Source organism: Ensifer sp. ENS03, assembly GCF_014852035.1.
In the GTDB taxonomy this organism is placed as follows: Bacteria; Pseudomonadota; Alphaproteobacteria; order Rhizobiales; family Rhizobiaceae; genus Ensifer; species Ensifer adhaerens.
In genome coordinates, this window is record NZ_JACVAV010000002.1 from 1,119,205 (window position 1) to 1,174,505 (window position 55,301).

The following is a 55,301-nucleotide window of genomic DNA, read 5'->3' on the forward strand; positions in this document are numbered from 1 at the left end:
CACAAGGCCGGAACGCTCGGCCGCTTCCGCCATCTCTGCCGCCTTGGCATAATTCTCGGCGAGCGGCTTTTCGCACAGCACATGCTTGCCGGCGGCAATGAGCGCCAGCGTCGTCGGGTGATGCGCCTTGTCGGGCGTCACGTTCGTCGCCGCATCGAACTTGCCCCAGGCGATCGCCTCGTCGAGCGAGGTGAAGGTCGCGGCAATGCCGTGCTTGTCGGCAAAAGCCTTGGCCCGGGCGGGATCGACATCGACAGCGCCGACCATCTCGACGCCTTCGATCTTGGCAAAGGCCTGGGCATGGCTGTTTGCCATGCCGCCGGTTCCTACAATGAGAAGACGCATGATGCTCACCTGTATCCTGCTTCGCCGGCCTGGTGCAGCCTGGGGCCGCGCTCGACGATCGGCTCCAGCGCCTTTTCGACCGGCACGTTTGGTGCGTCGTGGATCGCCGTGTAGCGGTTGTCGGCGTTGTAGGCCCACTTCACCGAATTGCGCAGCACCTTCTGGACATTGGCGTCGTGATAGGTCGGGTAGGTTTCGTGGCCGGGACGGAAATAGAAGATGTTGCCGGCACCGCGGCGCCAGGTCAGCCCCGAGCGGAACACTTCGCCGCCGGCAAACCACGAGATGAAGACGGTTTCGAGCGGCTCCGGCACCGAGAACTGCTCACCGTACATTTCCTCGTTCTCGAGCACGAAGTTCTCCTCGATGCCTTCGGCGATCGGGTGACGCGGATTGATCGCCCAGACGCGCTCACGCTCGCCTGCTTCGCGCCATTTCAGCGCGCAGGGCGTGCCCATCAGCCGCTTGAAGATCTTGGAGAAATGGCCGGAGTGCAGCACGATCAGGCCCATGCCCTCCCAGACGCGCTTGGCAACACGCTCGACGATCTCGTCGCTGACGGCGCCGTGGTCCTTGTGGCCCCACCAGAGAAGCACATCGGTGTTGGCAAGGCGCTCGACGCTCAGGCCATGTTCCGGCTCCTGCAGCGTCGCCGTCGTCGCCTCGATCGCAGCTTCCGTATTCAGCGCCGCCGCGATCGTATTGTGCATCCCGTTTGGATAGATGCTGCGGACGATTTCGTTGGTCTGCTCGTGAATATTCTCGCCCCAAACAACTGTTCTGATAGGCACGGTCATTCTCCTTGCGTGTTCGCCCGTTACGGGCCTGTCGTCTTACGATAGATGGGGCCGCCAGGAATTGGCGACCCCGAAGCTCTGGGTGTCTTCAGCTTGATCGGGGTCTGGTCAGGCAGCCCCTTTCATGGGTGCGCGGCCGAGAGCCTGCCCCGATGCATCGAAGCGGTGGATATTGCCGCCGAGCGGCGCGATGTGAATTGTCTCACCCGGCCGGTGATGCGAGGTGCCACCTTCCCGGACGATGACCGGTTCGCCAGCGCCGATATCGAGATAAATGTAGCTGTCGGACCCCAGCATTTCGGAATGCACCACCGTTCCCGACCATTGACCCCCACTCGCCTTGATCTCCAGATGCTCCGCTCGGATGCCGATCGTATGGGCATCGTAGGGCGCAGCCAGTGCGCCGGACAGAAAGTTCATCTTCGGTGAACCGATAAAGCCGGCGACGAAGACGGAGTTCGGGCTTTCATAGAGTTCGAGCGGCGTGCCGATCTGTTCGACCCGGCCATCCCGTAGCACGCAAATGCGATCGGCCAGTGTCATCGCCTCGACCTGGTCGTGGGTGACATAGATCAACGTCGTCTTGTGCATGCTGCGATGCAGCTTGGCGATCTCGATGCGGGTCGCAACGCGCAGCGCCGCATCGAGATTGGAGAGCGGCTCGTCGAAGAGAAAGACCTTGGGATCACGCACGATCGCCCGGCCGATCGCCACGCGCTGGCGCTGGCCGCCGGAGAGCTGCCGCGGCAGCCGCTGCAGATAGGGCGTCAGCTGCAGCATCTCGGCTGCCGCCTCGACGCGCTTCTTGCACTGCTCCTTGTCCTTGCCGGCAAGCTGCATGCCGAAGGACATGTTCTCGAATACCGTCATATGCGGGTAAAGCGCATAGGACTGGAACACCATCGCGATGCCGCGCTTCGACGGCGTCAACTGGTTGACCACCTGGCCGTCGAAGGACAGCGTGCCCGATGAGATGTCTTCGAGCCCGGCGATCAGCCGCAGCAACGTGGACTTGCCGCAGCCGGAGGGCCCGACGAAGACCATGAACTCGCCGGCCCGGATATCCATGCTGACGCCCTTGATCACCTCGAAGGCGCCGAAGGACTTGCGGATGTTGCGCAATTGAAGCTCTGCCATATTTACTCCCCTTATCCTTTGACGCCGCCGGCGGTGAGCCCGGAGATGATCCGCCGCTGAAAGATCAGCACGAGAACAACCAGTGGCACGGTGACGATGATCGATGCGGCCATGATGTTGCCCCACGGAATTTCGTACTGGCTGTTTCCCGAAAGCAGCGCGATCGCGACCGGCACCGTGCGCTGGCTGTCCGATGAGGTGAAGGTCAGCGCGAACAGGAACTCGTTCCAGGCGGCGATGAAGGCGAGCAGCCCCGTCGTCACCAGCGCCGGCCACATCAGCGGCATGAACACTCGGGTGATGATCACCCAGGGTGTGGCGCCATCGACGATCGCCGCTTCCTCGATCTCCACCGGCAGATCGCGCATGAAGGTGGTCAGCACCCAGACCGTGAACGGCAAGGTGAAGATCATGTAGGAAAAGATCAGCGCCAGGGGCGTGTTGAAGATGCCGACCGAGCGGATGAGTTCAAAAAGGCCGGCAAGCACCGCGATCTGCGGAAACATCGACACCGACAGGATCGTCAGAAGCAGGAGCCCGCGACCGCGGAACCGCACTCGCGCCAACGCATAGGCCGCGGTGACGGCCAGGAGCAACGACACGGCAACGACGATCGTTGCGACCAGCAGCGAATTGGCGAGGTTGCGCAGGAAGCCGCTGCTGGTGACGATGCCCGCGTAGTTGTCGAAGGAGATCTCGGTCGGCCAGTAGTCGACCCGAAACAGCGCCGTCCCGGATTTAAAGCTCGTCAGCACCGCATAGTAGAACGGGAAGACGGCCATGATGATGATGGCGGCAACGAGAGCGTAGAACGCCGTGCGCTTGGCAAGGGTGGCAACCATCAGCGCTCTCCTTCGAGATTGACGCGGCCGAACCACATGTAGGCGACGGTGATCGCCGCGATGATCAGGAACAGCATCGTCGAGGCCGCGGCGCCATAGGCGAACTTGTCGAAGTCGAACAGGTTTTCGCGCGCGAGCACCGACATCGTCTTGGTCTTCGCGTTGTTGGGCGTCAGCACATAGATGAGATCGAAGATGCGCAGCGCATCGAGCATGCGGAAGATCACCGCCACCATCAGCGCCGGCCGGATCAAGGGCAACGTCAACCGCCAGAAGACCTTGAGCGGATGCACGCCATCGATCTTGGCCGCCTCATAGATATCCGACGGTACCATCTGCAGGCCAGCCAGCATCAGGAGCGCCATGAACGGTGTCGTCTTCCAGACGTCGACGATCAAAACGGCGACCATCGCGGTCTCCGGATTGGCGGTCCAGGCGACCTTCTGGCTGATGAGGCCGAGGCCGAGCAGAAGATCGTTCAGGATGCCGAACTGGTCGTTGAGCATCCAGGCCCACATCTTGGCGGACACGATCGTCGGGATCGCCCAGGGAATCAGGATTGCGGCGCGCACCAGCCCGCGGCCCGGGAAATTCGCATTCAGGACCAGCGCGACGATCAGGCCGAGCACCGTCTCGATGGTGACGGAAACGGCCGAGAACTTCAGCGTGTTCCAGACGGCGTTCCACCAGGCCGGATCGGCAAGCAGGCCGTTATAGACGGTGCGCCCGCTCTTCAGCGTGATCCAGGAAAGGTAGTTCTTGAAGCCGACGAACTCGGCGCCTTCGAGGTTGGTCAGCGACGCATTGGTGAAGCTGAAATAGACTGTGCGAATGAGCGGCCAGCCGGCGACGAGTGCCAGCACCAGAAGCGTCGGTGCGAGAAAGATCCAGGCGGAGCGGATGCGCTCGGCGTTGAGATCGGAACGGATCCGGGCCTGCTGCCCAAGGGCGGAAGGCGGGTCTGCGACGGAAATGTCGGTCATGTCTGTACTCACCCTTGCCATTCGGCGCACGGCCGAGCGGTTGATCGGAGAGAAAAGGCGGTGGCTCGGTGGAGCGAAGGGAGGCTTGACAAGCACTCCCCTCGCCCCCGGGAGGATCACCAGTTGTCGCCCTTCATCTCGGTGAGTTCGACTTCGAGCAGTTCAAGGTTTTCCGCTGCCGTGCCGTTGCCGGAAAGCGAGTTGTGCACCGCGTTCCAGAACTTGGCGGAAACCTCGTTGTATTTGACCTTGGTGACGGCCGACGGGCGCGGCACCGCGCTTTCGAAGATCGGTTTCCAGGCCGGCATGAACGGCTGGGCCTTGGCGACCTCCGCATCGTCGTAGAGTGCGGCAACCGTCGGCAGGTTCGAAAGCTCGATCGCCCGGCGCTTCTGCACCTCGGCGGACGACAGGAACTTGGCGAGCGCAATCGCCGCCTCCTGGTCGTCGGAATATTTGGAGACGGCGACGTTCCAGCCGCCGAGCGTCGAAGACGGCTGGTCACCATCGGTGGCCGTCGGCAGCGGCGCGACGGCAAACTTGCCCTTCACCGCGCTGTCATCGCCATTGCCGAGCGCATAGGCATAGGGCCAGTTGCGCATGAAGACGGAATTGCCGGTCTGCCAGACCCCGCGCGATTCCTCCTCCTGATAGGCAAGCACGCCCTGCGGCGAGATCGTACCGACCCATCCCTTGATCCGGTCGATTGCGGCGGCCGCCTTCTCGTTGTTGATCGAGATCGTGCCGTCGGGCTCGACGATCTGGCCCCCGCCCGACGACTTGACCCATTCGAGTGCGTTGCAGGTCAGGCCCTCGTAGGCATTGCCCTGGAAGACATAGCCCCAGAGATCGGCTTGGCCGGCGGCCCGCTCCTTCTCCTGGATTTCCTTGGCGGTCGCAGCCAGCTCGTCCCAGGTCTTCGGCGGCGTCTTGCCGTATTTTTCGAGCAGGTCCTTGCGATAGAACAGCGCCGGTGCATCGGTGAAAACCGGCAAGGCCACGAGGCGACCGTTCACCGTCTGCGAAGCGATGATCGACGGGAAGTGCTGGCCAACAACGTCCTTTGCCGCCTCCGTCAGATCGACGAACTGGTCGGCCAGTTGCGGCGCCCAGACGACATCGGTCTGGTAGACGTCGACATCCTTGTTTCCGGCGGCAAGCCACAGCCGGTACTGGCTGAACTGCTCGCTGCTCGATGGCGGCATGGTGACCAGGCTCACCTTGTGCCCGCTCTGCTTCTCGAAAATGTCCAGCTGTTCGCGAATGAAATGGACGTTCTTCCCGGTCGTGTTGGCGGCGAGCGAAAGCTCGGCGGCGCCAGCCGTCCCGGCTGCAACGATTGCGGCACAAAAACTCAGCACATTGAGCGTGGTTGTCATTGGGTCGACTCCTCCTGTTCCCCCTCCACCGCACGAAAGCTCCTCGGCAAATTCGAAAGCGGTTTGGATAAGAAAAAGTTGGCAGAAGACGGAAAAACTGTCAATCCACACATTTAGAAAAGTCCATTTGGCGTGGATTATTACAAATACTCGTTGTTTTTCAAACAAATAGCAATGAGAGAGAAAAATCGACCGCCCCTCACAGAACCCCATAAAATCAAAGGGGAACCGTATTAATTTAAAACGGTTTGGTAAAATCCATACCCGGCCTGTAGAACCTGGCGTCCCCGACAAACCGATTGTTACGGGCAGCGAAGGTGTATATTTCTGGGACCGGGCTAGGCTTGAGGAAACGCATTTCGAATGAAGCTGAGGGAGTTCGCACAACAACTGGGGCTTTCGCCGACGACGGTCAGCCGGGCGCTGAGCGGTTATCCCGAAGTCAGCGAAAAGACGCGCAAGCGCGTGGCCGAAGAGGCAACCCGCCTTGGCTATCGTCCGAACATCAATGCGGTGCGGCTCGCCACCGGTCGGGCCGGCGCGATCGGCGTGGTCATGGGCCGCTCCGGCGAGTTCCATTTTTCCGAGTTCATGGGTGGCCTGGCCGAACGGCTCGGCACCGAGGATATCGACATTCTCGTCAGCCCAATGGACGACAAGAACCCCACGGGCGAAATCCAGCTCTATAGCCGGCTCGCCGTCAGCGGCCGCGTCGACGCCGTGATCGTGCACTCGCCCGAACCGAACGACGAGCGCATCGCCCTCCTCCACAAGCTCGGCATGCCCTTCCTCGTGCACGGGCGCTCTGATATCGACGTGCCGCACGCCTGGCTCGACATCGACAACGAAGGCGCGATCCGCCGCGCGACCTCGCATCTCATCGATCTCGGCCATCGCCGCATCGCCATGATCAACGGCCGGCAAGGCCGCACTTTCTCGCTTCACCGCGACAAGGGGTACCGCGACGCGCTGCAGGCGCGCGGCATCGCCTTCGATCCGCGCCTCGTCGCCCATGGCAACTTTACCGACGAACTCGGCTTCCGCTTCGCGCGCTCGTTCCTGGAGCAGACGCCCCGCCCGACCGCCTTCGTTGCCGGCTCGATGATGACAGCGCTCGGCATCTACCGGGCAGCACGGTCCATGGGCCTGGAGATCGGCCGCGAGGTCTCGGTCATCGCCCATGACGACGTTTTCCCTTACCTCACGGCCGACAACATGGTGCCGTCGCTTTCGGCGACACGCTCTTCGATGCGTGCGGCGGGCGCGCGCTCGGCCGACCTCGTGCTGCAGCTTCTCTCAGGCCGGCCGACCGAAGAGGTTCACGAACTCTGGCCGGTGGAACTGATCCTCAGGGAATCGACCGCGCCACCGCAGGGCGCTTGAGGACAGGCGCTGCCGACCGCTTCAGTGGAAGGTCGACTTGGAAAAGAGATTGAGGACCACCACGCCTGCTATGATCAGCCCCAGTCCGAGGATCGCCGCCAGATCGAGCTTCTGCCCGAAGGCGAAGTAACCGACGAGCGAAATGAGCACGATGCCGAGCCCGCTCCACACCGCATAGGCGATGCCGACGGGAATGAAGCGCAGCGTGTAGGACAGGAAGAAGAAGGCGATCGCATAGCAGACCACCATCATCACCGTCGGCCCCAGCCGGGTGAAATGCTGCGCGGCCTGCATCGCCGAGGTGCCGAGCACTTCGAAGACGATGGCTGCAACCAGGACGGTATAGAGCATGGCGGGGTTCATCGGGGTCTCCATTCCGGACCAGAGCAGTTCCAGGAAAAGTGCAAAGCGGTTTTCCGTCCGGAACTGCGTGATTTCAAAGACTTAGATCACTTCAGTGTTTCGATAAAACGATGAAGTGATCTATTGCGCCGAAAGCGCCTTGAGATTTTCAACGAGACCGACCCGCGCCTCGGCATCGAGGTCGTGGCTTTGCATCAGATCCGCAAGCCAGACGCCGTCGCAGGCGAAACGCGCAAGCACGCAGCCGGTCGAACCGTCCGTCTCCGCGAACTCTGCGGATCGCCGGCCGACCCAGTCGCGCCAACGGCTCTTCAGATGCGGCTCGGCAATCAGCGCGATGGTCAGCATGCGCCAGCCCGGCACGTCTGTTGCCGGATCGAGCGCGAAGCAGACATCGATATACGCGCGGGTGAAGCGGCCCTTCGCCACCGGATCGCGCGCCATCGCCGCCTCGATCTCGCGATCGAACCGTGTCACCAGGTCGTCGAACAGCCCGTCGAGCAGCGCGAGCTTGTTCGGGAAATGGTGCAGCAGCCCGCCCTTGCTGACCCCGGCTGCCTGCGACACGGCATCGAGCGTGATGCCAGCCACGCCCTGCTCGTGCGAAAGGCGTGCGGCAACCTCCAGCAATTGCTGGCGCACCTGTTCCGGCTGTTTCTTGCGACGATGAGCTTCGGTCATGCATCCATAAAGATACCGTCTGGACGGTTTGTCAAGAGAAGTGTTGTTTGACCGCGATGAAACGCCGCAAATTCGCGTTCTGAAAATCGTTGTCCGCCCGGTCGCTGCGCGCTAGGACCGAACGAACGAAGGACGCAGAGCATGGCGGAACCGGAAACCACGACCCTCTACGAAGCCATCGGCGGCGACCCGACGGTCCGCGCCCTGACGCGCCGTTTCTATGAGCTGATGGACACGTTGCCGGAAGCGGCGCGCTGCCGTGCCGTGCATCCGCCCGATCTTTCCGGAAGCGAAGAGAAGTTTTACGAGTACCTGACCGGCTGGCTCGGCGGGCCGCCCATCTATGTCGAAAAGCGCGGCCATCCGATGCTGCGCCGTCGCCATTTCGTCGCCGAGATCGGGCCTGAGGAACGGGACGAGTGGCTGCTTTGCTTTACCCGCGCGCTTGAGGAAACGATCGACCATCCGAAGCTCCGGCAGATCATCCTCGACCCGATCACCCGCCTCGCCCTTCACATGCAGAACAAGGAATGACCATGTCGCACAGCGGATTTCGCGCCACGACGCTATTTGTTGCCGGTTTGATGGGCCTGACCGGCGTCGTCAGCGCGGCCGCCGCTTCGCATGGCGACGACCCGAGGCTGCTTGCCGGCATTTCGGCGATGTGCCTCGCCCACGCCCCGGCGTTGGTGGCGCTCTACGCCGCCTGGCCGCACTTTCGAACGGCGGCCGTTGCCGCGCTCCTGATCGCGGCTGGCACGGCGCTGTTTTCGGCCGATCTCGCCATGCGCCATGTTGCAGGCCACGGTCTCTTCCCGATGTCCGCTCCGCTCGGCGGCACGACGATTATGGCGGGGTGGCTCGCCGTTTCGCTCGGCGCCTTCCTGCCGAAGAAGACGGCCTGACCCCAAAACAATCCGCCTCCCGGAGAGGTCCATCCGGGAGGCGAATAACACGCAAAATCAGGATCATATGTCCGCGCCGGCGCGCGGATCAGGCGCCTTCAACGGCCGAAAAACCCTCGAACTTCGGCGGACCGAGATACATCGCCCTGTTCTCGCCGGCGTTCTTGTGGGCCGCGCGAAAATTCTCCGACTTGGTCCAGGCTGAAAACGAATCCTTGTCCTTCCAGACCGAGTTCGAGACGAAGAGCGTGTAGCCCTCCTCCGGCACGCTGTCGCCGCGCAGCAGATGGAAGGAAACGAAGCCGGGCATTTCGGAAAGGCTGGAATCGCGCCCCTTCCACACCGCTTCGAAAGCCTCCTCGTGGCCGATGGCGATACGAAAACGGTTCATGGCAACAAACATCTTGGTCTCCTAGGTCCTTTCGCCGATACGGCGAAACGATCTGAATCTTTAAACGGACGCAACCCCGCACGGAAAACCGCTTCGCACTTTTCCTGGAATTGCTAGGCACTTTCCTTCTTGAGGGCGGCATCGCTTGTGGCCCGTGGAAAGGCGAGGATAGTTCCTTCCTTCGGCTCCGCAAGCCCGAACGGGTCGCGCACCGGCGGGCGCGCCTGCCAGGTGGGGAACTCGGCGACGTTGGTATTCTCTTCCACCATCCGCGCCCGTCGCGTCAGGATCTCGTAGAGCTCGGGCACCAGGCCGTCGCCCTGCTGGGCCGCCAGCTTGTGCAAGCCGATCATCATGGCGAGGTCGGGACGTTCTTCGTTCATTGCAAATTCTCGTCTTGTCTTTCAGAGGATTAGCGCTCGTTGCGGCTGGTGGTCAGGTCCTGGAGCGCGCGTTCCAGGCTCGACTTCGAGCCGTTGCGCAGCGGCACGAAGGCCTTGCCCCACTTCTTGCAGCCGGTCTTCACGCGAAGACATGCGTCATGGCTGATGCAGTCGATCGGGCAGAAGACGCAATCGACAGACGGCAGCACGCGGTCGATACGCGAAACGGCCTCACGCAGGCCACCGTCGTGGTGCAACAACTCGGCGCCGAAGGAGCTGGCGATTTCGCGCAAGTGCGCCACCTGGCAATCACGGCCACCGACATACAGGAAGCTGCGCCCTTCGAGCGTCGCCTTGCCGGCCTCCTGGCGGGCCTCGACCGGTTCCGAACCCGAGCGACCCTTGCCGTTCTTCGCCGCATTCTGGTGACGCTTGCCGCGCATGCAATCTTCTCCGTCTGGTCGCGCAACAAGGGCCTTCGTCAGGCAGCCGGTCGCATCGGGATATCCTCTCGACACACACCCTTCGGCTGCGTGACGAGGGCAACCTATTAAACTTGATAAACAGAGTAAAGTATAAACATGAGTTTTCTAATCATATTTTTTCTTGCAGCTTCTGCGCGAATCCCACCAGCAAGGGGAGAAGGTCAGCGGACGGTCGCAACCATCGGCACGATGAAGGATTCGGAGCTTGGCGCTCCGGCCGGAAACGCCGGGAATGGCGCAGCGCGGCGAACCGCATCGATGGCGGCCTCGTCGATCGCCGGCGAGCCGGAACTGCCCGCGAGGCTGACACGCGTCAGGTTTCCATTCGACGTCAAGGTGAAACGAACGGTCGCCGTGCCGGATACGCCGTCGCGTCTTGCAGCCGACGGAACCTTGAACCGGCGTGTGATCCGCTTGCGGATCTTGCCGCCATAGTTCTCCATGTTGGCGTTGCCGACCTCGGACGCGCGGCTGTTGCCATTCGCAGCGGACGAACTGCCATTCTCCTGGCCGTCCTGCTTGCCCTTGACCTGATTTTGCGCCTGCTCGCCCTGATCGCCCGCCTTCTTGCGGGTGACCTTCTTCTTTTTCACCGGCTCCTTCTTCGGCTCCGGCTTTTCGACCTTTTCCTTCTTCGGCTCCTCGGGCTTTTCTTCCGGCACGACAGTCTCGACCGGCGCGACGCTCGCCGTCACCACAGCCTCGGCGACTTGCAGGGTAGGCATTTCCTCGGCCGGCAGGATCACGTCTGCCTCCGTCGCCGTCAGGTCGTGGGGTTGCTCTGCAGCGATCTCCTGCGTGGGGGCAACATCCTCGACCGGCTGGATCTCGGCGGGCTGAACCTCCTCGGGCAGATCTTCCGTGGGCTCGACGATTTCGGACACTTCACCCGACTGAAGCGTTTCCTCGAATGCATCGCCGAGAAGCGCCACTTCGACGCTTTCGCCACCCTGGATCAGATCCAGTTGCGTCTCGGGCGGGCTGCTACCAAACAGCGTCGCGAGCACGACGCCGTGGGTTGCAAGCGATAAGACGGCGGCCCCGCTCCAGATGACGATACGCTTCATTTCAGCCTTACCTTCGTCGCACCAGGGCGACGCAAACCTCATGCTCGGATTGCCGGACGCGCTAAGCCCCAGTCCCGCTCACCCCTTGAGTTCGACCGCCGACTTAGAGCCGGTCTTGATCCCGCTCATGCAGGCGCCCGGCTGAACCCCGTCGCCGACACAGGCCGGCGCGTCGTTGATCAGCAGGCTCTTCACCGCATCGCAGTTGGTGCCGGGCAGATCGAACTGGCGAACCTTGGTCTTGCCGGCGGGAAGGTCGCGGAAATCGAGCACGGCCATGCGTTCGACCAGCCCCTTCTGGTCGAAAATGACGAACTCGAAGGAAACCTTGCTCAACGACTGCGCGAATTCGTTGCCGGCAACGAAGGTGAGCTTGCAGCCCTTCTGGGACGGCGCCACCTCGTTGAGCTCGATGGTCAGCCCCCCAGCCGCTGCGGTCTCCTGCGCCTTGGCAGCGGTTGCGGCAACGAGAGCCGCAAGAGCAACGGAAACAATCGGAAGGCTGGGAAACTTCATGACGACACCACTCCAAAGGATCGAGCACACCACCGAACGCCGGCCGCACGCCCTTGTCCACAACCCGGCAGCAACTAACTTGAGTTTATAAGTCCGGTATTGCGTCCATAAATAAATATGAGTAATGAAGTCAAGATAGTAATCGAATTGCACGGCGGGAAATGCGGGGAAATCAGCGCGGCCTGCCCACTCGAAACGGCCGAAACACAGTGACCAACGACAACAATCTCGCACGCCCCTCGGAGCCTCCGGTGCTGACCGGACGGGCGCAACGGATCATCGAAAGTCGCGAGCTCTTCGGCACCGAAAACGAGATTCTCATTTCCCACGACGGCGCGATCTACCGCATGAAGATCACCCGCCAAGGCAAGCTGATCCTGAACAAATAGGCAGATGAAAATGACCGAGAGCCTTCGCCCCACTCCCGTTGAAATCCGCGCCTACCGCGCCGAAAACCCGAAGTTGCGCGAGCGTGATATCGCAGCCCAGCTCGGCGTTTCCGAAGCCGCGCTGGTCGCTGCCGAATGTGGGCTGACCGCCGTTCGTATCGATGCCGACGCCAACCGCTTCCTGTCGCGGGTCGAGGAGCTCGGTGAAGTCATGGCGCTGACCCGCAACGAAAGCGCCGTCCACGAAAAGATCGGCGTCTACGAGAAGATCACCACCGGCGAGATGGCGAGCATCGTGCTTGGCGAACAGATCGACCTTCGTGTTTTCCCGAGCGCCTGGGCACACGCCTTCGCCGTGACGAAGACGGACGACAAGGGCGAAGTCCGCAAGAGCCTGCAATTCTTCGACAAGTGGGGCAACGCCGTGCACAAGGTACATCTGCGCGCGGCATCGAACGACACGGCCTATGAAAAGCTCGTCGCGGATTTCCGCCTCGACGATCAGACGCAAGAGTTTGTCGCCGACACCAGCGTTCAGCCGACCGACGACAAGCCGGAAACCGTCGTGGACGTCGTCGAGCTGCGTGAGCGCTGGACGAAGATGACGGACACCCATCAGTTCCACGGCATGTTGCGCAAGCTGAAGATCGGCCGCCGCCAGGCGCTGAGCAACATCGGCGACGATTTCGCCTGGCAGCTCGACCCGCAGAGCGTCGAAGCAATGATGCAGGCAAGCGCCGAAGTCGAACTGCCGATCATGTGCTTCGTCGGCAACCGCGGCATGATCCAGATCCATTCTGGCCCGATCGCCAAGATCGCGACGATGGGCCCCTGGCTCAACGTCATGGATCCGACCTTCCACCTGCATCTGCGCACCGACCACATCGCCGAGCTCTGGGCCGTGCGCAAGCCGACGGCTGATGGCCATGTCACCTCGATCGAGGCGCTCGACGCCAAGGGCGAAATGATCATCCAGTTCTTCGGCAAGCGCAAAGAGGGCCTTGCGGAACGTCCCGAATGGCGCTCGATCGCCGAAGGCCTGCCGCGCCTCGATACGACGGTTGCCGCCTGAGCGAGAGAATAGGATACGCAAGATGATCAACGGTCTCGACTTCCGTCGCCTTCGCCGCTCGGGGCTGGCGCTCGGCGCCTTCGCCCTTTCGGCGACCTTCCTGCTGCCGGCAGTGGCACCCGATGCCCCCGCCTTCATCCGGACGGCCATGGCCGAGGACACGCAGAAGGCCGACGTCTCGCGCGTCGTTTCGGTCGGCGGCGCCGTCACCGAGATCATCTATGCGCTCGGCGAAGAAGGCCGTCTCGTTGGGCGTGATTCCACCAGCACCTATCCGGAAGCAGCAAAGACGCTTCCGGATGTCGGCTATATGCGCCAGCTCGCGCCCGAAGGCATCATTGCGGTCAATCCGAGCGCCATCGTCGCAGTCGAAGGCAGCGGCCCGCCGGAGGCACTGGCGGTGCTGAAGGAGGCCAACATCGCCTTCACCAGCGTGCCCGAGACCTTCGACAAGGCCGGCATTCCCGCCAAGATCCGCGCCGTTGGCGCTTTTCTCGGCGTCGAGGACAAGGCCGAAACGCTCGCCAAGAGCGTCGAAGCCGATCTCGATGCGGCCGTGGCGGAGGGTGCCGCGCGCGCCGACAGTGAGCGCAAGCGCGTGCTGTTCATCCTGAGCACCCAGGGCGGCAAGGTCATGGCCTCTGGTCAGGGTACCGCCGCCAACGGCATCATCGAACTCGCCGGCGCGGTGAACGCCGTCGGCACCTTCCCCGGTTACAAGGCACTCACCGACGAAGCGATCGTCGAAGCCAAGCCCGACGTCATCCTGATGATGGATCGCGGTGGCGAACACGCCGCCAAGGCGGAAGAACTCTTCGCCATGCCGGCATTGAGCCTGACCCCTGCTGCCCAGAACAAGGCGCTGGTGCGCATGGACGGCCTGCACCTGCTCGGCTTCGGCCCGCGCACAGCAAGCGCCGTTCGCGAACTGAATGCCGCCATCTACGGGAAGAAGGCCAATGCCTCGCAGTGAGGCATTGGACCGCGGCATGCGCCTGACCGGATTGGCCGCCGACATCCGCAACGAATGGCGTGCGGGCAACCGCTCGCGGCTGGCCCGGCTTCTCGTCGTCGCCCTCGTGGTAATCGCCATCGCCACCTTCGTCGGCTCGATCATGACCGGCGCGGCCGACGCGTCGCTCGCTAATGTCTGGCGCTGGCTGATCGGCGAGGCCGACCAGGCCCTGAGCATCCGCGACCGCATCATCATTCTCGATATCCGGCTCCCTCGCGCCGTGCTCGGCATGCTCGTTGGCGCGTCGCTTGCGGTTTCCGGAGTGGTCATGCAGGGGCTCTTCCGCAATCCCCTGGCCGATCCCGGCCTCGTCGGCGTTTCCTCGGGCGCGAGTCTTGGCGCCGTGCTGCTGATCGTGCTTGGAACCGCCACCTTCGGGCCGCTGTTTGCCCTGTTCGGTTTTTACGCGCTGCCGGTAGCTGCCTTCTTCGGCGGCCTCGTCACGACGCTTTTGCTCTACCGCATTGCCACGCGCGGCGGGCAGACCTCGATCGCCACCCTGCTTCTGGCCGGCATCGCGCTTGGCGCGCTGACCGGCGCCGTCACGGGCGTGCTCGTCTTCATGGCCGACGATAAGCAATTGCGCGACCTCACCTTCTGGGGCCTCGGCTCACTTGCCGGCGCCAACTGGACGAAGATCCTTGCCTCGGCGCCGATCATCCTGCTTTCGCTCGCCGTCACCCCTTTTCTCGCCCGCGGCCTCAATGCGATCACGCTCGGCGAGGCGGCAGCCTTCCACATGGGCATTCCCGTCCAGCGGCTGAAGAACGTCGCGATCGTCAGCGTTGCTGCGGCGACCGGCGCGTCGGTTGCCGTCAGCGGCGGCATCGGCTTCGTCGGCATCGTCGTGCCGCATCTGCTGCGCCTCGTCATCGGTCCCGATCACCGCTACCTGCTGCCGGCCTCGGCTCTGCTCGGCGGCACGCTGTTGATCCTTGCCGACATGATCGCCCGCACCATCGTTTCCCCGGCGGAACTGCCGATCGGCATCGTCACCGCTTTTATCGGCGCACCGTTCTTCCTCTGGATCCTGCTGCGCGGCCGTTCGAACATGGGATTGTGAGCGAAGCCATGATCAACGTTTCCAATCTCTCCGTCCGCCTCGGCGGGCGACCGGTCATCCACGGCGTTTCGCTCGAGGCCCGACCCGGCGCGCTGACGGCGATCGTCGGCCCGAACGGCTGCGGCAAGACCACGACGCTGAAGGCCATTTCCGGAGAGCTTGCACCAGCAGGCGGGACGATCCGCATCAACGGCCGCGACCTGCGCGGCCTGAAGCCCTGGGAACTCGCGTCGATGCGCGGCGTGCTGCCGCAATCGACCGTCATCTCCTTCCCGTTCACGGTGCGAGAAGTGGTTCGGCTCGGGCTTGCCGCCGGCGCAAACGCCGACGCCGCCCTGCACGACCGGATCGCGGCAGAAGCGCTCGAAGCGGTCGATCTCGGCGGCTTTGCCGGGCGTTTCTATCAGGAACTGTCCGGCGGCGAGCAGCAGCGCGTGCAGCTTGCCCGCGTGCTTTGCCAGATCTCAGAGCCCGTTACCGATGGCCAACCGCGTTACCTTCTGCTCGACGAGCCCGTCTCCAGCCTCGATATCCGCCACCAGCTGGGCATCATGCAGCTCGCGCGCAACTTCTGCGAACGCGGCGGCGGTGTGGTCGCCGTCATGCACGACCTCAATCTCACCGCCATGTTCGCCGACCATATGGTGATGATGAAGGCCGGCAAGGTCCGCGCCAGCGGCGCGCCGACCGAGGTACTGACGGACGAGACGATGGAAGCGGTCTTCGGCTGCCGCATGCGGGTGGGCGTGGCTCCGCCAGCGCCGGTGCCCTTCGTGCTGCCGCAAACCGCATCGCTCTGACGCAAGCGCACGTCCGGATTCTTCCGAGAGCCAACACCAAGATTTATCGAAACAATTTCCGCACTTGCGCGTTGTTCTCCCGAAGCGCCGGCGTAGGCCTGCAGTTGTGCCCGCCGGTTTGATCAGGAAGCGCCGACCGTTCGCGGCCGGCGCATGTGTGAAAGGGAGTATTCGTCATGGCGTCAGGCCTCTTCTCCGGTTCGAGCTCGCGTTCGACAAAAAGCAACGGCAAGCTCGCCGACATCTCCATCGAGGAACAACTGGGCGAATTGCGCAATGATGTGGCGACGCTTGTCGCCCTCTTGGCCGATCGCGGATCGACGGCTTCGCAGCAGGCGCGCAGCAAGGCACAGGATGCCCGCGAACAGGCTGAAGCGGGCCTCAGCGAACTGTTGGCAAGCGGTGAAGATCTGCTGGCCGAGCTTCGTGATCGCTACGCCGGCACGGAAAAGCAGGTTCGGCACGCCGTGCGCGAACATCCCGTCGCAACCCTCGGCGCCGCCGCCCTGATCGGTCTGGCCATAGCCGCGCTTCTTCGTCGCTGAAGAAGATGCAAGCCGGTGAGGCGGATGGGTTGCGCCCATCCGCTGAGATCGAGGGGAAGATGATCGGGGGCAATTCATGGGACCATTGACGGCAGCCCTGACCGCGCTCATGAGCGCCGATATCGGCGCGGCAACTGCGCGCGTGAAACGCAATGCGATCTTATGGGGCATTATAGGATTGCTGCTTGCCACGGCCTATGTCTTCGGCCTCGCAGCCGCGTTCCTGTATCTCAGCGCACTTTACGGTCCGGTCACAGCCTCCGCCGCGATCGCGATCGCGTTTTTCGTGACCGCGCTGGTGCTGTTCGGCATCATTGCGATGCTGCAAGGACGCGACCGCCGCCTGGCCGAGGAGCGTCGCCGCCGCCGACAAGTGCAGACCAATCTGACACTGCTTGCCGCGGCGGGCATCCTGCGCAAACAGCCGCTGCTTGCGGTCGCCACCGCTCTGGCGATCGGGGCACTCGTGGGAACTGGCAAACGGCGCGAGCGGCGACGGACGACTGACGCTTAAGCAAGGTCCCAAACCAGTTACGGACTCGTCCGCCGCGATTGCGATCGACGCCTTATAGTGGCAGGCGGATCAGCGCCGTGACACCGGCCGGCAGATATTCCACCTTGACCGAGCTGCCCAAGACCTTGTCGAGGCTCCGCTCGATCAGGATCGAGCCGAAGCCGCGCCGTTTTGGCTCGCGCACCGGCGGCCCGCCGACTTCGGTCCAGGTGAGATGCAGAACGTTGTCGCCATCCTCGATCATGTTGCGCGCCGTCAGAACCACCTTCCCCTTCGGCACCGACAGCGACCCATATTTGACGGCGTTGGTGGCAAGCTCGTGCAGAACCAGACCGAGGCCGACCGCCTGGTCAGGCCCGAGCGATATCTCGTCCTTGTGGATCTCGATCTGCTCGGCATAGCAGTTGACATGCGGCAGCAGCTGCTTGGCGATGAGGTCGGCGAGCCGGATGGTGCCCCATTCGTGATCGGAAAGCAGGCCGTGCGCTTCGGAGATCGCCTGCAAACGGCCGGCAAATGCGGTCATGAATTCCGCCGGATCGCTGGTCTGGCGCAAGGTCTGGCGGGCGAGCGACTGCAGCATCGCGAGCGTGTTCTTGACCCGGTGGTTGAGCTCCTTCAGCAACAGCCGCGTGCGCTGTACCGACGCCTGCTGGTCGGTGACATCGATCGTGACGCCGATGAACGTCAACGGATTGCCCTTGCTGTCGCGATCATGCACGCGGCCGCGCCCGAGCAGCCAGCGGCCGGTGTCGCCGACGCGGAACATGCCGTCGTACTCGTCGTCGGCCTTCATCGCCTGGCGTAGCTTGGAAAAAGTCGCGCCGCGATCGTCGATATGGATCGCTCCGAAGATCTCGCGGGCGCCGACGAAGCTGTCGGCCGGCAGTCCGAACATGCGTTTCATCGCGCTGTTACCGGCAATGACCCCGGAGCGGATATCCCACAACCAACTGCCGATGTTCGCTGCTTCGAGCGCCATTGCGTGGCGCTGCTCCTCGCGTGACAGCGCCGCCTCTTTCAGCGCGCGCCGGCGCGCTTCGTCCTTGATCTTGAAGAGGGACGCGGCCAGCCCGGCGAGCCGGCTCAGCTGGTCCATCAGTGCCTGTGGCACGTCGGCGCGCGGCTTGTCGTCGAGAACGCAGACCGTGCCGACGGCCTGCCCGTCGAGCATGATCGGCGCGCCGGCATAAAATCGCAGGAACGGCGGCCCTACGACCCGCGAACGTCGCATGAACCGCGGATCAGTCGACGCGTCGAGCACGACGAGACTGGCGTCGGCTTCGGCCGCCACTTGCACGCAGAAGGACTCCTCCGACGACGCCCGGCTCTCCGTGGTTCCGACGGCCGCCTTGAACCATTGCCATTCGCGGTCGATCAAGGTCACCAGCGCAATCGGCGCGTCGAACAGGCCGGCCGCAATTTCAACGATGCCGTCGAAGTCCCGATCCGGCACCGCCATGTCGGGCACGGTCGCGTGCAAGACGCTCAGACGTTCAGGCGCGTCGAGCAGCGTCATGACGGGCGGGTCTGTCCTTTCAGTCCTCATGCGCATTCGGTCTCAATTCCCAATCTGAGCGGCTTGGGGAGCCCTTGCAGGCTGCACCCGCATCTCGCTCGGTTCTGGGCATATCGACCCAAAATCGTCATGATTTGCGCTCTGCCTCCACCACCCGCCTGCCCCCTCGGGCACAGGCGTCAGTGAAAGCAGGACACCGCCGCTTTTGCAACGGTGTCCGGCTCGAAACTTTCCTCAGGAAACAAAGGCGCGCGACGTGATCGGGGCCGACGTCTCGTCGGGGCCGTAGTCGTTTTCGCCCTTCACCTGAAGAATGTCCTGCAAGCGCTGGCGCGCGCGGTTGACACGGCTCTTGATCGTTCCGAGCGCGCAGCCGCAGATTGTGGCCGCTTCCTCGTAGGAAAAGCCGGAAGCGCCCACGAGGATGATCGCTTCACGCTGGTCGGGCGGCAACATCTCCAGCGCCTTGCGGAAATCCTGCAGGTCCAGCGAGCCGTATTGTTCAGGATGATGGGCGAGAGACTCGGTGAAATGTCCGTCGCTGTCCTGAACTTCGCGTCCGCGCTTGCGCATCTGGCTGTAGAGTTCGTTGCGCAGGATGGTGAAGAGCCAGGCCTTCATGTTGGTGCCCATCTCGAAGTGGTCCTGCTTCGCCCAGGCCTTCATGATCGTGTCCTGAACCAGGTCGTCGGCACGGTCGTGACGGCCGATCAGCGACATGGCGAAGGCACGCAGACTCGGCAACGCGGCCAGCATCTCACGCTTGAAATCATTCTTTTCGGATGACATTCCGGTACTTACTCCCTGCCCTGCAGCGCCGATTGCTGCTCGGCCGCGTCGAGTTTTTCCAGAAGATCGAGAAAACGCGCGGGTATCGCCTCTTCCTGCACGGACTGATAGAGCGCCTTCAGCTTCGCTGCAATTTGCGCATTTGGATCTTCTGTCCATAAGGTCGTGCCGGTGGTCCGCCCTGCCCCTGTTTTATGTTTCATTTTCAAACTGTCGCCTTCAAGTGTCGAAATCGCCAAAACTGTCCATAGCCGCCATAACGCTGTTGAAAATTGAAATGTTCCCTCGCGGAACCTTTTTTTACGCGGAGCGTTTTCGCAACGTCACCGTAAAACGATTTTCGAGGGAGTTCCTCTATGACTTTGTCCACGCGGATCGCACCGCTCCTGCCGTATCTGCGCCGCTACTCACGCGCGCTAACCGGCTCGCAGACATCAGGCGACGCCTATGTTGCCGCCGTTCTCGAAGCGCTGATCGCCGACACGTCGATTTTCCCCGAAGCAAGCAATGATCGCGTTGGCCTGTTCCGCCTGTTCACCTCGCTCTTCGGATCCTCGTCCGTGCTCGTGCCTGAACCAGTATCTCCGTTTGCCTGGGAACAGCGCGCGTCGATCAATCTCGCAACCGTCTCGCCGCTTGCCCGCCAGGCATTCCTTCTGGTCTCGGTCGAAGGCTTCCGGCCGGAGGAAGCGGCCGAAGTTCTCGATGTCAGCATCGACAAGGTCGGCGGCCTGCTCGATCGCGCCTCGCAGGAAATCTCGCGCCAGGTCGCGACCGATATCATGATCATCGAGGACGAACCGCTGATCGCCATCGATATCGAGCAGATGGTCGAGAGCCTTGGCCATCGCGTCACCGGGATCGCCCGCACGCGCGACGAAGCGATCGCGCTCTACAAGAAGACACGGCCGAGCATGGTGCTTGCCGATATCCAGCTTGCCGATGGCAGCTCCGGCATCGACGCGGTCAACGACATCCTGAAGACGAGCGCCATTCCGGTGATCTTCATCACCGCCTTCCCGGAGCGGCTCCTGACCGGCGAACGGCCGGAACCGACCTTTCTGGTCACCAAGCCGTTCAACCCGGACATGGTCAAGGCGCTGATCAGCCAGGCTTTGTTCTTCAACGAATCCACCAAGGCGGCGGCCTGAGCGCGACTGCATGTTTCCCTCGACTGTAAGCGGTCGAGGGGGCATGCGCCGATCCAGATCTTGCAGCGGCCCGCGTCTTACGGCGCGTAGGCCGCTGCAGGTCGTTTCGGGAGTTGTTTGGCAAGATTGCCGGAACGTCCCGACGAGAACTCTCTGAGCTGACATCAGCAATTTCGTCACTGGACCTGCGCATTCACCGGCGGCTTCTGCCAATCTGCGCGTACCACCACACTTCGCCAGGTTTCTCGCAAAGGAAGCCCCTGAAAACACAACAGCCAGTGCCGAGGGAAGGCACTGGCTGGTATGTGCAACTCACTCGGGGAGTGTGAGTTGTAGGCCGGCGGTCTGCCTCCGGCGCCGCATTGGGGGCTATGCGCGCCACCGTCCGGTCAACAACAGAATGCGCGACATGGAAAAAGGTTCCATGACCCCGCAACAACCTTTTCGGCAGCAGCCGTCACGCCATCTTGTCGAGCTCGTCACGGTGGCGATAGAGCGCCAGGAAGCGGCGATAGTCGCGATCATAGGCGTCGCGAACCGCCGTGTTCGGCAGGCGCTCGTGCCCACCTGACGCCATTTCGGCGCCGGCCGCGGCGAGATCCGCGTGCATGCCGCCGGCAACCGCTGCCGCCATTGCCGTTCCGAGCAGGACGGCATCCGGCGCTTCCGGCGCCACAACCCGGCAGCCGGTAACGTCACAATAGAGTTCCATGAGCAGCGCATTGCGCACGTGGCCACCGGTGACGTGCAGTGTGTCGAGTTGGTAGCCGACCTCGCGCATCATCTCCAGGATATGGCGGATGCCGAGCGCGATCGCGACGCAGGTGCGCCAGTAGAGCCGGCAGAGCGCGTCGAAGGAGGAATCAAGCGGCAGGCCGCTGATGACGCCGAGGCCATGCGGATCGGCGAGCGGCGAGCGGTTGCCGTGGAAATCCGGCAAGACATGCAGGCGATCGGCAAAGGCCGCGCCCTGCTCGGCGCGCAGTTCCTGCACCCGGGCGATGATCCGGCCATGGGTTTCAGCGGTCGGTTCGAGACCGCCGCCATGGAGCCGCACGATATGGTCGAGCAGCGCGCCGGTCGCCGATTGCCCGCCCTCGATCAACCAGGCGCCGGGCAGCACCGCCTCGTAATAGGGGCCCCACATGCCGAAACCCGGCTTCATGTCCTTGGAAAAGGCGACGATGCAGCTCGACGTGCCGGCAATCAGGGCCAGCTGTTTTTCGAGCTTCTCCGGCTTGCCGATGAAGCCGCCGACGACGCCGAGCGCGCCGGCATAGGCATCGATCATGCCGGGGGCTACCTGGCAGGCCTCGTCGAGGCCAAGCTCGGCGGCGGCCGCAGCGTTCAGACGGCCGACAGAGCTTCCGATCGGCAGGGTCTCTTCCGGCAGCCCGCCGCGCTCAATGAGATCCTCGAGCCCAATCTTTGCGAGATAGTCCGGCTGCCAGCCGCGCTTCTCATGTGCCAGGTAATTCCACTTGGCCGTCAGCGTGCAGCGCGAACGCGCAGCACTGCCGGTCGCCCGCCAGGAAAGATAGTCGGCAAGATCGAAGAAGAAGCCAGCCTTCTGCCATTGCTGCGGCAGATTGCGCTTCAGCCACATGAGCTTCGGCATTTCCATTTCCGGCGACATCACGCGGCCGGAGAAATCGAGCACCGGATGGCCGGTCGCCGTGCAAAAATCCGCCTCGGCGAGCGCCCGGTGATCGAGCCAGACGATCGTGTCCCAGCGCGCCTCACCCTTGCGATTGACCGAAAGCGGCTTGCCCTCGCGGTCGCGCACCACCAGCGAGCAGGTGGCATCGAAGCCGATCGCTCCAATATCCTCCGCAGCGATCCCGGCCTTTTCCTTCGCCGCTTTGACAGCGCCGCAGACGGCGCGCCAGATATCTTCGGAATCGTGCTCGGCGTGGTTTTCTTCCGGCCGGTTCATGGCGATCGGCAGGTCGGCACGCGCAAGCAACCTGCCCTTGCCGTCAAAAATACCGGCGCGCGCACTGCCGGTACCGACATCGACCGCAACGACGAATTCACGCATCAAAGAAAGTCCCCGCCCCCAAGATCACGATGATTTAGGATCTGCCCGACCCAATCACAACCGCGATCGATTGTCATGAAGGAGAGCGGACGTGCGGGCGGAAAACCGCACACATGTTCCTCGTCCCGCTCCCGTTTCGTCCCTGCTGCTATCGGCCGACAAACTGTAGCAATTCGCCCATGTCGTCAAACAGCGCGTCGGGACTGAGAGCGGCAAGACTCTGCCGGTGCTTGTCGGTGCGCGCGTGGCTGCCGCCGGCAAAGGCAAAGACCCGCATGCCCGCCGCCTTCGCCGCTTCGATGCCGGCCGGACTGTCCTCGACGACGACGCAGTCGTGGGGATCGAAGCCCATCTGGCGGCTCGCGTGGAGAAAGAGATCCGGTGCCGGCTTGCCGTGTTTCACCATGGTGGCGGAGAAGATGTTGGGCTCGAAGAGGTCGATGAGCCCCGTGACGGTCAGCGACAGGCGGATGCGCTCGGGCTGGCTGGAAGAGGCGACGCAACAGGCGCCCTTCAGGCCTTCAACGGCGCCCCGGATGCCGGCGATCGGCTGGAGTTCGGTGCGGAAACGGTCGTAAAGCCGGAGGCGCATGCCTTCGAGAAACGCATCGTCGGTGGCAAGCCCGTATTCGTCGTGCAGGATCGCCGACATGCTCTTGAGGCTGCGTCCGAGAAAGCGTTCGGTCGCCTCCTCGGTGGTCATCGAGACGCCGGCGGCCGAGAGCACGTCCACCAGCACCTCCAGCGAGATCGGCTCGCTGTCGACGAGTACCCCGTCGCAGTCGAAGATCACCAGCCCGGACGCCGCATCCGCCATCGCATTTTATCCCTCAAGCTTGCCGTCCAGATAAAGCTGGAGCGTAGCGCGCGTACCCTTTTCCCAGAGGGTTTTCAATGCATCGGCGAAACGACGTCGGAAGAGATCGGAGCGAGCGACGTCGCCGAAGATGTCGCCGAGCGCCAGGAAGGCCATGGGATCGTCCTTGGCGGCAAGCGCTGCCTTGTTCAGCCGGTCGGCGCTCTGGTCGTTGAAGGCGATCGTCTTGCCGCTGTCCGACGTGCCGGCAAAGTATCGGCACCAGAGCGCTGAAACGAGCGATAGCCCGACGACATCCTCGCCGCGCGCCAGCCGATCGGCCGTCGAAGGCAGGATGAACTTCGGCTGCCGGTTGGAGCCGTCCTGGGCCAGCCGCGGGATGGTGTCGCCGATCTTCGGATTGGAAAAGCGCGTCTCGATCAGCTTGTAATAATCGCCGAGATCGGTGTTCGGCACCGGCGGAATGACCGGGATGATCTCGTCATGCTCCAGCTTGGCAAGGAAGGCGCGGATCAGCGGCTCCTCCATCGCCTCGTGGACAAAATGAATGTCGAGCAAGGCGGCGGGATAGGCGATCGCCGCATGGCCGCCATTGAGAATGCGGATCTTCATGTGCTCATAGGGCGCCACGTCAGGCACGAACTGGACGCCGACCTTCTCCAGGGCCGGGCGACCGAGTGGGAAGTGATCTTCGAGCACCCACTGCTTGAATTCCTCGCAGAACACCGGCCAGGCATCCTCGATGCCGTAGTCGTCGGCGACGATGCCGATCTCGCGCGCACCGGTTGCCGGCGTGATCCGGTCGACCATGCCGTTCGGGAAGGCGACATTGGCGTCGATCCAGTCGGCAAAGGCGGGATCATGGAGACGGGCCAGCCCCGAAACCGCCGCATGGGTAACCTCGCCGTTGCCCGGGATGTTGTCGCAGGACATCACGGTGAACGGCGGCACGTTTTTGCCGCGGCGCGCCTTCAGCCCGGCAACGATCAGCCCGAACACCGTCTTCGGAGCCGCCGGGTTCTGCGCATCGGCAACGATATCGGGGTGGGTCGGGTTGAACACACCCGAGGCCGGATCGATGAAATAGCCGCCTTCAGTGATGGTCAGCGAGACGATGCGGATCGAGGGATCGGCGAGCCTGGCAACGATCCCGGCGACGTCGCCCGGTTCCAGATAGTCAATCATTGCGCCTGTGACATGGGCGCCTGTGCGGTTGTTGTCCTGCTCGACGACGGTCGTCAGGAAATCCTGCGCCGCGAGCTTGGCCCGCATCGTTGCGTCGGAGGGAAGGACGCCGGCACCGATGATCGCCCAGTCCCTGTCGTGGCCGGCGTTGAAGAGATCGTCGAGATAGACGGCCTGGTGCGCCCGGTGGAAGTTGCCGACGCCGAAATGCACGATGCCCGCCGTCAGTTGCGACCGATCGTAGGCAGGCACGCCGGCTTTGGCCTTGATCGTGTCGAGGGCGGCAATTGAGAGTTTGGTCGTCATGATCCCGTATCCTTTCGAGGCTTCACCGACTGGCGCCGGTTCAGCTCATCCAATTGCCGCCATCGACGTTGTAGGTCTGCGAGACGACGTAGTCGCTCTCGGCTGACGCGAGGAAGATCGCCATGCCCGTCAGGTCCTCTGCCGTTCCCATCCGGCCGAAGGGCACCTCGGCGCCAACGAGCTTCTTCTTTTCGCCGCGCGGGCGGTTCTCGTATTTGGCAAACAGCGCATCGACGCCGTCCCAGTGTTCGCCATCGACCACGCCGGGCGCGATCGCGTTGACGTTGATGCCGTGCTTGATGAGGCCGAGGCCGGCCGACTGGGTGAGACTGATGACCGCCGCCTTGGTGGCGCAATAGACGGCGACCAGCGCCTCGCCGCGCCTGCCTGCCTGGCTTGCCATGTTGATGATCTTGCCGCCCCTGCCCTGATCTATCATCTGCCTGGCTGCGGCCTGCATCGTGAACAGCGTGCCCGATACGTTGATCGCAAACAGCCGGTCGTAGCTCTGACGGCTGATCTCGACGATCGGCGCAAGGTCGAAGAGCGCGGCATTGTTGACGAGGATGTCGAGCCCACCCGCTTGCCGGACGACGGCGGCGATCGCCTCGTCGATCGACGCCTGTTGGGTCACGTCCATCTCCACCGCATAGGCGCCGGCGCCGATCTCGGACGCTGTCTCACGCGCCCGCTCGATGTTGATGTCGGCGATTGCGACCGTGGCGCCCTCGCGGATATAGGCCTCCGCGAAGGCACGACCGATCCCTCGCGCAGATCCGGTGATCAGCGCGCTCTTCCCGTCGAGCCTCTTCATCGAACCGCCAGCCCCTTTTCGTCGAACCTGTGGACGCGCTGCGGATCGGGCGTCAGGAAGACCCGGTCACCATGGGTCACGGCGAAATCGCCGCTGACCCGCGCCGTCACCGTGCCGACATTGTCGACATTGACGTGCAGGAAGGTGTCGGAGCCGAGATGCTCGGCAACACCGACCGTGCCCTGCCAGGTTCCGCTTTCCTTCGAAAGCGCCAGATGTTCAGGCCGAATGCCCATCGTGTGCGCCTGATAGGCGGAAGCCGCCGCACCGCTGACGATGTTCATGCGCGGCGAGCCGATGAAGCCGGCGACGAACAGGTTGTCCGGCTTGTGGTAGAGGTCGAGCGGCGAGCCGACCTGCTCGATGCGACCACGATTGAGCACCACGATCTTGTCGGCCATGGTCATCGCCTCCACCTGGTCGTGGGTGACGTAGATCATCGTCGTCTTCAGGTCCTGGTGCAGTTGGCTGATTTCAAGCCGCATGTTGACGCGCAGCGCCGCGTCGAGGTTCGACAGCGGCTCGTCGAACAGGAACGCCTTCGGCTGGCGCACGATCGCTCGGCCGATCGCGACGCGCTGACGCTGGCCGCCCGAAAGCTGACGCGGCTTGCGGTCGAGATAGTCGGTGAGGTTCAACACGCGGGCTGCATCCGACACCTTCTTGTCGATGACGGCCTTGTCCTCGCCCGCCATTTTCAGGGGAAAGGCGATGTTGGAACGCACGCTCATATGCGGATAGAGCGCATAGGACTGGAACACCATCGACAGGCCGCGCTGTGCCGGTGGCAGTTCGGTGGCGTTCTTGCCGTCGATGACGATGTCGCCGTCACTGACGTCTTCGAGGCCGGCAATCAGCCGGAGCAGCGTCGATTTCCCGCAACCGGACGGTCCGACGAAGACGACGAACTCGCCATTGTTGATGTCGAGGTCGATCGAGGGGATGACGGCATGGGCGCCGAAGACCTTCGAAACCTTGCTGAGTGTAATGCTTCCCATTGTCGTATCCCTTATTTGACCGCGCCGAAGGTGAGGCCGCGCACGAGCTGCTTCTGCGAGAACCAGCCGAGTATGAGGATGGGGGCGATCGCCATGGTCGAGGCGGCCGAGAGCTTGGCGTAGAACAGGCCTTCGGGGCTCGAATAGGAGGCGATGAAGGCCGTCAGCGGTGCGGCTTTGGCGGCGCTGAGGTTCAGCGTCCAGAACGCTTCGTTCCAGGCGAGGATGATGTTCAGGAGCAGCGTCGAGGCGATGCCGGGGATCGCCATCGGCGTCAGCACATAGATGATCTCCTTGGAAAGCGACGCGCCGTCCATGCGCGCGGCCTCCAGGATCTCGCCGGGGATTTCCTTGAAGTAGGTGTAGAGCATCCAGATGATGATCGGCAGGTTGATCAGCGTCAGCACGATGACGAGACCGGTGCGGGTATCGAGCAGCCCGGTGTTGCGGAACAACAGATACATCGGCACCAGCACGCCGACCGACGGCATCATCTTGGTGGAGAGCATCCACATCAGCACGTCCTTGGTGCGCTTGGTCGGCGAAAAGGCCATCGCCCAGGCGGACGGAATGGCGATGATCAGCCCGATCAAGGTCGAACCGAAGGAGACGACGACCGAGTTCATGAAGTGCAGGAAGTAGTTCGAGCGGCTCTGCACCTCGTGATAGTTCTCCGTCGTCCAGTCGAAGAAGAACAGCGACGGCGGCGATGCGATCGCCTCGGCCTCGGTCTTGAAGCTCGTCAGGAACGTCCAGAGGATCGGGAAGAAGATGAGGATGCCGATCGTCCAGGCGACGACGGTGACGACGATCTTTCTTTGGGTGGAGACGTTGCGTGCCATGGTTCTCAAGCCTCCAGCGTCTTGCCGATCATGCGCATCAGGAAGAATGCGACGATGTTGGCAAGGATGACCGCGATGATGCCGCCGGCCGAAGCACCGCCCACGTCGAACTGCAGCAGGGCCTGCGCATAGACGAGGAAGGTCAGGTTGGTGCTCTGCGTGCCCGGGCCGCCATTGGTGGTGACCAGAATTTCGGCAAAGACCGAGAGCAGGAAGATCGTCTGAATGAGGATGACGACGGTGATCGCGCGAGAAAGATGCGGCAACACCAGGTAGATGAAGCGGCTCAAGGCGCCGGCGCCGTCCATCTGCGCGGCTTCCTTCTGCTCCTCGTCGAGCGATTGCAGCGCGGTCAGAAGGATCAGTGTCGCGAACGGCAGCCACTGCCAGGCGACGATCAGGATCACCGACATCAGGGGCGCATTGGCGAGAAAGTCGAAAGGCTGCAGCCCGAAGAGCTTGGCGATCCAGGCAAAGAGCCCATTGACCGGGTTCATGAACATGTTCTTCCAGACGAGTGCCGCGACCGTCGGCATGATCAGGAACGGCGCGATGACCAGAATGCGCACGATCCCCTGCCCGAACATCGGCTGGTCCAGCAGAAGCGCCAGCGCGATGCCGCCGATGACAGTGATGAACAACACGCCGAGCACGATCGCCAGCGTGTTGAAGAGCGCCTGGAAGAAAGCGGGATCGGTCAGGAAGTAGCTGTAGTTGGAAAAGCCCGCGAACTCCTCCATCCCCGGCATCAGAAGATTGTAGCGCAGGAACGAGAAGTAGATCGTCATGGCCAGCGGAACGATCATCCAGGCCAGAAGCAGAAGCACCGAAGGCGCAATCATCAGACGCGCGGCGGAGCGGGTGTGCAAGGTCGCCATGGCGTCCCCCCAAATGACGGAATTCAACGCTGTTTCGAGATCGGGTCGGGCGGCGCGTTTTTCCGCGCGAGCCCTGCGGCTACCTTCGGGATTTACCGGGGCGCCAGCCATTTGCGGCCAGCACCCCGGGCCCTTGGGAGCCTTACTTGATGTAACCGGCCTTGGTCATTTCGCGTTCGGTCAGCTTCTGGGCGCTGGCAAGCGCGTCGTCGACGCTCATCTGGCCGGCAAGAGCCGCCGAGAACTGCTGGCCGACCGCCGTGCCGAGACCCTGGAATTCCGGGATCGCCACGAACTGCACGCCGACATAGGGAACCGGCTTGACCGCCGGGTTCTTCGGGTCGGCCGCGTTGATCGAGTCGAGCGTCATCTTCGCGAAGGGTGCTGCCTTCTGGTACTCGGGGTTGGCGTAGAGCGAGGTGCGCGTGCCCGGAGGAACGTTCGCCCAGCCTTCCTTGTCTGCCACGAGCTTCAGATAGTCCTTGCCGGTTGCCCAGGAGATGAACTTCTCGGCCGAGGCGACCTTCTGTGAGCCCGCGGGGATCGCAAGGTTCCAGGCCCAGAGCCAGTTGCCGCGTTTGCCGAGGCCGGTGTCCGGCGCGAGCGCGAAGCCGACCTTATCGGCAACGGTCGATTCCTTCGGGTTGGTGACGAAGGAAGCGGCCACGGTCGCGTCGATCCACATGCCGCACTTGCCGGTCTGGAACAGCGACAGGTTCTCGTTGAAGCCGTTGGAGGATGCGCCGGGCGGTCCGGCGTCGTTCATCAGCTTGACGTAGAAGTCGAGCGCGTTCTTCCATTCGGGCTGGTCGAACTGCGGCTTCCAGTTCTCGTCGAACCAGCGGGCGCCAAAGGCGTTCGCGGTCGCCGTCAGGAAGGCCATGTTCTCGCCCCAGCCGGCCTTGCCGCGCAGGCAGATGCCGTAGACTTCGGCGTTCTTGTCTGTGATCTTACGTGCCGCGTCGGCGATGAAGTCCCAGGTCGGCGCGTCGGGCATGGTCAGCCCGGCCTTCTCGAACAGGTCCTTGCGGTACATCACCATCGAGCTTTCGCCGTAGAAAGGTGCCGCATAGAGCTTGCCGTCGATGGTGAGGCCGGAGCGGATCGCCGGCAAGAGGTCGTCGACATCGTAGTCGGCGCCGAGATTGTCGAGCGGCAGCAGCCAGCCCTGCTTCGCCCAGATCGGCACTTCATAGGTGCCGATCGTCATGATGTCGTACTGGCCGCCCTTGGTGGCGATATCGGTCGTCACGCGCTGGCGCAGCACGTTTTCCTCAAGCGTTACCCACTCGAGCTGAATGTCCGGATTCTTGGACGTGAAATCTTCCGTCAGCTTCTGCATCCGGATCATGTCGCCGTTGTTCACGGTCGCGATCGTCAGGGTTTCTGCTTGGGCCAGACCCGACAGTGCGACTGCCGAGCACGTGCCCAGCAGGAAAGTTCTCAAGTTCATTGACTTCCTCCCAGAAGAAATTGAGCATTTGCCTCGCTCATGGGCAATTACTCACTTCTCATGACGAATTGTCAATGCGCATTCGTTGCTGCGGCGCACACAGAAACATTAGAAGATTGTTTTGATTGCCGATTTTTTCGTTTCGCAAATGCGAAAGGCCGGCGCTGGGGCCGGCCTTTTCAATCGTTTCGCATAACGATCATGCGTTGAGCAGATAGCTCGCCGTCGCCTCATCGGTGATAAGGCCGTTGATAATGCCGCCCTTTACGGCCGCCCGCAGCGCCTCATACTTGCGCTGCCCCTTGGCAAGTCCGATTACAGACGCCCGGTCGCGCGGCGGCAAGGGAACGGAGGCGACGCGCTCGTTGAAGCTGCCCGAGAGCAACGCGCCATCATGATCGAACATCCAGCCACAGATCTCGCCCGCGGCACCCGCCTTGGTCAGACCGGCCATCTCGTCCTGGGCGAGGAACCCGTCCTGGCAGAGCGGCGCGTCCGGGCCGAGCTCGCCGACGCCGACGAAGGCGACATTGGCTTCGGCGCCTAGCTTCAGAGCCACCTGCACCAGGCTCTGGCTGTGCAGCACCTCCCGCTCCTCGGCCGAAGCGGCGAGCACCGGCAGCGGCATCGGAAAATGCCGGGCCTTGACCGCATCGGCCATGCTGAAGATGACGTTGTAATAGGCGGCCGAACCATCAAGGCCGATATTGCCCGTGAGCGACACGATGCGGTGCTGCGGACATTCCATCGGCGGCAACTGATCGACCGCCGCTTTCAGCGTGCGCCCGGTACCGATCGCCAGCACCTGCGGCTCGGACGATTTCAGCCAGCGCTCGATCTCGGCGGCCCCGGCTTCCGCGATGCCAACGGTCGTCGAGGTCGAACCGGGATCGCTCGGCACCACCTCCACATGTTTCAGTCCGTATTTGTCGCGAAGACCTGCGGCCGCCTCGAGGCAGGCGGCAATCGGATGGTCGAGCCGAACCTTGATCAGCCGCTCGGACATGGCGAGCGAAACCAATCGCTGCGCCGACTGGCGCGAGATTCCCATGACGGTGGCGATCTCATCCTGGGTGCGGCCAGCGACATAGTATAGCCAGCCTGCCCGGGCAGCATCGTCAAGCCTGTTGTTCGCCTCGCCCCTGCGTGCCATCGCTGTTCTCCATCCCCCCCGATCACGATACTTTTGGATCCTGTCGATCCAAAAGTATCGTGATCGATCTTCATAAGCAGAGCGGGGTGCGGGCGGAAAACCGCGCACACTTTTCCTCACCCCGCTCTGATCTGCTGCCACTATTGCCCCGCCCTGTCAAACATCGGCCAAGAACAAGGGCTTGGCAGGTCTGCCGCAAGGCCCGGGATCACAAGGCTTTTCGGCCGTTTCGACCTTAAATTTTTACCGTTTGATAAAAAAATAAAGCGTGTTACCGTTCCATCATCCTGAGAAAACATTGGGAGCCAAAAATGGGAACGACACAATCTGGGATCCTCGGCGGCCGCCTGCCGCTCGGGGAGTACGAGAGCAATTTCTCCGACCTGCATCCACCGCTCGACAAGCACGAGGCCCTCGTCGCTTCCGACCGCTGTTATTTCTGTCATGACGCGCCGTGCATGACGGCCTGTCCCACCTCCATCGATATCCCGCTGTTCATTCGGCAGATATCGACCGGAAACCCGATCGGATCGGCCAAGACGATCTTCGATCAGAACATCCTGGGCGGCATGTGCGCCCGCGTCTGTCCCACCGAAACGCTGTGCGAACAGGCTTGCGTTCGCAACACCGCCGAGGAGCGCCCGGTCGAGATCGGCCGCCTGCAGCGCTATGCGACCGACGTGGCGATGAAAGAGAACAAGCAGTTCTACACCCGTGCTGAAACCTCCGGCCGCAAGATCGCCGTCGTCGGCGCCGGCCCGGCCGGCCTTGCTGCTGCCCATCGGTTGGCCGTCAAGGGCCACGACGTCGTGATCTACGATGCCCGGCCGAAGTCCGGCGGCCTCAATGAGTACGGCATTGCCGCCTACAAGTCGGTCGACGACTTCGCGCAGAAGGAAGTCGACTACGTGCTGGCGATCGGCGGCATCGAAGTGCGCCAGGGCCAGGCGCTCGGCCGCGATTTCACCCTCGCCGACCTCTCGGAACAGTATGACGCCGTCTTCCTCGGCCTCGGCCTTGCGGGCGTGAACGCGCTGCGTCTCGAAGGCGAAAGTGCCGAAGGCGTTGACGATGCCGTCGACTTCATCGCCGCCCTTCGCCAGTCGAAGACCAAGGCCGATATCCCGGTCGGCCGTCGCGTCGTCGTCCTCGGTGGCGGCATGACCGCAATCGATGCGGCCGTGCAGGCAAAGCTGCTCGGCGCGGAAGAAGTGACGATCTGTTATCGCCGCGGCAAGGAGCACATGAACGCCTCCGAGTTCGAGCAGGACCTGGCGGCCTCCAAGGGCGTCACCATCCGCCACTGGCTGCAGCCGAAGCGCATCGCCGAGAAGGACGGCAAGGTCGCCGGCATCGAGCTGGAATACACCACGCTCGAAGACGGAAAGCTGACGGCGACCGGCGAAACCGGTATCATTGCCGCCGACCAGATCTTCAAGGCGATCGGCCAGAGCTTCCTCGGAGCAGGCCTCGGCGCGCTGCAACTCGAAGGCGGCCGCATTGTTGCCGACGCCGAAGGGCGCACGTCGCTGCCCAACGTCTGGGCCGGCGGCGACTGCGTGCTCGGCGGTGAAGACCTCACGGTCTCGGCCGTCGCCATGGGCCGCGACGCGGCTGAATCGATCAATCGGGCCTTCGCCGCGGCAGCGCCGCGCGCGAGCGCAGTTGCCTAAGGGATCGGGAGGAGAAACCAATGGCTGATCTTCGCAATAATTTTGTCGGCATCAAATCCCCGAACCCGTTCTGGCTGGCATCCGCCCCACCGACGGACAAAGCTTACAACGTCGAGCGCGCATTCAAGGCGGGCTGGGGCGGCGTCGTCTGGAAGACGCTCGGCGAGGAAGGCCCGCCGGTCGTCAACGTCAACGGCCCGCGCTACGGCGCGATCTGGGGCGCCGACCGCCGGCTGCTCGGGCTGAACAACATCGAGCTCATCACCGACCGCGACCTCTATGTGAACCTGCGCGAAATGAAGCAGGTGAAGATGAACTGGCCGGATCGCGCCCTGATCGCCTCGATCATGGTGCCCTGCGAGGAAGAGGCGTGGAAGGCGATCCTGCCGCTGGTCGAGGAAACCGGCGCCGACGGCATCGAACTCAACTTCGGCTGTCCGCACGGCATGTCTGAACGTGGCATGGGTGCTGCGGTCGGCCAGGTGCCGGAATACATCGAGATGGTCGTGCGCTGGTGCAAGCAGTACACGCGCATGCCTGTCATCACCAAATTGACGCCCAATATCACCGACATCCGCAAGCCCGCCCGCGCCGCCAAGGCCGGCGGCACCGACGCGGTGTCGTTGATCAACACGATCAATTCGATCGTCTCGGTCGACCTCGACAACTTCGCCCCCAACCCGACGGTCGGCGGCAAGGGCACCCACGGCGGCTATTGCGGCCCGGCGGTGAAGCCGATCGCGCTCAATATGGTCGCCGAGATCGCTCGCGATCCGGAAACCTACGGCCTGCCGATCTCCGGCATCGGCGGCATCACCACCTGGCGCGACGCGGCCGAGTTCCTGGCACTTGGCGCCGGCAACGTCCAGGTCTGCACCGCAGCCATGACCTATGGCTTCAAGATCGTCCAGGAAATGATCTCGGGCCTCTCCGACTGGATGGACGCCAAGGGTCACCGCAACCTCGATGATATCACCGGACGCGCGGTACCGAACGTTACCGACTGGCAGTATCTGAACCTCAACTACATCGCCAAGGCGAAGATCGACCAGGATGCCTGCATCAAGTGCGGTCGCTGCCACATCGCCTGCGAGGATACCTCACACCAGGCGATCACGCAGTTCGTCAACGGCGTACGTCACTTCGAGGTAATGGAAGACGAGTGCGTTGGCTGCAATCTCTGCGTCAACGTCTGTCCCGTCGAAAACTGCATCACCATGGAAGAGCTGCCGGCCGGCACGCTCGACCAGCGCACCGGCAAGCCGGTCGATCCAAACTACGCCAACTGGACGACCCATCCGAACAACCCGATGGCCCGCCAGGCCGCTGAGTAGCGGATCTCGTCACTTCATCGAAACGCCGCCGGACCACAAATCCGGCGGCGTTTTCTCATGTGCCCTCAGAACTCGATGACGACCTTGCCGAACGGGCCGCGGTCGAGATGCGCCAGAGCCTCGCGGAACTGTTCGAACGAATAGCGCGCATCGATGACTGGCTTGATCGCGGTCCGGTCGATCGCCACGGTGAAATCCTCGAGTGCCCGGCGATGGGCAACGCCAATGCCCTGGATGACCGGCGATTTCAGCAGGACCGGCGTGACTGGTGCCGAGATCTCCGCGCCTTCGAACACCCCGATCACCGATATCCGCCCTTGCACGGCAACCGCCTGCAGCGACTTGCCGAGATTGGCGCCGCCCGCCATCTCCAGAATATGATCGGCGCCGTGATCGCCGGTAATCTCAAGAACCCGCTCCGCCCAGTCCTCAGATACACGGTCGATCCCGTGATCGGCGCCAAGCGCCAACGCACGCTCCAGCTTGTCCTTGCTGGCCGACGTGACGATGACCTCGGCGCCATGCGCCTTGGCGATCTGCAACCCGAACAGCGACACGCCGCCGGTCCCCTGCACGACCACGCGGTCGCCGGCCTTGGGATGCCCCTTCTCGACCAGGGCGAACCAGGCCGTCACCCCGGCACAGGGCAAGGTGCTCGCCTCGCCATCGTCCAGGCTCTCGGGTGCTGCTACGAACCAGTCCTCGGGGAAAGCGACATATTGCGACGCGACACCCGGGTTCAGGCCGCCAAGGGCAAACGACGTTGGATGACGAGCCGTTCCCGGCTTTTGACCGTCGATCCAGGTCGGATCGAAAACGGAGATGACCCGATCGCCGGGCTGGAAGCGCGTCACGCCGCGGCCGACCGCTTCCACCACCCCTGCCATGTCGGAGCCCGGCACGAAGGGGAAGGAAAGCGGCATGCCCATGCCGTTTTCCAAGACCAGCTTGTCGCGAAAATTGAGCGACACGGCCGTCGTGCGAACCAGCACCTCACCTGGGCCCGGCTCCGGAACACGGCGCTCGGTAATTTTGAGGTTTTCGGCTCCAAGCGCGTCGATCGTCCATTCCTTCATCAGTCTTGCCATAGTCCGTTCCTTTCACTGCATTGATCTGATGGAGGAAGCATAGCGTTGAATTTATCTCTCCAGTTGCGATAAGAATTCGCCATATTGGTTCTTAAAAGGAGACAATCTTGGAGCGGTTGGGAGGCATTTCGATCTTCGTCGAGGCGGTCGAAGCTGGCGGATTTTCAGCGGCGGCCGAACGGCTGAACCTCTCGCGCTCCGCTGTCGGCAAGACGATTGCCAAGCTCGAACAAAGACTTGGCGTCCGGCTCTTCCATCGCACGACCCGCACGCAGAGCCTGACGGCCGAAGGCCAGCTCTATTATGAAAGTTGTCTCAGAGCCGTTGGTGAGATTCGTGCCGGCGAGGCACTGCTGGAATCGGGCAAGCAGGAGATCAGAGGTCGGCTGCGCATGTCCCTGCCCGTGGTTTTCGGACGGCAATGCGTCATGCCGCTCTTGTCGGAACTGCTGGGTCAGCACCCGCTCCTGGAACTCGACGTCAATTTCAGCGACCGCAGGGTCGATCTTGTCGAGGATGGCTTCGATCTCGCCATTCGCACAGGTCCACTGCCCGATGAACCCGATGTGATGGCGCGCAAGGTTGCCGACCAGCCCATGACGGTCTGCGCCTCCCCCGCCTACCTGCAGCGGCACGGCACGCCGCGCAGCATCGATGACCTTCTTCACCATCAGGCGATCCTCTATCGGCGCAGCAGCGATGCGCTTTCCTGGTCCTTCCCGGTCAAGGGAGCGGTACCCCGGCAGGTGACGCCGCCGGCACGGCTGAAACTGGACGACCTGACCTCGATCGCCGATGCGGCGGCAGACGGCTTCGGCCTTGCATGGCTGCCGTGCTGGCTGGTGCGCAGCCACATCGACTCAGGACGGCTCGTCCGCATTCTTACCGATGTGCCCGCCCTCTCCTTCGCAGCCCATGTCGTGTGGCCGCGCACGCAATACATGCCGCCGAAATTGCGGCTGATGATCGACACGCTGGCCGATCGACTGGCCCCCATGATGCAATGATCCGCGGAGCATTCCTGCTTCCGAAGGCGGCGGCGTGCGGATAATGGTCGGCTTTGGCGGCCGCTTCGCCCGGCTCTGCGGATCCCGCCCGCACCCGAGCGCGTTCCTGCGGCCGGATTCGGATGAATAGCGTGCTGCGCCGATAACGAACAGGACACGAAAACGAAACAGATTGTGTAAAAATGGTAAGTTGTCGGCTCGTACGATCTGGATAATAAGGGAGTACTCATACGGGGTGCGTCGCGGGCTCGATCAGGGCCGCAACGCGATCTCCAAAGGTTTTGACACTGCAGCCGGACGACGCTCCGGCAGAGCCGGACTTGTTGCTTGACGATCATTTCGGCCAACCGACGCAAGCGAATGCACCTCGTCTCCGGGGCCATACTCGGTACGTTCGTTCTGGCGCATTTCTTCAACCACTCGCTCGGCCTGATCTCCGTCGAAGCGATGGAAACCGCCCGCAAAGGCTTCAATCTCATCTGGCACAGCCTGCCCGGCACAGTGCTGCTCTACGGCGCCCTGCTGCTGCATTTCGCCATGGCGCTCGAAAGCATCTATCGTCGGCAGACGCTCAGAATGCCGGCGCGCGAGGCGCTGAAGATCGTCTTCGGCCTCAGCCTGCCTTTCCTTTTGATCGGCCACGTGACGGCCGCACGCGTCGAGCCACTTCTTACCGGGGTCGACGCGGATTATCCGGACATGCTCCGCATGCTCTGGTCGAATTCCGTCAATGCCACGAGACAATCGCTCGCCCTGCTGCTCGTCTGGGGCCACGGCTGCCTCGGGGCCTGGTTCTGGATGCGCGGCCGAGCCTGGTTCCCGCGCTACGAAATCCTGCTCTACACAGTCGCGATCCTCGTGCCGATCTTCGCGCTGCTCGGCTTCGTCAGCGGCGCCCGCTCGATCGAGGACGGTTACGCCGAACATGGCGGCTACGGCGACCGTTCCTATTCGAAGCCTCCGTTCGACCTCACGCTTCTCGAGGATATTCGGCTCGGCCTCTATTTCGGCTTCGGCGGCCTGATCGCCGGCACGTTCCTGCTGCGGGCCATGCCGAAGGGCGGGCGCATTCGCGTGCGCTATCCCGACGGTCGGGTGGCCACCGTCAATCTCGGCTTCAGCGTGCTCGAGGCGAGTAGGGCCGCGGGCATCGCCCACGTCTCGGTCTGCGGCGGCCGTGGCCGATGCTCGACCTGCCGGGTGCGCATCATCCAGGGGCTTGAAGACCAGCCGCCACCCGAGGATGCGGAGCTCGCGACACTCACCCGGATCGGCGCACCCGACAATGTCCGCCTCGCCTGCCAGTTTCGCCCTGTCCACAACGTCACCGTCGTGCCGATCCTCGACAGCGACAGCCTCGGCATCAAGAAGCAGATCGGCCGCGAGGGCGGCGAAGGTCGCGAACGGCGCATCGCCGTGCTCTTCTGCGACCTGCGCGGCTTCACCAGCATTGCCGAACACAAGCTGCCTTTCGACACCGTGTTCCTGCTCAACCGCTACTTCGAGATGGTGGGCGAAGCGGTCGAGGATTCCGGCGGCGTCATCGACAAGTTCATCGGTGACGGCGCATTGGCGATCTTCGGGCTGAAGAGCACCTACACGGAGGCCTGCCGGCAGTCGCTTGCCGCCGCCGTGCGCATATCCAAGGGCCTCGAGACGCTGAACCAGACCTTCCGCGGCGAACTCGACGAGCCGCTGCGCATCGCCATGGGCCTGCACGCCGGCCCGGCGATCATCGGCGAGATCGGCTACGGCCAGGCCACATCGCTGACGGCGGTCGGCGATACGATTAACACGGCGAGCCGTCTGGAAGGCCTCGCCAAGGAACACGACGTACAATTGGCCGTCTCGGCCGAGCTCGTCAACCGCGCGGGCCTGGTGATCGAAGGGCATGAGCGGCTGGACATCGGCCTGCGCGGCCGGCAGGCGACGCTCGAAACCTGGATCGTCGGGGATGCCGCCGGTATCTCCACGGCCTTGCAACCTGCACCGTCGAACGCGTAGTGCAACCCCTTGAAAGCGTGAAACAGTTTCCACGCCCGAAGTTGCATACCTTCAAGGCTTTGGATCTTTTCACGGTTTCAATGAAGCGCTGAAATGATCTAGTAGTGGAGATCCTTCCCGCCCTCGCCGCCGATCCAATCCGGAAGCCCGCATGAAACAGGACGTCTCCCCGAAAACCGCGCACCAGGTTCATGCGAAGGGCGCCGAGAAGCTGAAGGCGCATCTGGCGATGATGACCTTCGCCGTCCTGATCGCCGGCTCCTTTTCCTTCGGCGGCCTTGCCACCCAACATATGGGCGCCGGGCCGCTGACGCTCTGGCGCTATCTTTTGACCGTCGTCGTCCTTGGCCTGCTCACCTTCGGCTATGCGCGCGTTCCCTTTCGCTTTCCCAAGCAAGCGTGGCGCTTCGTAATCCTCGGCGGGTTGATCGCCGTCTACATGCTGACGATGTTCAAGGCGCTGGAGTTCACCAGCCCTGTTTCAACAGGCGCGGTCTTCACGCTGATGCCGCTCTTGAGCGCCGGCTTCGCGTTTGTGTTGCTCGGTCAGCATACGCGCCCGGGCGTGCTCGCCGGGCTCATCATCGCTGCCCTTGGCGCCGTCTGGGTGATCTTTCGCGCCGATGTCGGCGCGATCCTTGCCTTCGACGTCGGCCAGGGCGAATTGATCTTCTTCGTCGGCGTCGTCTGCCACGCGGTCTATGTGCCGCTGATCCGCAAGTTCGGCCGAGAGGAAAGTCCATTCGCCTTCGGCTTCTGGGTGGCTGTCTTCACCGTTCCCTGGCTGCTGGTACCGGGCGCGGCCGGTCTCGTCAGGGCCGATTTCGCCAGCCTGCCACCGGTCGTCTGGCTCGCCGTCCTCTATCTGGCCGTTGTGACCACGGCGATCACCTTCCTGCTCCTGCAATACGCCTCGATGCGGCTACCCGCATCGAAAGTGCTTGGCTACGGCTATCTGACGCCGAGCTTCATCATCCTGCTCGAAGGTCTGCTCGGTCATGGCTGGACCAGCCTGCCGGTGCTTGCCGGCGCGCTGACCACGGCCTGCGGCCTGCTGCTGATGGCGCTGCTGCCAGATTGAAATGCGGCTCAAGCCGCCGGCTGCTCGCTCACCTGCAGCCCGTCGACGAAGAGCCGTTCGAGGAAGCGTGCCGCATCCTCGAAGCGCCCGTCCCCGGCGTTTCCCTGGCCGAGCACGGCGCGCACCTGCACGTCGAAGTCGGCGTAGTGCTGGGTGGTGGACCAGATCGCGAAGATCAGGTGATAGGGATCGCATTTGGCGATCTTGCCGGCCTTGGCCCAGGCCCGGATTACCTCGGCCTTCTCGTCGACCAGCGACTTCAAGGGCCCCTTGAGCTCGTCCTCGATATGCGGCGCGCCCTGCAGCACCTCGTTGGCGAAGAGCCGGCTTTCGCGCGGATAGTCACGGGCCATTTCGAGCTTGCGCCGAATATAGCTGCGGATTTCGGCGACCGGATTCCCCTCGGCGTTGAACTCCCGCAAGGGGTCGAGCCAGGTGTCGAGCACCCGGTCGATCAGCGCCCGGTGCATCGCTTCCTTGGTGCGGAAATAATAGAGCAAATTGGGCTTCGACATTCCCGCCACTTCGGCAATCTGGTCGACGGTCGAGCCGCGGAAACCGTTGGCGGAAAAGACTTCGAGCGCGGCCTCGAGAATGCGCTCTTCCTTCTCCCCTTGTATGCGGGTCCGCCTCTGGGTCCTGGCCGCTCTCGGTAATACCATATGTCCCCCTGGCCATGCCTGCGCAGCTCGTCGCGCAGGAACCGGCTGCCCAATTTCCGGCCTCGCCATCTTATTGGGCAACAACTTCGTTTTTTTGTTTTTCCGGCTTGAGTGCCGCAACGGAAGTTGTAATGTTTACCAACCGGTCAAATTATCAGCCAGTTCACCGCCAAAGGCAACGGCTGATCGAAGGGCACCAGAAAAAACCAAGCCTGGATTTGACCACGGGAACATGAGGGCGCGCCGATCAAGGCAAAGCCCTGAAAAGATGAGGAGACCGCCGTGGCTGCACCTGGCGAGAACATGCGCGTCAATGCCGACCGCCTGTGGGATTCACTTATGGAAATGGCCAAGATCGGCCCTGGTGTCGCGGGCGGCAACAACCGCCAGACGCTGACCGACGAGGACGCCGAAGGGCGCCGGCTGTTCCAGTCCTGGTGCGAAAAGGCCGGCCTCACCATGGGCGTCGACACCATGGGCAATATGTTCTTCACAAGGCCCGGCACCGACCCGGATGCGCTGCCCGTCTATATCGGCTCGCATCTCGATACCCAGCCGACCGGCGGCAAGTATGACGGCGTGCTCGGCGTGCTCTCGGGCCTCGAGGTCGTTCGCTCGATGAACGATCTCGGCATCAAGACCAAGCATCCCGTCGTTGTCACCAACTGGACCAACGAGGAAGGCGCGCGCTTCGCGCCGGCCATGCTCGCATCGGGCGTCTTTGCCGGCGTGCACAGTCAGGATTTCGCCTACGGCCGCAAGGATCCCGAAGGAAAGACCTTCGGCGACGAACTGAAACGCATCGGCTGGGTCGGCGACGAGGAAGTCGGCGCCCGCAAGATGCACGCCTATTTCGAGTACCATATCGAGCAGGGCCCGATCCTCGAAGCCGAGGGCAAGGACATCGGCGTCGTCACCCACTGTCAGGGCCTATGGTGGCTGGAGTTCACGCTCACCGGCCGCGAAGCCCATACGGGCTCGACCCCGATGAACATGCGCGTTAACGCCGGCCTTGCCATGGCCCGCATTCTGGAAATGGTCCAGGGCGTCGCGATGGAAAACCAGCCGGGCGCCGTCGGCGGCGTCGGCCAGGTGTTCTTCTCGCCCAATTCCCGCAACGTGCTGCCGGGCAAGGTGGTCTTCACCGTCGACATCCGCTCGCCGGACAAGGCCAAGCTCGACCGCATGCGGGCAAAGATCGAGGCCGAGGCACCGAAGATCACTGACGCGCTTGGCGTCGGCTGTTCCATCGAGGCGATCGGCCATTTCGAGCCGGTCACCTTCGATCCAAAGCTGGTCAGCGCCGTGCGTAACGCCGCCGAGCATCTCGGCTACAGCCACATGAACCTCATCTCGGGCGCCGGGCATGATGCCTGCTGGGCCGCCAAGGTGGCGCCGACGACGATGATCATGTGCCCCTGCGTCGGTGGCCTCAGCCACAACGAGGCGGAGGACATCTCCAGGGAGTGGGCCAGCGCCGGCGCCGACGTCCTCTTCCACGCCGTCGTCGAAACGGCCGAAATCGTCGAATGAGTTTGCGGGCGGGACGAAAGTTCCGCCCTTTTTCGTGGCGGTTGCCTGGCCGCCGGAAGCGCAATCGCGAGGAACAATCATGAGCACTGTCATCAAGGGTGGAACCATCGTCACGGCCGACCTGACCTACAAGGCGGACGTCAAGATCGAGGGCGGAAAGATCGTCGAGATCGGCCCGAACCTGTCGGGCGACGAAACGCTCGATGCGAGCGGCTGTTACATCATGCCCGGCGGCATCGACCCGCATACGCATCTCGAAATGCCCTTCATGGGCACCTATTCCTCCGACGACTTCGAAAGCGGCACGCGGGCAGCCCTTGCCGGCGGCACGACCATGGTGGTCGACTTTGCACTGCCCTCGCCCAACCAGTCGCTGCTCGAAGCGCTCACCATGTGGGACAACAAGTCCACCCGCGCCAACTGCGACTATTCCTTCCACATGGCGATCACCTGGTGGAGCGAGCAGGTCTTCAACGAGATGGAGACCATCGTCAAGGACAAGGGCATCAACACCTTCAAGCACTTCATGGCCTATAAGGGCGCCCTGATGGTGGATGACGACGAGATGTTCTCGTCCTTCCAGCGCTGCGCAGCACTTGGTGCGCTGCCGTTGGTGCACGCCGAAAACGGCGACGTCGTCGCGCAGTTGCAGGCAAAGCTGCTTGCCGAGGGCAACAACGGGCCGGAAGCGCACGCCTATTCGCGCCCGGCCGAGGTCGAAGGCGAAGCGACCAACCGCGCGATCATGATCGCCGACATGGCTGGCTGCCCGGTCTACATCGTGCACACCTCTTGCGAACAGGCGCACGAGGCGATCCGCCGGGCCCGCTCCAAGGGCATGCGCGTCTTCGGCGAACCGTTGATCCAGCATCTGACGCTCGATGAAACCGAGTATTTCAACAAGGACTGGGACCATGCGGCCCGCCGCGTGATGTCGCCGCCGTTCCGCAACAAGCTGCATCAGGACAGTCTCTGGGCCGGCCTTGCCTCGGGCTCGCTGCAGGTGGTGGCGACCGACCACTGCGCTTTCACGTCCGAGCAGAAGCGCTTCGGCGTCGGCGACTTCACCAAGATCCCGAACGGCACCGGTGGCCTCGAAGACCGCATGCCGATGCTGTGGACCCATGGCGTCAACACCGGCCGCATCACCATGAACGAGTTTGTGGCGGTGACCTCGACCAACATCGCCAAGATCCTCAACATCTACCCGAAGAAGGGCGCAATCCTTGTCGGCGCCGATGCCGACCTCGTCGTCTGGGATCCGAAGCGCACCAAGACGATCTCCGCCAAGAGCCAGCAGTCGACGATCGACTACAACGTCTTCGAAGGCAAGGAGGTAAAGGGCCTGCCGCGCTTTACCCTTACCCGCGGCGTCGTCGCGATCGAGGAAAGCACGGTCAAGACCCGCGAGGGCCACGGCGAATTCGTCCGCCGCGATCCCTTCCCGGCGGTCAGCTCCGCCCTTTCTACCTGGAAGGAAGTCACCGCCCCCCGCGCCGTCCAGCGCACCGGCATTCCGGCCACGGGCGTTTGAGGCCTCATGTTTCGCGGCTTGCACGTCTTCGCGCCGCTCTGTCCCACCGGACATGTCCCACCACTATGGCGGGGCAGTTCGGCGCGGGCGGCGTCAGGTGGGCACGAACTGATCGAGCTCGGGCAGCAGCACGAGGCTTTCGCGCTGGTTCGGATCCGTGCGCGCGATGACGGCCGAACAGGGCGCGTTCGAGCGGTTCTCCGGCAGATGCGGCATGCCGGCGGGGATGTAGACCATCTCACCGGCCCTAGCGACGACGTGCTCCTCAAGCCTCTCGCCAAACCAGGTCCAGGCCTCCCCGGAAAGCACGTAGATCGCCGTCTCGTGGCTCTCATGCAGATGCGCCTTGGCGCGCACACCGGGCGGGATCGTGACGATGTGCATGCAGAGCCCGGTTGCCCCGACGGTCTCCGCTGTAATGCCCTCGAAATAGTTGAGCCCCTGCTGGCCGGCCACGGCGCCTTCAGGACGAACCACGCGACAGCCCGGATTGGATGATCGAGACATGAGCGTTCTCCAGAATTCCCTGAAAAACCAGCAACAAACGGCTTCGCACCCAAATCCGCGATTGCATGTTGCCGGTCCGGATAGCAGTCTGACACAGACCAGCCAGAATGAGTATTCGCCGATGACGTCCAATACCGCATCCGTGGTTTCGGCCCGGGACCTCTGCCTGACTTTCGAAACCGCCGATGGCCCGGTGCATGCACTGACCGGCGTCAACCTGGATGTCGCCAAGGGTGACTTCGTTTCCTTCATCGGTCCGTCCGGCTGCGGCAAGACGACCTTCTTGCGCGTGATCGCCGATCTGGAAAAAGCGACCTCCGGCACGATCAGCGTCAACGGCATGACGCCTGAGCAGGCGCGCAACAAGCGCGCCTATGGCTACGTCTTCCAGGCCGCAGCGCTCTATCCCTGGCGCACCATCGAAAACAACATCGCTCTGCCGCTTGAGATCATGGGCTATTCGAAGGAAGAGAAGAAGGCCCGCATCGAGCGCACGCTCGACCTCGTCAACCTCTCCGGCTTCGGCAAGAAATATCCCTGGCAGCTCTCCGGTGGTATGCAGCAGCGCGCCTCCATCGCCCGCGCACTGGCGTTTGATGCCGACCTGCTTCTGATGGACGAGCCCTTCGGCGCGCTCGACGAGATCGTTCGCGACCACCTCAACGAACAGCTCTTGAAGCTCTGGGCCCGCACCAACAAGACGATCTGCTTCGTCACCCATTCGATCCCTGAAGCTGTCTACCTCTCCACCAAGATCGTGGTGATGAGCCCCCGCCCCGGCCGCGTCACCGATGTGATCGAATCGCCGCTGCCGCGCGAACGGCCGCTCGGCATTCGCGAGACACCGGAGTTCCTCGAAATCGCCCATCGCGTCCGCGAAGGCCTGCGCGCGGGACACAGCTATGACGAATAGCATCGGCATCCGCCGGGCCGAACAGACCGACATGGCCGCCTGCGCCGGCATTCTCAACCGCTGGATCGACGCGACGGCCTGGATGCCGCGGGTGCACGAGCATGCCGATGTCGAACGCTATTATGCCGAGACCGTCTTTGCCGAACGCACCGTACTCTTGGCAGAGGACGACGGCGAGATCGCCGGCTTCCTTTCCCTCTCTGACGACCACCACGTCACCGCGCTTTACATCGATGAGTGGCATCGTGGCGCAGGCATTGGCGCCCGGCTGATCGACACCGCCAAGGCGATGTCACCGGATGAATTGAGCCTATGGACCTTCGAACACAATCGTGATGCCCAGCGCTTCTACGAGCACCAGGGCTTCGAGGCTGTGCGGCGGACCGACGGCGACAACGAGGAGCAACTGCCGGATATCCTCTATCGCTGGCGCGGCAGAAAGGTGCGGGCATGAACCTTGCCTTCGGCCTCTGGATGCTCTTGGCAACGACGATCTTCCTCGGTGGCGCGACCGCCTCGCGCGCCTATGTCTCCAACAACCACCTCGGCATGCTCTTGCTTGCACTTGGGCTCTACGTGATCGGCAACATCATCATGGTGAAGCTCATGCGCGAGGGCGGCCTCGGCCTGGCAATCTCGCTGTCGGCGATCGTGCAGCTCGTTATGGTCAATGTCATCGCCTTCACCGTGTTCGGCGAACGATTGAGCCTCACGCAGGCCGCCGGCGTGCTTCTCGGCATCGTCGCAATGGGCCTGATGTTGTTCCCCGCAAGCGGAAAGGCGTGACAATGCAGGAACCAAGTTTCTTCAGGGACAAGTTGGTGCCGGTCGGCACCGTCGTCCTGCTGCTGATCGCCATCTGGTATGTCGCGGTCGTCTTCCTCAACGCCCCCTTCGAGCGTGATACGGCAGCCCGCGCCGGCACCGAGATCAGCTTCTCTGAGATCGTGCGCAACACCATGGCGCAGGAACGTCCGGTACTGCCGGCACCGCACCAGGTGATCGCCGAGATCTGGGACACCACCTTCAACAAGGCAATCACCTCGAAGCGCAGCCTCGTCTACCACGCCTGGATCACGCTTTCGGCAACCCTTCTCGGCTTCGGCATCGGCGCCGCCCTCGGCATCCTCCTAGCAGTCGGCATCGTGCACAACCGCGCCATGGACCGCTCGCTGATGCCCTGGGTCATCGCCAGCCAGACGATCCCGATCCTCGCGATTGCGCCGATGATCATCGTCGTTTTGAACGCCATCGGCATTTCCGGACTTTTGCCGAAGGCACTGATCTCGACCTATCTCTCCTTCTTCCCGGTCGTCGTCGGCATGGTGAAGGGCCTGCGCAGCCCGGAGACGATCCAGCTCGACCTCATGCACACCTACAATGCCTCCCCGTCGCAGACCTTCTGGAAGCTGCGCTGGCCGTCGTCGATGCCCTACCTCTTCACCTCGCTGAAGGTTGCCGTCGCCATCTCGCTGGTCGGCGCCATCGTCGGCGAATTGCCGACCGGTGCGGTCGCAGGTCTTGGTGCCCGGCTGCTGGCCGGCTCCTACTATGGCCAGACGGTGCAGATCTGGGCCGCTCTCTTCATGGCGGCAGCCCTTGCGGCCGTACTCGTCATGATCGTCGGCTTTGCCCACACCGCCGTCCTGAAGCGCATGGGAGCCAAGCCATGAACCTTCCCGTCCTTGCCGCCGCGATCATCTTCTGGCTCGCCGCCTGGGCCTTCAACGAATGGCTGGTGCGCCAGAACTTCCGGAGCGCGGCCGCAAGCAGCGCCGCCCGCTTCGCCGTACCGGTGATCTTCGGCATCACTATCCTGGTTCTCTGGGAAGGCATCGTCCGCGGCTTCCAGGTCCCCTCCGTGCTTTTGCCAGCACCCTCGATGATCTGGCAAAAGCTGATCAATTCGCTGCCGACGCTTGGGGCCGATTTCCGCCAGACCTTCCTGAAGGCAGTGTTGATCGGCTATGCGCTCGGCTGCGGCCTCGGCTTCGCCGTTGCGATCCTGATCGACCGTTCGCCCTTCCTGCAGAAAGGCCTTCTGCCACTCGGCAATTTCGTCTCGGCCCTTCCCGTCATCGGGGTAGCCCCGATCATGGTCATGTGGTTCGGCTTCGACTGGCAGTCGAAGGTCGCCGTCGTCGTCATCATGACCTTCTTCCCGATGCTGGTGAACACGGTTGCCGGCCTTGCCGCCGCCAGCCACATGGAACGCGACCTGATGCGCACCTACGCCGCCTCCTGGTGGCAGACGCTGGTCAAATTACGCCTGCCGGCCGCCTGGCCGTTCATCTTCACCGCGCTCAAGATCAGTTCGACGCTGGCGCTGATCGGCGCCATCGTCGCCGAGTTCTTCGGGACCCCCATCGTCGGCATGGGGTTCCGGATTTCCACGGAAGTGGGACGCATGAATGTCGACATGGTCTGGGCCGAGATCGCCGTTGCGGCGGTCGCCGGTTCCGCCTTCTACGGCGTGGTCGCACTCATCGAGCGCGCCGTCACCTTCTGGCATCCCTCCATTCGCGGAGGGCGCGCCTGAGCCTGCTTGAAGAACTTAAATAAAACGAAGTAAAAACAAGAGGGAACTGACATGAACAAAAGACTTGCATCGCTTCTCGCCGCAGGCGTCTTTTCGCTCGCAGCGTTCCAGGCTGAAGCTGCCGAAAAGGTGACGCTGCAGCTGAAGTGGGTGACCCAGGCGCAGTTTGCCGGCTACTACGTCGCCAAGAACAAAGGCTTCTACGAAGAAGAAGGCCTCGACGTCGACATCAAGCCCGGCGGTCCGGACATCGCCCCGGCCCAGGTGATCGCCGGCGGCGGCGCCGACGTTATCGTCGACTGGATGCCTTCGGCCCTTGCCACCCGCGAAAAGGGCGTGCCGCTCGTCAACATTGCCCAGCCGTTCAAGAAATCCGGCATGATGCTGACCTGCCTGAAGGAAACCGGCGTCACCAGCCCGGACAAGTTCAAGGGTCAGACGCTTGGCGTGTGGTTCTTCGGCAACGAGTATCCGTTCCTCTCCTGGATGGCGCACCTGAAGATCCCGACCGACGGCGGCCCGAACGGCGTGACCGTCCTGAAACAGGGCTTCAACGTCGACCCGCTGATCCAGAAGCAGGCAGCCTGCATCTCCACCATGACCTATAACGAGTACTGGCAGGTCATCGATGCCGGCATCAAGACGGACGACCTGGTGACCTTCAAGTATGAAGACCAGGGCGTGGCGACGCTCGAAGACGGCCTGTACGTACTTGAGGACAAACTCAAGGATCCCGCCTTCAAGGACAAGATGGTCAAGTTCGTCCGCGCCTCGATGAAGGGCTGGAAATATGCCGAGCAGAACCCGGATGAGGCCGCCGATATCGTTCTTGAAAACGATTCCACCGGCGCCCAGACGGAGAAGCACCAGAAGCGCATGATGAGCGAAGTGGCAAAGCTCACCGCCGGCTCCAACGGCTCGCTCGACGAAGCAGACTACAAACGCACCGTGCAGTCGCTGCTTTCGGGTGGTTCCGATCCCGTGATTTCCAAGGAGCCCGAGGGCGCCTGGACACATGAGATCACCGACGCCGCGCTGAAATAGGCCTGTCTCCGCAACGCAAAAGAGGGTCGCACGGCTCAGTATCGTGCGGCCCTCTTCCGTTTTCTTAGCGGTCGTTCGCATCCGCCAAGCTGCTGCCGGGTACCGGGCGTGGGGGTGGTAATCCGGCGAACAACGGCGCTACCTTTGCTTGCCATTGTCAAGATCGTGTCAAGATCGCAACCATAACCGCAGAACGAACGGAATATTGAGGCACCATCGCTTCGTGCACCCTTGTAAGCGTCGAAGGCCGAGATTACATAGGCCACGATGTTTGTTGGAGGCAGGCATGACGGAGGAAGTCTTTTTTCCAGTGCCTTGCCTGCGGTAACCGGTCCCAGTTCCGCCCGCGTCTACGGTCTGATACCGTGCACGCGGGGCGCGAAGTGAGGAATACGCCATCTCCTGTTCCCGAGCACTTTGCCGGGACCTTGTGGCGGTGCGGTAAAATAGCCTGATTGCCCGTGGATCCTGCATCAAGCGGAGATCCGCTCGATATTGTTTCCATTGCCGGGACTGTGAAGCCGATGGCTCAAAAAGTATTGCCTGTCCTCAGCGTGTGCGCTGCGATGACCCTTGGTTCGCTTTCCTTCGCCCGGGCGGAGGAAGCAGCGCAACCGAAACCAGCACCGAGCTTGCCCTCCATCGTCGTGACGACCGCGGTCGACCAGTCGATCAGCGACCGGGTGGTCGCGACCGGCACCATCCAGGCCGTCGAGCAGGTCTATGTCGCCCCGATGGTCGACGGCCTCTCCATCCGCACGCTCAATGTCGATGTCGGCGACACGGTTGAAGCCGGCAGTGTTCTCGTGGTCCTCAACGACGACGCGCTTCGCCTGCAAAAGAGCGAACTCGAAGCCTCGCTTGCCAAGGCCGAGGCCGGGCTTGCCCAGTTGAACGCACAGCTCAGCGAAACCAAAGCCAACAACGACGAGGCCAAACGCGTCAGCGACCGTGCGGCCGAACTCTCCAAGAACGGCACCGTCTCGACGGCCGAGGCCGATCGCGTCCGGGCGCTCGCGATCGCGACGCATGCCCGTGTGCTTTCGGCCGAACAGGCCGTTGCCGTGGCCAGTGCCGACATCAAGGTCGCTGAAGCGCAAATCGACGACATCGACCTGCGCCTCGCCCGAACCGAGGTCAAGGCACCGGTCGCAGGTGTCATCTCGGCCAAGAATGCCAAGGTCGGCGCGATCGCCACCGGTAACAGCGACCCGCTCTTCGCCATGATCCGCGACGGTGCCATCGAGATGAAAGCCGATGTAGCCGAAGCCGATATCATCAAGCTCGCTGTCGGCCAGCCGGCCGTCGTGACGCTTGCCGGGGGCAACACCAAGGTCGAAGGCAAGATCCGCCTGATCGCGCCGACGGTCGATCCCGTCAGCCGCCTCGGCACCGTCTTCATCAGCCTGATGGACACCGAGAAGGCACGCGCCGGCATGTATGCGAGCGCGCTGATCACCGCCGAACAGAAGCAGACGGTGGTCCTGCCGCAAACGGCCGTTACCAATGAGAACGGCCGCACCATCGTTCGCAAGGTCGAAAACGGCGTCATCCGCATCCTGCCGGTCAAGACAGGGATTTCCGACGGCAAGTTTATCGAAGTCCTCGAGGGCCTGAAGGCTGGGGAGGAAGTGGTAGCGAGAGCCGGCGCCTATGTCCGCGACGGTGACCGCATCAACCCCGTCAAGTCCGCCGCATCAGCGACCAACTGACAGGAACCGTGACCATGAACTTCTCAGCCTGGTCCATACGCAATCCGATCGCTCCGATCCTCTTCTTCGTCGTCCTGATGGTGCTGGGCTACCAGTCCTTCGTGTCGTTGCCGATCACCCGCTTCCCCAATATCGACGTCCCGATCGTCTCGATCAACGTGACGCAGAGCGGCGCCTCTCCGGCCGAGCTCGAAACCCAGGTCACCAAGGAAGTCGAGGACGCGGTCGCAAGCGTCACCGGCGTCGATCATATCCAGTCGACGATCAACGACGGTACCTCGACCACCGCCGTCATTTTCCGCATGGAAGTGCCCACGGCACAGGCGGTGCAGGACGTCAAGGACGCGATCGACCGCATCCGCAGCGACCTGCCGACCTCGATCGAAGAACCGATCGTCTCCAAGGTTGACGTCGAAGGCCAGGCGATCCAGACCTTCTCCGTTTCCGCGCCGGGCATGTCGCTCGAAGAACTCTCCTGGTTCGTCGACGACGTCATCAAGCGTGAGATCCAGGGCAAGAAGGGCATCGGCCGCGTCGACCGTTACGGCGGCGCCGACCGCGAAGTCCGGGTCGAACTCAACGAAGACAAGCTGAATTCGCTCGGCATCACCGCCGCCGACGTCAACGGCCAGCTGCGCCGCATGAACATGGACCTCGGCTCCGGCCGTGGTCAGGTCGGCGGCAGCGAGCAGGCGATCCGTACGCTGGGCGATACCCGCAATGTCGAGCAGCTCGCCAACACGATGATCTCGGTGCCGAGCGGCCGCTTCGTGCGCCTGTCCGATCTCGGCACGGTCACCGATACCTATGAGGAACCGCGTTCCTTCTCGCGCTTCAACGGCAACCCCGGCGTGACCTTCGCGGTCTTCCGCGCGAAGGGCGCCTCGGAAGTCAGCGTCGCCGAGACGGTCGCAAAGTCGCTCGAAAAGATCCGCGCGGCGAACCCCGACGTCACCATCGAGATGGTCGACGATTCCGTCTACTTCACCTACGGCAACTACGAGGCGGCGCTGCATACGCTGATGGAAGGCGCGCTGCTCGCCGTCATCGTCGTCATGCTCTTCCTGCGCAACTGGCGGGCAACGCTGATTTCCGCCGTGGCCCTGCCGCTGTCGGCGATCCCGACCTTTTGGGTCATGGACCTGCTCGGCTTCTCGCTGAACCTCGTCAGCTTCCTGGCGATGACGCTTGCAACCGGTATTCTCGTCGACGACGCGATCGTCGAGATCGAGAACATCGAGCGGCACATCCATATGGGCAAATCGCCCTATCGCGCCTCGATCGAAGCGGCGGACGAAATCGGCCTTGCCGTTATCGCGACGACCTTCACCATCATCGCGGTCTTCGTGCCCGTATCCTTCATGCCGGGCATTCCCGGCCAATACTTCATCCAGTTCGGTCTGACGGTCGCCGTGGCGGTGTTCTTCTCGCTGCTCGTCGCGCGTCTGATCACGCCTGTGATGGCCGCCTATCTGATGCGCCCGTCGGACGCCGGCAGTGATCATCATGACCGGGACGGCTTCATGATGCGCAACTATACGCGCCTTGTGGTCGCCACGACGAAGCACTGGTACACCCGCTACCTGACGCTGCTTGCGGCCATCGTCTTCTCGGTTGGTTCTGTCTTCGCGCTCGTCCTCTTCGTGCCCGGCAGCTTCCTGCCGCCGGAAGACGCCTCGCGCGTCAGCCTGTCGATCGAGCTGCCGCCGGACGCCATGCTCGAGGACACCGACCGCACCACCACCGAGATCTACGATCGGATCAAGGATATCGACGGCGTCGACAACATCTTCGTACTCGGCGGCGCTTCGCCGAAGGGCGACCTGGAACTGCGCCGCGCGACGGTGACGGTGCTTCTCAAGAAGCTCGACCAGTCGCTCGTCAACAAGATCGTCAATGATGTCATCGGTCGCACGCCGGTGATCGGCGCGTACCTGCCGAAGATGCCGCCTGCCGGCCGCATCATCCCGCAGTCGCAGATCGAGAAGGAAATCTTCGCTCGCGTCCGTGACATTCCGGATGTGCGGGTGATCAAGCTCAACGACCGCGGTGAGCGTGACCTCTCCTTCAACCTGCTCTCCAACAACGAGGCCGATCTCGATCAGGCTGTGGCGACGCTGGAAGGCAAGTTGAGGAGCGACTCGTTGCTGGCCAATGTCAGCCCGGATGGCGCCCTTCCCCGTCCGGAACTGCAGATCCGTCCGCGGGACGAGCAGATGTCGCGCCTCGGCATCACCACCGCGCAGATCTCCGAGGTGATCCGTGTCGCCACCATCGGCGATATCGATGCGGCGCTGACCAAGATCGCCCTCGACGGGCGGCTGATCCCGATCCGCGTGCAGATCAACCGCGACTTCCGCACGGATATCGCCGCGATCCGCAATCTGAAGATCACGACCGCCGCCGGCGCCACCGTGCCGCTGTCGAGCGTTGCCGACATCAACTATTCGGAAGGCCCGAGCTCGATCAAGCGCTACGATCGCAACCGCGTCGTATCGCTCGGCGCGGATCTCCCGGTCGGTGTTGCGCTCAACACCGCCTCGGAGCGCTTCAAGCAGATCGCCGGCCAGGCCGATCTGCCGAAGTCCGTGCAGTTCCTCGAAAGCGGCGACGCCGAGGTGCAGGCGGAAATGCAGCAGAGCTTCGGCAACGCCATGCTGCTCGGCCTGATGCTGGTGCTGGTGGTGCTGATCCTCTTGTTCAAGGACGTGATCCAGCCCTTCACCATCCTGTTCTCGCTGCCGCTCGCAATCGGCGGCGTGGCGGCCGCGCTGATCCTGACACAGAACGCGCTATCCATGCCGGTTCTGATCGGAATCCTGATGCTGATGGGTATCGTCACGAAGAACGCGATCCTGCTCGTCGACTTCGGTATCGAGATGATGCATCACGGCATGGACCGGCAGGTCGCCATGATCGAGGCCGGCCGCAAGCGCGCCCGCCCGATCATCATGACCTCGATCGCCATGTCGGCGGGCATGCTGCCCTCCGCGCTCGGCGTCGGCGAAGGCGGTTCGTTCCGCGCCCCGATGGCGATCGCCGTGATCGGCGGCATCATCGTCTCGACGGTGTTGAGCCTCGTGATCGTGCCGTCGTTCTTCCTGATCATGGACGACCTCTCGCGACTGCTCGCCCGCATCTTCGGCCGCTTCGTCGGCAAGAAGGACGAGGAAAACCTGCCGCTCGACCGCGAGGCCCTCACGGATCTGGTGCACGAGCAAGGCAAGACGATCGAAGGCCTGGAGGACCGGCTGAAGACGCTGGAAACGGACCAGACCAAGGGACGGTCTGGCGGCAAGGTCATCAACCACCCAGCGCTCGCTGCCGAGTAGGTCATCGGCGAAGGGGCTCTCCGCCCGGGGCGGCCACAATTCTAAAGCAAGCCCGCGCCCTGCAAGCGCGGGCTTTTTGTGATTTCTATTTGATCGAGGTCAAACCAAGATCTGCAAAGCCCTCTACCCTAGCACTGGATTTTACTCAGGACGGGTACGATGAAGACGTTGCGATTGAACTCGAACGACAGGGCGGTGCTGCTCGGCTCCTGCTTTTTCGAAAAGCTGCCGGCGGCGGCGTCGAGCGCCATTCTCGATGATGTCGTGGTTTCCACACACGAGGAGCACGACATCCTCTTTGGCCAGGGCGAGGCACTGGACCAAGTCTTCTTGGTCCTCTCCGGTCTGGTGCGGCTCTACCGGCTGGGCAAGGACGGGCGCGAGGCGGATATCGCCGTCTTCCCGAAAGGCGAACTGTTCGGCGAAAGCGCCATGTTCCTTGGCAACCGCGCCACCGCCAACGCCCAGGCGATCGAGACGACGATGCTTGCGCGCATCGACAGCCGCAGGCTTCGCAAGCTGGCCGAACAGACGCCCGAGATCGCCGACGCACTGATGCAGCTTTTGTGCCGGCACGCGCAAATGGCGGAGGATTGCCTGGCCGAAGACCGGCTGCTCACGGCACCGCAGCGGGTCGCGAGCTATATCCTCGGCAATTGCCCCGATGGCATCACCAACTTTTCCTTCCGCCTGCCCTTCCAGAAGAATGTGCTGGCCGGCAAGTTGGGCCTGGCGCCCGAGGCACTGTCTCGCGCCTTCTCGGCCCTTCGCCGCTCCGGCGTCACCGTCAAGGGCCGCGTCATCGAGATCCATGACCGGCAGGCGCTGGAGCGCTTCTGACGCGCTGACGAAGGTTCAGGCGCCAGAAGCAACAAAAGCGGACGGCGTCAGAGGCCGCCGTGCAGCGTCAGAAAATCGACGATCCGGTTGATGCCGTCGCCGCGCTTCATGTCGGTAAAGACGAAGGGCTTTTCCGCCCGCATGCGCGTCGCATCCCGCTGCATCACGTCGAGATCGGCCCCGACATAGGGCGCCAGATCCTTCTTGTTGATGACCAGAAGGTCCGATTTGGTGATGCCCGGCCCGCCCTTGCGCGGGATTTCCTCGCCCTGGCAGACCGAGATGACATAGATCGTCAGGTCAGCGAGATCAGGCGAAAAGGTCGCCGCAAGATTGTCACCGCCGGATTCGATGAAGACGACATCGAGATCGGGGATGCGGCGGTTGAGATCAGCGATCGCCTGCAGATTGATCGTGGCGTCCTCGCGGATCGCCGTATGCGGGCATCCACCGGTCTCCACCCCGACGATGCGATCGGAGGGCAGCGCCTGCATGCGCACCAACGCCTCGGCATCTTCCTTGGTGTAGATATCGTTGGTGACGACGGCGACGGAGTACTTCTCCCGCATCGCCTTGCAGAGCTTGTCGGTCAGCGCCGTCTTGCCCGAGCCCACCGGCCCGCCGATGCCGACGCGAAGGGGACCGTTCTTCGATGCCATCTGGATATCCTTTCAAGTTGGAAGCAATTCCAGGGAAGCGTGAGACAGTTTCCGTCCGAAATTGCGCAGTTCTATGAGTTACGAACGGAAGAGCCGCGAATGCAGGCTCTCGTGTCTGAGCGACGAAATATCCGCTGTCATCGTGGCCGAGCCGAGATCGTCGAGCGAGACGCCGGCGGCCTTGACGGCTGTCGCCGCGATGACCGGTTCGAGTGCTGCAATGATGCCGACGCCATCGCGCTGGCCGGTCACGCCGCAACGGATCGCCACCGAGACGGCGTTCGAGACAGAGGCGTTAAGATAGGCGGCAAGCGCCGGCTCGAGGCCCGTTTCATGAGCGCCGGCGACGGCACCGACTGCGACCGGATAGGCGACACTCTCAGGCAGCGCATCGAGAACCGGATGCGGCCACGAGCGCGCCGCTGCCAGAAACGCCTGGCCCTGCAGCATCGTTTCCATATGGCGCTCGCGGCCTCCCGCCAGGGCTTCGGCAAGCTCTGCCGCCGCAGCCAGCCGGGCATGGTCGTTCACGGCGCCATAGCTCTCGGCCAGAAGCAGCGCATCGTTCCAGCCGGAGCCCAGAGAGATGACCGCCTCCAGCCAGTTGCGAAGCTCGCCGGCGTCGCTCACCAGACGGTCGTGAACCGCCTGCTCAAGCCCGCTGGAATAGGAAAACGCGCCGACCGGAAAGGCCGGCGACATCCATGTCACGAGGCGAAGCAGCGCTCGCGTGTCGACCCGCTCAGCCATGGTGGTGATGATTATGGCCATGGTTGTGGCCGCCGGCATGGTAGGCGCCGCGCAGCGGATGGAAAGGCAGCGAAACCTCGTTCACCGC

At 63.0% G+C, this 55,301-nt stretch carries 58 protein-coding genes (2 of these 58 only partly in view); 27 read left to right on the plus strand and 31 right to left on the minus strand.

The genetic code is table 11. From position 1 onward, the window contains the following. The 6 genes from IB263_RS12195 to IB263_RS12220 all read right to left on the minus strand — a co-directional run. A protein-coding gene (locus IB263_RS12195) for a Gfo/Idh/MocA family protein (protein WP_090298331.1) crosses the window boundary here: on the minus strand, positions 1-345 show its start. It extends 699 nt beyond the left edge of the window; 345 of the gene's 1,044 nt are visible here — the first part of the coding sequence; the start codon lies at positions 343-345; its stop codon lies beyond the left edge, outside the window. A 5-nt stretch (positions 346-350) separates the two neighbouring features. Continuing rightward, positions 351-1,142 carry a ThuA domain-containing protein gene (locus IB263_RS12200; protein WP_180316456.1) on the minus strand — a complete coding sequence of 264 codons (792 nt, stop codon included), beginning with the start codon at positions 1,140-1,142 and terminating at the stop codon, positions 351-353. Positions 1,143-1,250: 108 nt separating this feature from the next. Continuing rightward, the gene (locus tag IB263_RS12205; RefSeq protein ID WP_192438544.1) at positions 1,251-2,279 is read right to left on the minus strand and encodes an ABC transporter ATP-binding protein; all 1,029 of its coding nucleotides are present in this window, start codon (positions 2,277-2,279) and stop codon (positions 1,251-1,253) included. Positions 2,280-2,290: 11 nt separating this feature from the next. Then, on the minus strand, positions 2,291-3,121 hold the full coding sequence (locus IB263_RS12210) for a carbohydrate ABC transporter permease (protein ID WP_034794005.1): 831 nt from the start codon (positions 3,119-3,121) through the stop codon (positions 2,291-2,293). Beyond that, positions 3,121-4,104 carry a carbohydrate ABC transporter permease gene (locus IB263_RS12215; RefSeq protein ID WP_034794007.1) on the minus strand — a complete coding sequence of 328 codons (984 nt, stop codon included), beginning with the start codon at positions 4,102-4,104 and terminating at the stop codon, positions 3,121-3,123. Before IB263_RS12215 ends, IB263_RS12210 begins: the two co-directional genes overlap by 1 nt. 116 nt (positions 4,105-4,220) lie before the next feature. Further along, complete coding sequence (locus IB263_RS12220; protein WP_060605119.1) at positions 4,221-5,483, minus strand: ABC transporter substrate-binding protein; 1,263 nt, start codon at positions 5,481-5,483, stop codon at positions 4,221-4,223. A gap of 363 nt (positions 5,484-5,846) precedes the next feature. Here IB263_RS12220 and IB263_RS12225 point away from each other — a divergent pair, with 363 nt between their 5' ends. Continuing rightward, complete coding sequence (locus tag IB263_RS12225; protein ID WP_034794009.1) at positions 5,847-6,866, plus strand: substrate-binding domain-containing protein; 1,020 nt, start codon at positions 5,847-5,849, stop codon at positions 6,864-6,866. A 21-nt stretch (positions 6,867-6,887) separates the two neighbouring features. Here IB263_RS12225 and IB263_RS12230 read toward each other — a convergent pair whose 3' ends face one another. Both IB263_RS12230 and IB263_RS12235 read right to left on the minus strand, forming a co-directional pair. Beyond that, positions 6,888-7,229 (minus strand): multidrug efflux SMR transporter, encoded by a 342-nt coding sequence (locus tag IB263_RS12230; protein ID WP_034794243.1) that lies wholly within the window; start codon positions 7,227-7,229, stop codon positions 6,888-6,890. Positions 7,230-7,349: 120 nt separating this feature from the next. Next, on the minus strand, positions 7,350-7,910 hold the full coding sequence (locus IB263_RS12235; protein ID WP_034794011.1) for a TetR/AcrR family transcriptional regulator: 561 nt from the start codon (positions 7,908-7,910) through the stop codon (positions 7,350-7,352). Between the two features lie 141 nt (positions 7,911-8,051). Here IB263_RS12235 and IB263_RS12240 point away from each other — a divergent pair, with 141 nt between their 5' ends. Both IB263_RS12240 and IB263_RS12245 read left to right on the plus strand, forming a co-directional pair. Continuing rightward, entirely contained in the window at positions 8,052-8,444 is a 393-nt protein-coding gene (locus IB263_RS12240; protein ID WP_034794012.1) for a group II truncated hemoglobin, read from the plus strand. Positions 8,445-8,446: 2 nt separating this feature from the next. Next, positions 8,447-8,815 carry a DUF423 domain-containing protein gene (locus IB263_RS12245; RefSeq protein WP_034794246.1) on the plus strand — a complete coding sequence of 123 codons (369 nt, stop codon included), beginning with the start codon at positions 8,447-8,449 and terminating at the stop codon, positions 8,813-8,815. Between the two features lie 88 nt (positions 8,816-8,903). On the opposite strand, the gene IB263_RS12250 is transcribed toward IB263_RS12245, so the two are convergent. The 5 genes from IB263_RS12250 to IB263_RS12270 all read right to left on the minus strand — a co-directional run bounded on the left by IB263_RS12250 (position 8,904) and on the right by IB263_RS12270 (position 11,657). Continuing rightward, entirely contained in the window at positions 8,904-9,218 is a 315-nt protein-coding gene (locus IB263_RS12250; RefSeq protein ID WP_034794014.1) for an antibiotic biosynthesis monooxygenase, read from the minus strand. Positions 9,219-9,319: 101 nt separating this feature from the next. Then, positions 9,320-9,589 (minus strand): hypothetical protein, encoded by a 270-nt coding sequence (locus tag IB263_RS12255; protein ID WP_034794016.1) that lies wholly within the window; start codon positions 9,587-9,589, stop codon positions 9,320-9,322. Positions 9,590-9,618: 29 nt separating this feature from the next. After that, entirely contained in the window at positions 9,619-10,032 is a 414-nt protein-coding gene (locus tag IB263_RS12260; RefSeq protein WP_034794019.1) for a DUF2325 domain-containing protein, read from the minus strand. A 203-nt stretch (positions 10,033-10,235) separates the two neighbouring features. Continuing rightward, positions 10,236-11,141, minus strand: coding sequence for an energy transducer TonB (locus IB263_RS12265; protein ID WP_034794022.1), 906 nt, complete (start codon positions 11,139-11,141; stop codon positions 10,236-10,238). A 78-nt stretch (positions 11,142-11,219) separates the two neighbouring features. Next, on the minus strand, positions 11,220-11,657 hold the full coding sequence (locus IB263_RS12270; RefSeq protein ID WP_034794025.1) for a hypothetical protein: 438 nt from the start codon (positions 11,655-11,657) through the stop codon (positions 11,220-11,222). A gap of 251 nt (positions 11,658-11,908) precedes the next feature. On the opposite strand from IB263_RS12270, the gene hemP reads away from it, so the two are divergent. The 7 genes from hemP to IB263_RS12305 all read left to right on the plus strand — a co-directional run bounded on the left by hemP (position 11,909) and on the right by IB263_RS12305 (position 17,055). Beyond that, positions 11,909-12,046: a hemin uptake protein HemP gene (hemP, locus tag IB263_RS34700; protein ID WP_034794249.1), complete on the plus strand. Its 138-nt coding sequence runs from the start codon at positions 11,909-11,911 to the stop codon at positions 12,044-12,046. Positions 12,047-12,056: 10 nt separating this feature from the next. Beyond that, positions 12,057-13,118 (plus strand): hemin-degrading factor, encoded by a 1,062-nt coding sequence (locus IB263_RS12280; RefSeq protein WP_162741309.1) that lies wholly within the window; start codon positions 12,057-12,059, stop codon positions 13,116-13,118. Between the two features lie 22 nt (positions 13,119-13,140). Beyond that, complete coding sequence (locus IB263_RS12285; protein WP_113079589.1) at positions 13,141-14,091, plus strand: hemin ABC transporter substrate-binding protein; 951 nt, start codon at positions 13,141-13,143, stop codon at positions 14,089-14,091. After that, positions 14,078-15,196, plus strand: a complete 1,119-nt coding sequence (locus IB263_RS12290) for an iron ABC transporter permease (protein WP_060582424.1) — start codon at positions 14,078-14,080, stop codon at positions 15,194-15,196. Before IB263_RS12285 ends, IB263_RS12290 begins: the two co-directional genes overlap by 14 nt. 8 nt (positions 15,197-15,204) lie before the next feature. Further along, positions 15,205-15,996: a heme ABC transporter ATP-binding protein gene (locus tag IB263_RS12295; RefSeq protein ID WP_127889403.1), complete on the plus strand. Its 792-nt coding sequence runs from the start codon at positions 15,205-15,207 to the stop codon at positions 15,994-15,996. Positions 15,997-16,172: 176 nt separating this feature from the next. After that, the gene (locus tag IB263_RS12300; RefSeq protein WP_034794036.1) at positions 16,173-16,541 is read left to right on the plus strand and encodes a DUF883 family protein; all 369 of its coding nucleotides are present in this window, start codon (positions 16,173-16,175) and stop codon (positions 16,539-16,541) included. Positions 16,542-16,617: 76 nt separating this feature from the next. Next, positions 16,618-17,055, plus strand: coding sequence for a hypothetical protein (locus tag IB263_RS12305; RefSeq protein ID WP_192438545.1), 438 nt, complete (start codon positions 16,618-16,620; stop codon positions 17,053-17,055). 52 nt (positions 17,056-17,107) lie between these two features. On the opposite strand, the gene IB263_RS12310 is transcribed toward IB263_RS12305, so the two are convergent. From IB263_RS12310 to IB263_RS12320, 3 genes are all read right to left on the minus strand, one after another. Further along, positions 17,108-18,610, minus strand: a complete 1,503-nt coding sequence (locus tag IB263_RS12310) for a sensor histidine kinase (RefSeq protein ID WP_034794041.1) — start codon at positions 18,608-18,610, stop codon at positions 17,108-17,110. 198 nt (positions 18,611-18,808) lie between these two features. Next, positions 18,809-19,363: an RNA polymerase sigma factor gene (locus IB263_RS12315; RefSeq protein WP_034794051.1), complete on the minus strand. Its 555-nt coding sequence runs from the start codon at positions 19,361-19,363 to the stop codon at positions 18,809-18,811. Between the two features lie 8 nt (positions 19,364-19,371). After that, on the minus strand, positions 19,372-19,566 hold the full coding sequence (locus IB263_RS12320; protein ID WP_034794063.1) for a NepR family anti-sigma factor: 195 nt from the start codon (positions 19,564-19,566) through the stop codon (positions 19,372-19,374). Between the two features lie 153 nt (positions 19,567-19,719). Here IB263_RS12320 and IB263_RS12325 point away from each other — a divergent pair, with 153 nt between their 5' ends. Then, a complete protein-coding gene (locus IB263_RS12325; RefSeq protein WP_034794073.1) occupies positions 19,720-20,514 on the plus strand; it encodes a response regulator in 795 nt (264 codons plus the stop codon). Between the two features lie 457 nt (positions 20,515-20,971). Here IB263_RS12325 and IB263_RS12330 read toward each other — a convergent pair whose 3' ends face one another. From IB263_RS12330 to IB263_RS12370, 9 genes are all read right to left on the minus strand, one after another. Then, entirely contained in the window at positions 20,972-22,555 is a 1,584-nt protein-coding gene (locus IB263_RS12330; protein WP_113505448.1) for an FGGY-family carbohydrate kinase, read from the minus strand. Between the two features lie 148 nt (positions 22,556-22,703). After that, positions 22,704-23,372, minus strand: coding sequence for an HAD family phosphatase (locus IB263_RS12335; protein ID WP_060518898.1), 669 nt, complete (start codon positions 23,370-23,372; stop codon positions 22,704-22,706). 6 nt (positions 23,373-23,378) lie between these two features. After that, positions 23,379-24,863 (minus strand): mannitol dehydrogenase family protein, encoded by a 1,485-nt coding sequence (locus IB263_RS12340; protein WP_060605137.1) that lies wholly within the window; start codon positions 24,861-24,863, stop codon positions 23,379-23,381. 40 nt (positions 24,864-24,903) lie between these two features. Beyond that, positions 24,904-25,677, minus strand: coding sequence for an L-iditol 2-dehydrogenase (locus IB263_RS12345; protein WP_034794082.1), 774 nt, complete (start codon positions 25,675-25,677; stop codon positions 24,904-24,906). Beyond that, positions 25,674-26,675, minus strand: a complete 1,002-nt coding sequence (locus IB263_RS12350; protein WP_034794095.1) for an ABC transporter ATP-binding protein — start codon at positions 26,673-26,675, stop codon at positions 25,674-25,676. The genes IB263_RS12345 and IB263_RS12350 overlap by 4 nt, the downstream gene beginning before the upstream one ends. An 11-nt stretch (positions 26,676-26,686) precedes the next feature. Further along, positions 26,687-27,517, minus strand: coding sequence for a carbohydrate ABC transporter permease (locus IB263_RS12355; protein ID WP_034794097.1), 831 nt, complete (start codon positions 27,515-27,517; stop codon positions 26,687-26,689). A 5-nt stretch (positions 27,518-27,522) separates the two neighbouring features. Next, positions 27,523-28,395 carry a carbohydrate ABC transporter permease gene (locus IB263_RS12360; RefSeq protein ID WP_060518902.1) on the minus strand — a complete coding sequence of 291 codons (873 nt, stop codon included), beginning with the start codon at positions 28,393-28,395 and terminating at the stop codon, positions 27,523-27,525. 142 nt (positions 28,396-28,537) lie between these two features. Beyond that, entirely contained in the window at positions 28,538-29,848 is a 1,311-nt protein-coding gene (locus tag IB263_RS12365; RefSeq protein ID WP_060582418.1) for a sugar ABC transporter substrate-binding protein, read from the minus strand. 199 nt (positions 29,849-30,047) lie between these two features. Continuing rightward, a complete protein-coding gene (locus IB263_RS12370; RefSeq protein ID WP_060518905.1) occupies positions 30,048-31,001 on the minus strand; it encodes a sugar-binding transcriptional regulator in 954 nt (317 codons plus the stop codon). 311 nt (positions 31,002-31,312) lie between these two features. Here IB263_RS12370 and IB263_RS12375 point away from each other — a divergent pair, with 311 nt between their 5' ends. Together IB263_RS12375 and preA are read left to right on the plus strand one after the other, a co-directional pair. Next, positions 31,313-32,674 (plus strand): NAD(P)-dependent oxidoreductase, encoded by a 1,362-nt coding sequence (locus IB263_RS12375; protein ID WP_089045629.1) that lies wholly within the window; start codon positions 31,313-31,315, stop codon positions 32,672-32,674. Positions 32,675-32,694: 20 nt separating this feature from the next. Then, the gene (gene preA / locus IB263_RS12380; RefSeq protein WP_034794108.1) at positions 32,695-34,008 is read left to right on the plus strand and encodes an NAD-dependent dihydropyrimidine dehydrogenase subunit PreA; all 1,314 of its coding nucleotides are present in this window, start codon (positions 32,695-32,697) and stop codon (positions 34,006-34,008) included. A gap of 65 nt (positions 34,009-34,073) precedes the next feature. Here preA and IB263_RS12385 read toward each other — a convergent pair whose 3' ends face one another. Beyond that, the gene (locus IB263_RS12385) at positions 34,074-35,096 is read right to left on the minus strand and encodes an NAD(P)-dependent alcohol dehydrogenase (protein WP_060605148.1); all 1,023 of its coding nucleotides are present in this window, start codon (positions 35,094-35,096) and stop codon (positions 34,074-34,076) included. A gap of 107 nt (positions 35,097-35,203) precedes the next feature. Here IB263_RS12385 and IB263_RS12390 point away from each other — a divergent pair, with 107 nt between their 5' ends. From IB263_RS12390 to IB263_RS12400, 3 genes are all read left to right on the plus strand, one after another. Then, positions 35,204-36,103 (plus strand): LysR family transcriptional regulator, encoded by a 900-nt coding sequence (locus tag IB263_RS12390; protein ID WP_034794112.1) that lies wholly within the window; start codon positions 35,204-35,206, stop codon positions 36,101-36,103. Positions 36,104-36,430: 327 nt separating this feature from the next. Beyond that, positions 36,431-38,107, plus strand: coding sequence for an adenylate/guanylate cyclase domain-containing protein (locus IB263_RS12395; RefSeq protein ID WP_089045633.1), 1,677 nt, complete (start codon positions 36,431-36,433; stop codon positions 38,105-38,107). Positions 38,108-38,258: 151 nt separating this feature from the next. Further along, positions 38,259-39,188, plus strand: a complete 930-nt coding sequence (locus tag IB263_RS12400; protein ID WP_060605154.1) for a DMT family transporter — start codon at positions 38,259-38,261, stop codon at positions 39,186-39,188. A gap of 8 nt (positions 39,189-39,196) precedes the next feature. Here the strand turns inward: IB263_RS12400 and IB263_RS12405 are convergent, their stop codons facing one another. After that, positions 39,197-39,850, minus strand: coding sequence for a TetR family transcriptional regulator C-terminal domain-containing protein (locus IB263_RS12405; RefSeq protein WP_034794116.1), 654 nt, complete (start codon positions 39,848-39,850; stop codon positions 39,197-39,199). A 282-nt stretch (positions 39,851-40,132) separates the two neighbouring features. Between IB263_RS12405 and IB263_RS12410 the strand changes: the two genes are divergently transcribed. Continuing rightward, positions 40,133-41,383 (plus strand): Zn-dependent hydrolase, encoded by a 1,251-nt coding sequence (locus IB263_RS12410; protein ID WP_090298213.1) that lies wholly within the window; start codon positions 40,133-40,135, stop codon positions 41,381-41,383. Positions 41,384-41,462: 79 nt separating this feature from the next. Then, entirely contained in the window at positions 41,463-42,917 is a 1,455-nt protein-coding gene (hydA, locus tag IB263_RS12415) for a dihydropyrimidinase (protein WP_192438546.1), read from the plus strand. 93 nt (positions 42,918-43,010) lie between these two features. On the opposite strand, the gene IB263_RS12420 is transcribed toward hydA, so the two are convergent. Next, a complete protein-coding gene (locus tag IB263_RS12420; RefSeq protein WP_192438547.1) occupies positions 43,011-43,424 on the minus strand; it encodes a cupin domain-containing protein in 414 nt (137 codons plus the stop codon). A 121-nt stretch (positions 43,425-43,545) separates the two neighbouring features. Here IB263_RS12420 and IB263_RS12425 point away from each other — a divergent pair, with 121 nt between their 5' ends. The 9 genes from IB263_RS12425 to IB263_RS12465 all read left to right on the plus strand — a co-directional run bounded on the left by IB263_RS12425 (position 43,546) and on the right by IB263_RS12465 (position 53,804). After that, positions 43,546-44,337 carry an ABC transporter ATP-binding protein gene (locus tag IB263_RS12425; protein WP_034794266.1) on the plus strand — a complete coding sequence of 264 codons (792 nt, stop codon included), beginning with the start codon at positions 43,546-43,548 and terminating at the stop codon, positions 44,335-44,337. After that, on the plus strand, positions 44,327-44,791 hold the full coding sequence (locus IB263_RS12430; protein ID WP_192438548.1) for a GNAT family N-acetyltransferase: 465 nt from the start codon (positions 44,327-44,329) through the stop codon (positions 44,789-44,791). The genes IB263_RS12425 and IB263_RS12430 overlap by 11 nt, the downstream gene beginning before the upstream one ends. Continuing rightward, positions 44,788-45,123, plus strand: a complete 336-nt coding sequence (locus IB263_RS12435; protein ID WP_034794138.1) for a membrane protein — start codon at positions 44,788-44,790, stop codon at positions 45,121-45,123. Before IB263_RS12430 ends, IB263_RS12435 begins: the two co-directional genes overlap by 4 nt. A gap of 2 nt (positions 45,124-45,125) precedes the next feature. Next, complete coding sequence (locus tag IB263_RS12440) at positions 45,126-46,010, plus strand: ABC transporter permease (protein WP_034794141.1); 885 nt, start codon at positions 45,126-45,128, stop codon at positions 46,008-46,010. Next, positions 46,007-46,876 (plus strand): ABC transporter permease, encoded by an 870-nt coding sequence (locus IB263_RS12445; protein ID WP_192438549.1) that lies wholly within the window; start codon positions 46,007-46,009, stop codon positions 46,874-46,876. Before IB263_RS12440 ends, IB263_RS12445 begins: the two co-directional genes overlap by 4 nt. Before the next feature lie 51 nt (positions 46,877-46,927). Then, complete coding sequence (locus tag IB263_RS12450) at positions 46,928-47,920, plus strand: ABC transporter substrate-binding protein (protein WP_192438550.1); 993 nt, start codon at positions 46,928-46,930, stop codon at positions 47,918-47,920. Positions 47,921-48,444: 524 nt separating this feature from the next. Further along, a complete protein-coding gene (locus IB263_RS12455) occupies positions 48,445-49,632 on the plus strand; it encodes an efflux RND transporter periplasmic adaptor subunit (RefSeq protein ID WP_034794147.1) in 1,188 nt (395 codons plus the stop codon). Between the two features lie 14 nt (positions 49,633-49,646). Continuing rightward, positions 49,647-52,964 carry an efflux RND transporter permease subunit gene (locus IB263_RS12460; RefSeq protein ID WP_089045641.1) on the plus strand — a complete coding sequence of 1,106 codons (3,318 nt, stop codon included), beginning with the start codon at positions 49,647-49,649 and terminating at the stop codon, positions 52,962-52,964. Between the two features lie 159 nt (positions 52,965-53,123). Next, positions 53,124-53,804: a Crp/Fnr family transcriptional regulator gene (locus IB263_RS12465; RefSeq protein ID WP_034794150.1), complete on the plus strand. Its 681-nt coding sequence runs from the start codon at positions 53,124-53,126 to the stop codon at positions 53,802-53,804. Between the two features lie 47 nt (positions 53,805-53,851). On the opposite strand, the gene ureG is transcribed toward IB263_RS12465, so the two are convergent. From ureG to ureE, 3 genes are all read right to left on the minus strand, one after another. Continuing rightward, positions 53,852-54,463 (minus strand): urease accessory protein UreG, encoded by a 612-nt coding sequence (gene ureG / locus IB263_RS12470; RefSeq protein WP_034794155.1) that lies wholly within the window; start codon positions 54,461-54,463, stop codon positions 53,852-53,854. Positions 54,464-54,541: 78 nt separating this feature from the next. Then, positions 54,542-55,213: an urease accessory protein UreF gene (locus IB263_RS12475; protein ID WP_192438593.1), complete on the minus strand. Its 672-nt coding sequence runs from the start codon at positions 55,211-55,213 to the stop codon at positions 54,542-54,544. After that, positions 55,206-55,301: the end of an urease accessory protein UreE gene (ureE, locus tag IB263_RS12480; protein WP_089045642.1), read on the minus strand. It continues 378 nt past the right edge of the window; 96 of the gene's 474 nt are visible here — the last part of the coding sequence; its start codon lies beyond the right edge, outside the window; its stop codon occupies positions 55,206-55,208. Before ureE ends, IB263_RS12475 begins: the two co-directional genes overlap by 8 nt.

What these genes read in the sequence shown, in the direction of transcription:
- IB263_RS12295 (WP_127889403.1), top strand. Translation starts at nt 15,205, where the DNA reads ATGATCAACGTTTCCAATCTCTCCGTCCGCCTCGGCGGGCGACCGGTC.
- preA (WP_034794108.1), top strand. Translation starts at nt 32,695, where the DNA reads ATGGCTGATCTTCGCAATAATTTTGTCGGCATCAAATCCCCGAACCCG.
- IB263_RS12365 (WP_060582418.1), bottom strand. Translation starts at nt 29,848, where the DNA reads ATGAACTTGAGAACTTTCCTGCTGGGCACGTGCTCGGCAGTCGCACTG.
- IB263_RS12290 (WP_060582424.1), top strand. Translation starts at nt 14,078, where the DNA reads ATGCCTCGCAGTGAGGCATTGGACCGCGGCATGCGCCTGACCGGATTG.
- IB263_RS12240 (WP_034794012.1), top strand. Translation starts at nt 8,052, where the DNA reads ATGGCGGAACCGGAAACCACGACCCTCTACGAAGCCATCGGCGGCGAC.
- IB263_RS12375 (WP_089045629.1), top strand. Translation starts at nt 31,313, where the DNA reads ATGGGAACGACACAATCTGGGATCCTCGGCGGCCGCCTGCCGCTCGGG.
- IB263_RS12385 (WP_060605148.1), bottom strand. Translation starts at nt 35,096, where the DNA reads ATGGCAAGACTGATGAAGGAATGGACGATCGACGCGCTTGGAGCCGAA.
- IB263_RS12345 (WP_034794082.1), bottom strand. Translation starts at nt 25,677, where the DNA reads ATGAAGAGGCTCGACGGGAAGAGCGCGCTGATCACCGGATCTGCGCGA.
- IB263_RS12440 (WP_034794141.1), top strand. Translation starts at nt 45,126, where the DNA reads ATGCAGGAACCAAGTTTCTTCAGGGACAAGTTGGTGCCGGTCGGCACC.
- IB263_RS12225 (WP_034794009.1), top strand. Translation starts at nt 5,847, where the DNA reads ATGAAGCTGAGGGAGTTCGCACAACAACTGGGGCTTTCGCCGACGACG.
- IB263_RS12260 (WP_034794019.1), bottom strand. Translation starts at nt 10,032, where the DNA reads ATGCGCGGCAAGCGTCACCAGAATGCGGCGAAGAACGGCAAGGGTCGC.
- IB263_RS12465 (WP_034794150.1), top strand. Translation starts at nt 53,124, where the DNA reads ATGAAGACGTTGCGATTGAACTCGAACGACAGGGCGGTGCTGCTCGGC.
- IB263_RS12255 (WP_034794016.1), bottom strand. Translation starts at nt 9,589, where the DNA reads ATGAACGAAGAACGTCCCGACCTCGCCATGATGATCGGCTTGCACAAG.
- IB263_RS12355 (WP_034794097.1), bottom strand. Translation starts at nt 27,517, where the DNA reads ATGGCACGCAACGTCTCCACCCAAAGAAAGATCGTCGTCACCGTCGTC.
- IB263_RS12200 (WP_180316456.1), bottom strand. Translation starts at nt 1,142, where the DNA reads ATGACCGTGCCTATCAGAACAGTTGTTTGGGGCGAGAATATTCACGAG.
- IB263_RS12400 (WP_060605154.1), top strand. Translation starts at nt 38,259, where the DNA reads ATGAAACAGGACGTCTCCCCGAAAACCGCGCACCAGGTTCATGCGAAG.
- IB263_RS12335 (WP_060518898.1), bottom strand. Translation starts at nt 23,372, where the DNA reads ATGGCGGATGCGGCGTCCGGGCTGGTGATCTTCGACTGCGACGGGGTA.
- IB263_RS12235 (WP_034794011.1), bottom strand. Translation starts at nt 7,910, where the DNA reads ATGACCGAAGCTCATCGTCGCAAGAAACAGCCGGAACAGGTGCGCCAG.
- IB263_RS12455 (WP_034794147.1), top strand. Translation starts at nt 48,445, where the DNA reads ATGGCTCAAAAAGTATTGCCTGTCCTCAGCGTGTGCGCTGCGATGACC.
- IB263_RS12445 (WP_192438549.1), top strand. Translation starts at nt 46,007, where the DNA reads ATGAACCTTCCCGTCCTTGCCGCCGCGATCATCTTCTGGCTCGCCGCC.
- IB263_RS12350 (WP_034794095.1), bottom strand. Translation starts at nt 26,675, where the DNA reads ATGGGAAGCATTACACTCAGCAAGGTTTCGAAGGTCTTCGGCGCCCAT.
- IB263_RS12405 (WP_034794116.1), bottom strand. Translation starts at nt 39,850, where the DNA reads ATGGTATTACCGAGAGCGGCCAGGACCCAGAGGCGGACCCGCATACAA.
- IB263_RS12435 (WP_034794138.1), top strand. Translation starts at nt 44,788, where the DNA reads ATGAACCTTGCCTTCGGCCTCTGGATGCTCTTGGCAACGACGATCTTC.
- IB263_RS12285 (WP_113079589.1), top strand. Translation starts at nt 13,141, where the DNA reads ATGATCAACGGTCTCGACTTCCGTCGCCTTCGCCGCTCGGGGCTGGCG.
- hydA (WP_192438546.1), top strand. Translation starts at nt 41,463, where the DNA reads ATGAGCACTGTCATCAAGGGTGGAACCATCGTCACGGCCGACCTGACC.
- IB263_RS12325 (WP_034794073.1), top strand. Translation starts at nt 19,720, where the DNA reads ATGACTTTGTCCACGCGGATCGCACCGCTCCTGCCGTATCTGCGCCGC.
- IB263_RS12360 (WP_060518902.1), bottom strand. Translation starts at nt 28,395, where the DNA reads ATGGCGACCTTGCACACCCGCTCCGCCGCGCGTCTGATGATTGCGCCT.
- IB263_RS12475 (WP_192438593.1), bottom strand. Translation starts at nt 55,213, where the DNA reads ATGGCTGAGCGGGTCGACACGCGAGCGCTGCTTCGCCTCGTGACATGG.
- IB263_RS12245 (WP_034794246.1), top strand. Translation starts at nt 8,447, where the DNA reads ATGTCGCACAGCGGATTTCGCGCCACGACGCTATTTGTTGCCGGTTTG.
- IB263_RS12430 (WP_192438548.1), top strand. Translation starts at nt 44,327, where the DNA reads ATGACGAATAGCATCGGCATCCGCCGGGCCGAACAGACCGACATGGCC.
- IB263_RS12370 (WP_060518905.1), bottom strand. Translation starts at nt 31,001, where the DNA reads ATGGCACGCAGGGGCGAGGCGAACAACAGGCTTGACGATGCTGCCCGG.
- IB263_RS12265 (WP_034794022.1), bottom strand. Translation starts at nt 11,141, where the DNA reads ATGAAGCGTATCGTCATCTGGAGCGGGGCCGCCGTCTTATCGCTTGCA.
- IB263_RS12220 (WP_060605119.1), bottom strand. Translation starts at nt 5,483, where the DNA reads ATGACAACCACGCTCAATGTGCTGAGTTTTTGTGCCGCAATCGTTGCA.
- IB263_RS12210 (WP_034794005.1), bottom strand. Translation starts at nt 3,121, where the DNA reads ATGGTTGCCACCCTTGCCAAGCGCACGGCGTTCTACGCTCTCGTTGCC.
- IB263_RS12425 (WP_034794266.1), top strand. Translation starts at nt 43,546, where the DNA reads ATGACGTCCAATACCGCATCCGTGGTTTCGGCCCGGGACCTCTGCCTG.
- IB263_RS12250 (WP_034794014.1), bottom strand. Translation starts at nt 9,218, where the DNA reads ATGTTTGTTGCCATGAACCGTTTTCGTATCGCCATCGGCCACGAGGAG.
- ureG (WP_034794155.1), bottom strand. Translation starts at nt 54,463, where the DNA reads ATGGCATCGAAGAACGGTCCCCTTCGCGTCGGCATCGGCGGGCCGGTG.
- IB263_RS12310 (WP_034794041.1), bottom strand. Translation starts at nt 18,610, where the DNA reads ATGCGCATGAGGACTGAAAGGACAGACCCGCCCGTCATGACGCTGCTC.
- IB263_RS12340 (WP_060605137.1), bottom strand. Translation starts at nt 24,863, where the DNA reads ATGACGACCAAACTCTCAATTGCCGCCCTCGACACGATCAAGGCCAAA.
- IB263_RS12305 (WP_192438545.1), top strand. Translation starts at nt 16,618, where the DNA reads ATGGGACCATTGACGGCAGCCCTGACCGCGCTCATGAGCGCCGATATC.
- IB263_RS12315 (WP_034794051.1), bottom strand. Translation starts at nt 19,363, where the DNA reads ATGTCATCCGAAAAGAATGATTTCAAGCGTGAGATGCTGGCCGCGTTG.
- IB263_RS12230 (WP_034794243.1), bottom strand. Translation starts at nt 7,229, where the DNA reads ATGAACCCCGCCATGCTCTATACCGTCCTGGTTGCAGCCATCGTCTTC.
- IB263_RS12270 (WP_034794025.1), bottom strand. Translation starts at nt 11,657, where the DNA reads ATGAAGTTTCCCAGCCTTCCGATTGTTTCCGTTGCTCTTGCGGCTCTC.
- IB263_RS12280 (WP_162741309.1), top strand. Translation starts at nt 12,057, where the DNA reads ATGACCGAGAGCCTTCGCCCCACTCCCGTTGAAATCCGCGCCTACCGC.
- IB263_RS12420 (WP_192438547.1), bottom strand. Translation starts at nt 43,424, where the DNA reads ATGTCTCGATCATCCAATCCGGGCTGTCGCGTGGTTCGTCCTGAAGGC.
- IB263_RS12460 (WP_089045641.1), top strand. Translation starts at nt 49,647, where the DNA reads ATGAACTTCTCAGCCTGGTCCATACGCAATCCGATCGCTCCGATCCTC.
- IB263_RS12300 (WP_034794036.1), top strand. Translation starts at nt 16,173, where the DNA reads ATGGCGTCAGGCCTCTTCTCCGGTTCGAGCTCGCGTTCGACAAAAAGC.
- IB263_RS12320 (WP_034794063.1), bottom strand. Translation starts at nt 19,566, where the DNA reads ATGAAACATAAAACAGGGGCAGGGCGGACCACCGGCACGACCTTATGG.
- IB263_RS12205 (WP_192438544.1), bottom strand. Translation starts at nt 2,279, where the DNA reads ATGGCAGAGCTTCAATTGCGCAACATCCGCAAGTCCTTCGGCGCCTTC.
- IB263_RS12450 (WP_192438550.1), top strand. Translation starts at nt 46,928, where the DNA reads ATGAACAAAAGACTTGCATCGCTTCTCGCCGCAGGCGTCTTTTCGCTC.
- IB263_RS12215 (WP_034794007.1), bottom strand. Translation starts at nt 4,104, where the DNA reads ATGACCGACATTTCCGTCGCAGACCCGCCTTCCGCCCTTGGGCAGCAG.
- IB263_RS12330 (WP_113505448.1), bottom strand. Translation starts at nt 22,555, where the DNA reads ATGCGTGAATTCGTCGTTGCGGTCGATGTCGGTACCGGCAGTGCGCGC.